Here is a 57,671-nt window from a genome sequence, read left to right on the forward strand (position 1 = left end):
GATATCCACGTAGTCCACGCCGTGCTTCATCAGCTTGCGGATATCTTCTTCCGTCAGCGGCGTTCCGTTTTGCATCACGTGAAGTCCTGATTCGCTGAATGCGTCCGCCGCCAGCCGGTCGCCTGGTTTTAAGTCTGTGACATGCACTTTCAAGCAATCGTCACTCCATTTCTTCAAAATTCGACATCTGTTACCTGCTATCATATCAAGAAAAAAATGGATTGACAATGCCAATATGTTAGACCTAAAGGCTTGCGGTTGGGTCCCACGGCCCTTGTTGATGCCCCTTCCATTCGGAACCATCGTCCCAAATTTCCTTTTTCCAAATCGGGACCGACTGCTTCAATTTTTCGATGGCATACCGGCTCGCTTCATAGCAATCGGCACGGTGGCTTGTCGAAACGGCGATAATCACGCTGGCTTCCTGAACGTCGACTTTGCCGACCCGGTGCGAAATCGCGCATAAGGTTCCGGGCCAGCGGGTATCAATATCTTTGCCGATCGCTTCCAGTTGGGAAAGCGCCATGGGAATGTATGCGTCATATTCCAGATGGACCGTGCGCTGGCTCCCGGTCATCTCCCGCGTCGTGCCGACAAAGGAAAGGGTGGCCCCATGATTGGGATGAAGCACTTTGTTTGTTACTTCCTCAACCGACAGAGGCCGGTCCGTAATGCAAAATCGTCCGTCCTTGGAAGCGGCGTCAACGTGAGCCTGGCCGTCGCCGCCGGAAACCGGCGGGATGAGGGCAATTTCGGCCCCTTCCGTAATAAGGAAGTCTCCTGGCGCATATTCCTGATTTACGGCAACAAAAGAAACGGAGATCTGCGAGGCAGCCTCCGGAAACGAATGGGACAGCTCTATCTTCAGCTCGTCGGCGGTTATTTCGGACCGTTCAACCGTATAGTCCAGCACCCGGGTGTGCAGGCGTTCCGCCAGACCGGCAAATAATTGAATGCGAAGCTGCATATTTTTCACCTCAACCAATGATGTTCATGTCTATCCAATATACCATATCCGTCATGAAAATGTTATGCTTATCCCTTAGAAGATCCGCTTTAGTCAGCGATATTGCACCTGCGCGAGAAAGGAAGGACTTAGCTTATGAAGCGCAACAAGCCCAAAACGATCACGATTTTGCACACGAACGATATACATAGCCATTTTGACAAGGTCAGTCCTATTGCTGCTTATGTAGCCGGGCAGCGGGAAGAGGCGAACGGAAACCCGCTCTTGCTGGTGGATGTCGGAGACCATGTGGACCGCTCGGCGGTGGAAACGGAAGGAACGATGGGCGGAGTCAACGTTGATCTGCTGAATTTGACCGGCTACGATGCGATTACAATCGGGAATAACGAAGGATTGACGTTGACGCCGGAAGATTTGGCTAAGGTGTACGCCGATCTGCAGGCACAGGTGGTTTGCTGCAATATGCTGGAGGAAGCGACCGGCGAACCCCCGTCCTGGATGAAAACGCACGCGATCATCGACAAAGGAGGCGCCAAAATCGGCATCACGGGCGCGACGGCGCCGTTTTCGGCCTTTTACGATCTGTTTGGCCTTAAAGCGCTGGATCCCGAAACGGCGATCCGAAGAGAGGTGGAGCTGCTTCGCCCTCAGTCGGATATCGTTATTTTGTTGTCCCATCTCGGACTGGCGACGGATCAGCGGCTTGCGGAACGGATTCCGGGGATCGATGCGATTCTGGGCGGACATACCCACCACCTGCTCGAAAAACCGCTCCTGATCGGCCATACGGCCGTTTGCGCGGCAGGAAAGTTCGGGGACTATATCGGCAAAATCCGAATGGACCTGCAGCCGGACGGCGGTTACCGGATGACGGAAGGAGGTTGTGTTCCGGTCGATACGGACATGGTGGACGAAACCGTCAGCAAGGCGCTAAGCCTGCATCGCAAACATGCCGAAGAAACGCTAAGCGAGACGGTTGCAACGACCGACCGGCCGCTGCCGCTCGATCATACGTCGGAATCCCCGTTCGGGAATCTGTTGGCACAGGCCGTCCGCAGGTTTACCGGAACAGGCATTTCGATCGTCAACACGGGGCAACTGCTTGGTCCGCTGCCTGAAGGGGAAATTTCGGCCGGGCTGCTCCATACGTTGTGTCCGTCCCCGGTGAACGCTTGCGTCGTCACGCTGAAAGGCAAGGATATTCGGAACGCGCTGGAAGAAAGCTTGCTGCCCGATTTCTGGGGCCGGGAGATCCGGGGCTTCGGATTTCGCGGGGAGATTTTGGGAAATGTGGCGGTTGATGGTCTGGAAGTCTTGTACGATAAGGGCCGAATCCCTTATGATAGGATTGTCGAAATTACATACATGGGAGAAAGGCTGCAGGACGAGCAGGAATACGAGGTTGGAACGCTCGATATGTTCACGTTTGGCATTGGCTACGAATCGCTTGCGATGGGGCGGAATCAGCGGTTTTTGCTGCCCGAATTTCTGCGTGATTTGCTGCGCCTTGAGCTTCAGCGTCCGGGAAGCCTTGCCGAAAGCGAACGAAACCGATGGGCGGAAGCCAAGTAAAGATTTTCCTTGGGGAGGAAGCAATGGATACAATAACAGCGATCGTATTAGGGATTGTGGAAGGCATTACGGAATTCATTCCGGTATCTTCAACCGGGCATATGATTCTCACGTCGAAGCTGCTTGGCTACAACGATCAGGATCCGACCATGAAAACGTTCGAAGTGGTCATCCAGCTCGGAGCGATTCTTGCCATCGCGCTCGTTTACTGGCGGCGGATTCTCGATTTGCTCGGGATCAAAAAAATCGATTCGGGGCAAAATCGCATCGCGCCGCACAAAAAGCTGAACCTGCTGCACGTCATTATCGGCATCGCGCCCGCGCTGATCGTCGCCTTTTTTGCGAGGGACTTCATCAAAAGCTTGTTTAGCGCCAGCACCGTCATTTGGGCTTTGGTCGCAGGCGGCATTTTCATGATTTTTGCGGAATGGTTCAATAAATCGAAGGCGAAAATCACGGCGGAAACGATCGATGACCTTAGCTACAAGCAGGCGTTTTTAATCGGCATTTATCAAATTTTATCCGTGCTTTGGCCGGGCTTTTCCCGTTCCGGTTCGACGATTTCGGGCGGGATGCTGTCGGGCGCCAGCTACAAGGCTTCTGCGGATTTCTCGTTTCTGATCGCGATTCCGATCATGGTGGCCGCTTCGGGTTATGAAATGCTCGATTCGTACCAAAATTTGACGAAAGACACGCTTGGTTTGTTTGCGATCGGATTCATTCTCGCGTTTGTCGTTGCGTATGTCGTCGTGCTTGCATTCATGAAGCTGATCCAAAAAATCCGCTTGACCCATTTCGCGATATACCGGTTTATTTTAGCGATCGTGTTTTGGCTTTTCATTATGCGCTGATTCGTAAGTTTGAGACATGCAAAGGATGGGCTTTCCTGTAAAACGGTATCAGTGGAAATCATGGTTTGGAGAATTTTACGGATAACGGCTTTACGCCCACAGCATCCGTGATTTAAGGCAGGAGAGGATATGCTTTGCGTTTAGTACCCGTTGGTAGGCTTCAGGAAGGTATGAGGATCGGCAAAAAAATATTCAACGACGAAGGCGTCGTGCTTTTGGCCGACGGCGTCGAGCTGACGCCGCCGCTGATTCGGCGGCTCGTGGAGCTGGATATCGGTTACGTACACATCGAAGACGAACTGACGGAAGGAATCCGCATCCCGGAAATGCTCCATGAGGAAACCCGCCGTCAAGCGCTGCAAAATATCCGTAAAAATTTCCAGCGTTTGTCCGAAACCTCGAAAATTGCGAAGGGCTATTTTCATCTCGGCAAAGATTTTACCAAGGTGCTCGAAGCGATTTTGAACGATGTCAGCAGGCAGGAGCAGCCCATGATTATGCTCATGGACATGAATACGGCCGACCATTATTTGTATAAGCATTCCTTGAACGTATGCGTGTACACGCTTGTGTTGGGCATTGCGTTCGGCTATACGGAGCAGCAGATGACGGCGCTTGGCCTCGGGGCGCTTCTCCATGACATCGGCAAAACGCAAATTCCGCAGCGGGTGTTGGCCAAACCCCAAAAGCTGACGGAGGAAGAGTACAAAGTGATGCAGGCCCATACGGAGATCGGATACAAAATTTTGAAAGACGAGCCCAACATCCCGCTGCTAGCCGCCCATTGCGCATTCCAGCATCATGAGCGGCTGAACGGCAGCGGGTATCCGCGGGGGGTTCAGGGGAAGGATATACACGAATACGCACAGTGGGTGGCGCTGGCCGATTCCTATGACGCCATGACTTCGCATCGTGTGTACAGACCCGCTATGCTGCCTCATCAGGCCGTAGAGGTTCTGTATACAGGATCGGGAACATTATACGATCAACAAAAGTTGGAGTTGTTCCGGGATAAGGTGGCGATTTATCCGCCCGGATTAACGGTGAAATTAAGCACGGGCGAAACGGGCGTCGTATCCGCCATCCATCCGAGCACGCCGCATCGGCCGATCGTTCGCGTTGTCGGCGACGCGGAGGGGCGGAGCTTGAAGGTCCCCTACGAATTAGACCTTTCGCGGTCGCTTTCCGTCATCATTACGGAAGTGGACAGCGCCGCCGAACCCGCGATTTCTTTTGAGCATTAAGGAGGAAGATCCATGAGGAAGCGACAGAGTATAGCGCCAAGCGGGCAGTGGGGGAGCATCATTTTCCGCTACCGTTGGGCGGTCGCCATCGCGTGGGTCTTTTTTATCGTTGTTCTCGGCATGTTTGCGTTCAGAACGCCGTCTCTTTTGCAGGACAGCGGTTTTACGCCGACCGGCAGCCAATCGGAGCGGGGGATTGCTTTTCTCGAAGAAAAGCTTGGCATGTCCGCCGCTTCGATCGACATCGTGCTGCAGAGCAGGGAGGGCAAAAACCTGACCGTTTCAGGAGAGCAGGCCCGCATATGGGAGGAGCTGGCCCCCCTGCGGCAGCAGCCGTACGTGCAGGATATGTACGCAAGCATGGTGACCCGGAACGCGGGTGAAGATAGCATCATTTCTTATACGGTGCTGCTGAATGAAACGGCAAGCGAAGCGCTGCGGCATTTTGACGAGATCAAAGCCGCGGTGCCGCGGATCAGCGGCACCGATACATACATTAGCGGCAATTTGGCCGTTTATCACGACATGAGCACCGCCGTAAGGCATGACATCGTCCGCGCCGAATCGTTTGGCATTCCTGCCGCGCTGCTTATTTTGCTGCTTCTGTTCGGCACGCTTCCCGCCGCGCTGCTGCCCGTCGTGATCGGCATCGGGAGCGTAGCGGTGACGATGGGGGGCTTATATTTCGCGGCGGCGCAGGGGGCTGCCCTGAGCAATTTTTTGCCCAATATGGTGACGATGCTCGGTTTAGCGGTGGGAATCGATTACGCGCTGTTTATGGTGAGCCGTTTTCGCGAGGAGCTGGCTGAAAGGCCTGTGGAGGAGGCGCTTGCGGCGGCGTGCCGGACGGCGGGGAGATCGGTGCTTTATTCGGGGGCGGCCGTGATGGCGGGCCTCCTCGCGCTTTGCCTGGTCGATCTACCCGTTTTTCGGTCGCTGGCGCTCGGCGGGATGTTGGTCGTGCTGGTATCCGTGATTGCGGCAAGCACGCTTCTTCCTGCGCTGCTGGCCATTTTAGGGCGCCGGATATTCGCTCTTCCCGTCCGCATCCGGCGGAAAGCCGACGACGGCAGCCGGACCGGCAGCCAGGCATGGGTTCGCATTTCCGAATGGATCATGGCCCGCCCCGGGCTGATCGCGATCGGCGTTACGGCCGCCCTGCTTGCGGCGATGCTGCCTGCAATACACATGAAGCTGGGCATCCCGTCCGCCGAAGTGCTGCCGCCGACTTACGGTTCCAGATACGGCGCCGAACTGATGAAAAAGGCCTACGACATGAAAGAAGCGAACAGCATCATGATTGCGGCGGAGCTAAACGAGCCTTACGAAGATTCACGGTCCGTCCGTCTGGTGAAATCATATATGTCCATGCTTGAAGATCTACCGGGCGTACGCCGCGTCGAAAGTTACGCAGGTTACATCAAGGATGAGGCGGATGGCGTCAGCCCCGAGCTGAGATCCGAAATCGCAAAACGTCATGCCGCTAAAGGGAACGCGGCCGTTATCGCGGTCGTGCCGGAAAACGGCGAAAATGCCCCTGCTACCGTCAAGCTGGTGCGCGAAATCCGGATGAACCCGCCGGAAGGCATGAACATTTACGTGACGGGTTCGCCGGCCTACAAGCTGGATATCATGGACAGAATTCAAAACGGGATTCCATACGTCCTTGCCATTGTTCTGCTGCTCACTTATATCATCTTGTTTGCGGCCTTCCGCTCGGTACTGCTCCCTCTGAAAGCGGTCGCGATGAATTTGCTCAGCCTCGGCGCCAGCTTCGGCCTGGTCACGCTCGTATTTCAGCTGGGATACGGCGCCGGGTTGCTGCATGTGACTTATACGGGCAGCGTGTTCGCCGTGCTGCCGATCCTTATCTTTTGCGTAGTGTTCGGCATTTCCATGGACTACGAAGTGATGATGTTGTCACGGATTGTCGAGGCCTACAAAAAGGAAAGGAATAATGAGCGGAGCACCGCCATAGGATTGCAGAGAACCGGGGGGATGATTACCGGGGCGGCGCTTATTTTGGCGGTCGTGGCCGGCGCGTTCATGTTTACCGATAACGAACTGATGAAAGCGCTCGGCTTGGGCCTGACCGCCTCCGTGCTCATTGACGTCACGGTGGTCCGCATCCTGCTTGTACCTTCTTTGATGAAGCTGTTGGGCAGAGCCAACTGGTGGCTGCCGGGGTGGTTGTCTTTTTTGGCCAGAAAGGACGGTCCGGATGTCCGTAGCGAAGGCTCGCAGCCGTAAGATTCAAGCCGGCGGGGAGAGATTTTTGCCGCTTCATGGTATGATATAAGGGACTAAGGTTTCAGGATTTTGCAAAATCCTCGGTTAATCAAGAAATAAGGTGAGGAAAAAAATGAATACAATACAACTGTCGCCAAGCTACGATCCGTGGGATCCGATCCGCTCTCTGCGGGCATACGGTCGTCACGTTCTGACAAGCGTGGAGATGACAGTCACGCATTTATGCAACATGCGCTGCGAACATTGCGCCGTAGGGGATATGCTCGTGATGAAGGAGGCGGAATTTTTGCCGCTCGACCTGATGCTGAAACGGCTGGACGAGGTCGAACATCTGGAGACGATCAGCCTGACCGGAGGAGAGCCGTCCTTCCGCGAAAAAACGGTGAACGAAGTCATCGTCCCGCTGCTTCGCTACGCCAAGGAACGCGGCGTCCGGACGCAAATCAACTCGAATTTGACGCTGGATATCGGCCGCTACGAAAAAATGCTCCCATATCTGGACGTCATGCATATTTCGTTTAATTATTTGAACGGCGACGATTTTCATGAGGTCGGTTTTGCGAACAGCAGCCATCCCGTTCCGAAGGAAACGGCCTACCGCATGTACGATAAAATGATCGAAAACGCCGTAAAATTAAGCGAAGCGGGGATGTTTATTTCCGCCGAATCGATGATTAATTATCGGACGCATACAAAGCTGGCTGGAATTCACAAACTAATCGAGGAAATGGGCTGCAAGCGCCATGAAGTCCATCCGATGTATGCATCCAACTTTGCCACCTCGCTGCCGGTGTTATCGCTGGCGGAAACGCGGGATGCGATTCATTCCCTGCTCGATGCGCGAAATCCGGACATCTGGATGCTGTTCGGAACGCTTCCGTTTTTTGCGTGCAGCGACAATTCCGAGGAGCTTGCGCTGATCCGCCGTCTGGCAGCCGAACCGAACGTGACGGTCCGCAATGACCCGGACGGACGGAACCGCGTGAACGTCAACCTGTTTTCCGGCGACGTCTACGTCACCGACTTTTCGGACGTTCCGCCATTCGGCAACATCAGGGACAGCAAGCTTGACGATGTTTTTGCCAAATGGCAAAACGATCACCCGCTGAACAAAACCGTAAACTGCCACTGCGATGCGGCAGGCTGCTGCGGACCGAACCTGCTGGTGAAGGATATGTATTACAAGGGCACCGATTTTAGCATAAGGCAAGCTAACATCATCTAAGAAATGAGGCGTTGGATTTGGACGGGGAGTTTGAAATAGGCAAGCTATTATTCAACCTTTTCCTAGTTTTGCTGCTTGTATTCTTTAACGGGGTGTTTGTCGCCGCGGAGTTTTCGCTGGTCAAAATGCGCCAGTCCCGGCTTACGCAGCTGGTAAGCGAAGGCAACCGCATGGCGAATTATGCTTTGAAAGTAAACAATAAGCTGGATGCCTATTTGTCGGCTACGCAGTTCGGCATTACGCTGGCATCGCTGGGACTCGGCTGGATCGGCGAACCCGCCGTCTCGCACCTCTTGGTGCAGCCGCTCATGTACAAGATCGGAATCACGGACAAAACGGTCATTTCTTCCGTGTCGGTGATCCTCGGATTCTGCGTCATAACCTTTTTACATATCGTACTCGGGGAGCTTGCTCCAAAATCCCTGGCGATTCAAAAAACGGAAGGGGCGGCGCTGCTGCTGTCCGGTCCGCTGATGTTGTTTTATAAAATCTTTTTTCCGTTTATCTGGCTGCTGAACGCTTCGGCAAACGTCATTTTGCGTTTGTTCGGGGTACAGCCGGCAACGGAATCGGAAGCCGCGCATTCCGAGGAGGAAATCCGCATATTAATGAATCAGAGCGCCAAAAGCGGAGTGATCGACAAAGACGAGATGAAGCTGATGGACAACATCTTCGAATTTTCCGATCTGCTGGCGCGCGAAATCATGCTGCCCCGGACGGACATGGATTGCTTGTACACGAACAACACGCTGGAAGAAAACCTCCGCATCATCAGCGAAACCAAGCATTCGCGTTATCCGGTCGCCGTGGAGGACAAGGACCAGATCATCGGCTTCGTCCATATCACCGATTTTTTGCTGGCCGACGAAGAACATCAAAAAGAGCTGGCGAAGCTGGTGCGGCCGATTCTGAACGTCCCCGAATCGATGGAAATCAGCCATGTGCTCCGGCTCATGCAGAAAAAGCATGCCCAGCTGACGCTGGTCGTGGACGAGTATGGCGGTACGGCCGGGATGCTCACGGCGGAAGAGATTTTGGAGGAAATCGTGGGCGAGCTGTACGACGAATTCGAGGACGAACGGCCCGACGTGGAAATCCAGGAGGATTTCATTTCGGTGGACGGGCGTATGCTGATTGAAGACGTCAACGATCTGACCGGCGTCATTATTGAGGATGACGAAGTCGATTCCATCGGGGGCTGGCTGTTCAAAGAGCTGGAAGGAAATCCGGTGAAGGGCAAGAAAGTTCAGGTAGCCAACTACGTGTTCGAGGTTGAGGAATCGACGAAACTCCGGATTACGCGGGTCAACATCCACCGCGTTACCGCAGCCGAACCAAGTGCAGAGGGAACGGAGGCGGAGAACGGGGATTAAGGGGGGAGCTTGTGTCAGGGAAACAGCTGCTTCTCATCGGAATCGGACTGGCCCTGCTGTATGTCATGTTTACGGCGGGGGCGCCTTTTCTGTTGGCTGCACTGGTCGCCATTTCGCTGGAGCCCGTTCATGTCATGATGATGGGCAAACTGAAATGGAACCGGGTGGCGGCCGCTTCCCTCACATGTACCTTGTTTTTGCTTCTTGTACTGCTCCTGGTGTACATGCTGGGGCTGCAGGTATTGGGCCAATTGGTGGCTTATTGGGAGAATGCGCCGTCTTATTTCGCGGCGGCAAACGATTTTGCGCAGCAAACGATGACGCAGGCGCGCGGGTGGCTTGACAGGATTCAGCCCGATTTGGCCGAAAGCTTAAGGACGCTGCTTTCCAGCGTCACGAAATATGCGGAATCCTTTGCCAACACGCTGTCGTCGTCCTTTCTCCATTTTGCCAAAGGAATTCCGGGCACGTTCGTATTTTTTGTCGTTTTTTTTGTCGCCGTGTATTTGTTCAGTTTTGGTTTGCCGGCGATCCGCTCCGGGATCCTTTCCTTGTTCGAGGATGAGATGCAGGGGCAGATTCAGCAGGTGCTTCACAGTCTGAAACGCTCGATTTTCGGTTTTTTGCAGGCCCAGATGATTCTGAGCGCCTTTACGTACGTTGTCACGCTGACGGGCCTCCTTATTCTCGAGATCCATTATCCGCTTGCGATCGCGCTGCTGGTGATGTTCGTGGATATTTTGCCGATTCTTGGCGTAGGCTCCGTCCTTATTCCCTGGGCCGTTTATTTGTTTATCGTCGGCGATAACTACACGGGTTTCGGGCTATCCCTGCTGTTTATCGTCATCACGGTGGCGAGGCGGGTTCTGGAACCGAAGGTCATCGGCGATTCCGTCGGCATCGGCGCATTGTCGGCGCTGATCAGCATGTATATCGGCTTCAAGCTTGTCGGCGTGATCGGCGTTTTTATCGGGCCGCTCGTGGTCATCATTTATTCGGCGGTGCGAAAAGCGGGTTTATTCCAGATTAAAATCAAATTTTAAGCGGACCCTAAAAAGGACTCCCTCGGACAAGTTTCGGCTTGTTTCGGGGGAGTTTTTTGGTTGTTTTCGTTAATTTTTGTTCAGTTTCCGCGAATGCCTCATATGTATGTTACGAAGAGCCGATGAGGGGTCCGACGATTCGTCGGCTTGAACATGAACAGAAGGAGGCTCCGATCGTGAATGTTCAAATGAACAACCAGATGCGAGTCTACAAGCCCTTTATCAGTCCGTTTGATCCGTGCCCGCCTTTGCCTTACAGGACCTACGTCGTCCCGCCGAACCAATATATCGTCTTCCAGCCGAGGGACTGGCCGCAATACAATTTGGAAGAAGCCTTGACGAGGGGAACGTTGTGGCCTAATCTTTTCAGTCCCTACACACCGAACCGAAACGTGCAGGAAGGAGGAGCCTGATGTCTGAACAAGGAAATCCGCGGAACGGGGGTCCGGCGAATCAGCCCGGACATGTCGGTGCCGCCCATATCCATTCCGAAAACGCCGCCCCCGTGCATATGCATGAAAACGTCGGCCCGGCAGGCATGAAGCCGGAAACGAAGGGAGCGATCGATCGGCAGTATTACGAGCTATTGGAACAGCTGCAGGTGATCGATTTCGCGCTTGTCGAACTAAATCTGTATTTGGACACCCATCCGGACGATTTGAAACGGATCGAGCAGTACAACCGATTGGCTCAGGAACGGATCCCCCTGGTCAGAAAATTTCAGGAGCTGTACGGCCCGCTGATGAATTTTGGCCACGCCTATTCCAAATTTCCGTTCGAATGGCCGGAGACGCCGTGGCCTTGGCAGGTGTAACAGGCGGTTTCGAATCAGAACGCAGGAAAGCGCCGGCGCAAAAGCCCTAATTGAGGGAATATTTAAAGGAGGCGGTCCAGACCCATGTGGGTATACGAGAAAAAGCTTCAGTATCCGGTTCGGGTGAGCAAATGCGATCCGAAAATGGCCAAATATTTGATGGAGCAGTACGGAGGCGCTGACGGCGAATTGGCGGCGGCCTTGCGTTATTTGAACCAGCGTTACACGATTCCCGATAAAGTCATCGGTTTGTTGAACGACATCGGCACGGAGGAATTCGCGCATTTGGAAATGATTGCCACCATGGTGTATAAACTGACGAAAGACGCTTCCGTCGAGGAGCTGAAGGCTGCGGGGCTTGGCGCGCATTACGCGGCGCATGACAAGGCGCTTTTCTACGAAAACGCGGCAGGCGTGCCCTGGACGGCGGCCTATATCCAGGCCAAAGGCGACCCGCTTGCGGATTTGTACGAGGACATTGCGGCAGAAGAGAAGGCGCGGGCTACATACCAGTGGCTGATCGATATGACGGATGACGTCGATTTGCAGGACAGCCTGAAATTTCTGCGCGAGCGGGAAATCGTGCACTCGCTGCGCTTCCGGGAAGCCGTCGAGATCATTAAAGATGACCGGGCTCAGAAGAAGGTGTTTTAAGGATCATATGAATAGCTGAGGCGTTCCTGTTCGGGGGCGCCTGTTTGCGTTCCAGTCGTAGCCTGAAGGGGGAGGATGATGCATATTGCGACCTCTTCCGGTTTACATCCCGGATGGGTTCACTTATCATAGGCTATAAGCAAGCAAAAGACATCGAAGAGACAGAAGGGAAGATGTTAAACCAATGATCGAAAGCAAACGGACCCGTCCCGAGGCGATGATCTTCGACATGGACGGTACGCTGTTTCAAACGGAATCGGTGCTGCTGCCGGCATATCATAAGCTGTTCGACACGCTGCGCAGCGAAGGGTTGTATACGGCGCCAACGCCGCCGCAGGAACGCCTGCTCGGAAGCCTGGGCATGCTGCTGGAAGATATTTGGAAAGTCGTCATGCCGGACGGCAGCGAGCAGGCCCATGCCCGCGCCAACGAGCTGCTGCTGCAGCTGGAGCTGGAAGGGCTGGCGGGCGGAGAAACGTCGTTGTACCCGGAAGTGAAGGAAACGCTCGAGGCGCTGCATGCGCGGGGCGTCAAGCTGTATGTCGCCAGCAACGGCCTGGAGCATTACATTAGCGGCATCGTGGAGACGCACGGGTTGGCCGGATTGTTCGACGGATTGTACAGTGCAGGCAAACACGGCACGCGCTCCAAAGTCGATTTGGTAAGGCTGCTGCTGGAGGAAAACGGCGTCAAATCCGCATGGATGGTCGGCGACCGGTCTTCCGACGTGGAAGCGGGGAAGAAAAACGGTTTATGTGTCATCGGCTGCGCCTATGCCGGCTTTGGCAAAGACGATGAGCTGAAAGGGTCGGATGAGCTCATCTCATCGTTCGCCGAGCTTATGCGGCTGTACGAGCAAGCGGATGCGGCGTTGCCGGGTACATAAACGAGAAAATAAAAAAACGGACAGGCCACAGGATGACTGCGGTCCGTCCGTTTTTTATTCGCTCGCAGGGCTATGCTTTCTTTCATACAGCCCGAGGGCGTATTCCAGAGGTTTCACGATCGCCTTGCGGTACAACTCGGCGTTCCCGATCTGCGAAAATACTTCCCTGGCGGGCTTCGGATTGACTTCAAGCAGGTAGATCTCGCCTTTTTTGTTAATGGCCAGGTCGAGCGCAAGCTCGCATAAGTCACCGTATTGATTCTCCAGGAATAAGGCGACCTCGACGCCGAGCCGCTCTGCCCTCCGCTGCACCTTGTTTCGCTTCTCCTCATCGTCGATCCACTGCTCCATCATCCTGTAGAAAGAGACGGCGTGCCCGCCGCCATGCAAATTCGACGTCACGCTGCGCCGCGCCCCGACTCTTCCGGCGATGCCGGTAAGCTCCCAAATGCCCTCCCTGTTTTTCTGGACCAGCATGCGGTAATCGTGAACGCGGCCATCAGGCAGATCTACCGCAATGCCCTCCTGCACCAGATACCGGTTTTTCATGCTCCAGCCGCTGAGCACCGACCCCAGGCGGGAGACATGAATCTTTTGCGGAGTGATGATTTTCCGCTGGTGGTTGCGGCCTTGAATATAGTAATAGGAGTCCCCTTTTAACCGTTCGACCCGCAAAATGCCGCGCCCCCCGGTCCCGTTGATCGGTTTCAAATAGACGACGGGCGTCTTTTTCAGCATGTGGTGAACGTCGGCAAAGCCATTAAACAATCGTGTCTCCGGGAGGTATTTATTGAATTCCGGCCGCCGCGAAAGGACCTCGTAAATCGTCCATTTGTTGCGGAGCGGGCGGTTCAGAAATTGCAGGTGGTTGTATCGTTGGCGGAATTTAAGCAGCTGCGTGAAACGGGCGCTTTTCTGGATTCTGCAGCGGTCGTAGATCATATCCGGAAACGGGCGCCATCTGCGCCCCCAAACCCCTTTTTTCACATCATATTCCATGGCGTAAATCTTTTTCTTCGAGTCGTTGACATCCATCGGTGTAAAAACAAATACGTCCAGGCCGATTTTTTGGCCTTCGACGATCATTTTTTGATAGACGGGCTTCTCTTCGAGGGCTTTGTGGTCATTTAAATATAGCGTTAAAATGCCTAAGACGGGAACCGGCAACATCTTTCACCTTCTTTGGATGGGACCGCCTTGAGGCGGACTGTATTTGGCACTTTTCCTTCGAAATGGAGAAGCGTTCTGCCTGCCGGCGCTTGGCTCAGGGAAAAAGCCGTTAACCCGGCTTTAAAGCAAAGTCCTATGAAGGGGATCCGGTTCAGCCCTGCCCGGCACTCCAATTGGCCAAGCCGCTCCAGCTGCGCCTTCAGAAGGGCCGAGCCGATCCCTTTGCGGCGGTATAACGGATGGACCGCAATAAGGAAGGCTTTCTTGCCGTATCCGGCCACAAAGCTCACCCCGGCCAAAACCGGCCCGCCTTCCCCGCGTACCGTTGCCAGCAGCAGGGAAGTGCCGGGTTCACGCAATTCCGGCTCGGTTACCCTCGCGAAAAGCAAGTAATCTTCGCGCATCAAACATTTCCCGCCGTGCTCGAACAAAAACCGCAGCACGCGTGCGTGCTGGCGGTTCCAATCGCCGCGCGGGGAGAAGGATGTAATTTGCATCTGCTCACTTCCTTTATCGTTACGGCTTCTGAACGTTTACAAGGTATTGGCTGTAATGGAATATCCGTTCCAGCGATTTTTGGCGGATATGCGGCTCATCGAATTTCATCGGCTTGGCGTTCGCCTCGAAAAACCAGATGCCGCCCGAAGTATCCACGCCAAGATCCATCGACATTTCGCCGTGCTGATGGCCGGAAGCCTTTTCGATTTGCCTTGCGATGACGACCGCGGTGGTTTTGACCCGGTTAATCATGCCCGGCGCGGTGCCTTCGCCGAACACGGCGGTCAGCAGTTTGCTTGGATCCTCAATGCTCCCGCCCCGCGGGACATGGGTCGTAATGCTTTTGGAGCCGGCCAGGCGCGCTCCGACGCCGGTGACGCTCCATTGACCTTTTCCCGTTTTTTGCAGCAGCACCCGCAGGTCAAACGGACGCTGCTCGAAGGAAGTCAGCTCGATGGCCTGTTGAACGATGTAGCGGCTGGTGCCCGTTTCCGACTTGATCCGTTTCCACAGCCGATGCATGTTTGCTCCTTTGTACGTCGTGCTGCTTTTATGATGCTGAACTTTCAGGCGGTATGGGAGTGGTTTGTCCTTTTGGTATTTCAGCATCATGATGCCCTTGCCGGCCTTGCCGCTTTCCGGCTTCAAATAAAGGGACGGATAACGTTCGAGCATCATTTGCAGTCCCGTTTCTCCCCGAAGCCTCCGCGTTTTGGGCACGAGATGCTTTGTTGCTTTCGAGCTTTTGAGCCACTCGAAAAGATGCCATTTATTGAAAAAGTATGGATTGAAAAATTTGATGGTCGGGTGGACCAGGCATTCCTTGATTTTTTTTCGGACATTGGGCTTCAATTCGTCCTCGCGCTGGGGAATCCGGTTGTAGATCACGTCGGGGAGGGGGAACAGCTGCCGCTCCCATTCTCCCCCCGAATTAAGGGTATAGCCTTTAATGCGTTCTCCCTGCAGCTTGAGATCCTTGATCGTCACGACATAGACGGGAAATCCCATGTCCTGTCCGGTCCTGACGATATCCTCAAAGTTGGCTTGATTTCCCCGGAAATAACTTGGTCCGCCCGACACGGTCAAGATTGCGATGACGGGTCTGCCGCTTTCTTCCTTGCTGGTCGTTGTCACTCGGAATCCCTCCTGCGGAATTTGCTAAGGTAAAGACAATGCTCGAGAATGTGCTCCACAGAAGCTTTCCCTTCCGACCTGAGGGAAGGATGGCTGAATATGGAGCGGCCCGGCTTTGCATTGGCTTCAAACATCCATACCCTTTCATCCTGGTCTATCCCGAGATCAAATCCGATTTCGCCAAGCAGATGCTGGTGGTGGAACTCGATGGCTTCGGCCAGCGTAATGGCAGCCTTTTTGGCGTTCTGCAGCACTTCATCCGCTCTGGCACCAAAGGCGCGGCTTAGCGCTTGTTCCGGCGTCAGCAGGGAACCGCCGTTTTTCAGATGCGTCGTTACGCTGCCGCGTCCCGCCTTTTTGGCGCCGATCCCGACGACGACCCAGTTATTTTTTCCGTTTTTATGCATATGAAAACGAAAATCGATCGGGCAGTTGTCGATTTCGACCAAGCGGATGCCCTGCTGGATGACATAGGAGTTCAGTGCCCGGCCGTGCCTGGACTGCAGCATCCGCATCAAGCTGTTAAAGGAATTAAACCGGAGCAGCACGTTGCCGCCGCCCTTGCGGTAGCGGGCGAAATATCCCCTTTTGGGCAGGTAGGTCAACCTGTAAATGCCTTTGCCCAGGCTGCCGGCCGAAGGTTTGTAATAGAGGAACTGGTGTCTCTCCAGCATTTCCTTGATTTTTTCGGGAGACGGGTTCATATGGGATTCAGGCACGTATTTATTGACGGTGTTGTCGTTTTCAAGCAAGCGGTAAATGTCGGATTTGTTGAAGAAACTCCAATTGAAATAAGGGATTTTCCGGCGGCTGAGCCGTTCTCTAAGCTGGATGATGGAGGATGAAGTTTCGGCCTTCCGGCTCGGCAGCCGGTTGTATACGACATCGGGCAAAGGAACCGTTCTTCGGTAGAAGCTTCCGTTGTCGTTTAAAAAATAACCGGTGACCTTTTCCTGATTCCAGTTGATGTCCCGGGGCGTAAACGCAAAAATGTAGCATTTTTTTCTGCCCTCCCGGAGCAGCTGCTTGATGAACCCTGTGCGGGACCCGAACGGCTGGGAGGTATTCGTGGGTCCATCGGAAAGCACGCCGATCAGCGGGCCGAGCTGGTATTCGTTATCCTGGTTTCGTATATAAATGCCGCCGGCCGAGGGAACGCGGATGCCGTTCCTGATGCCCGAGCCGAGGTAAAGATGTTTCCCCGTTTTTTTGATGGGCTTCACGGCAGCTTGGATCACGTCTTTCCCGAGACGAAGCTGGATATTCTTTTTGCCGGACAGCTTTAAGCTTTTGAGCAGATTGTTGGAAACGTAGACGACTTTCTCGGGCTTCTGCGAAAAATGAACATTACAATACGTCAAACTCATCAATTTACCCTCCTAAGTTGTCGAAGCAGTAGATAGCGGGCGTAACGGAGCGGATTTTCCGACGCGAGAACGGCGCTGTCCGGATCCCCTGCCTGCCGGATGGAGGTGCGTCCCGGCTTGGAGTTCACTTCAAGCAGCCAAACGTTCCCTTTCGTATCGATTCCGAAATCGATGCCCAATTCTCCGAGCCGGCCAAAATGACTTTCCAGAATCGGCGGGATTTTCTCCGACAGCCGCCTGATGACTTCCGTCAACCGCTCTGCCCGTTCAGCTCCGAATTGTCCGCTCAGATACGGCAGAACGGGAAGGGCTTTTCCGCCGCCGTGAAGGTTGGAGGTCATGCTCCCGGCGGCGCCCTCCCGGACTACAATGCCGGTTTGCATCCACAACCCTTTTTCATTTTTCTGCATTAACACCCTGGTATCAAAAGACCGGCCATTTCTGCCTTGCAAATGAAGATACGGCTGGATGATATACGTTCGGTTTTTCGTGAAGTCCCCAATCCACCGCATGGCTAAGGCATCGGACGGAAACCTTCTTTCGACGGGGCGGTTCAGGGAATCTCTGCCTTTGACCGCCCAGATGCCGGATTCCCGGTCCACCCGAACGTACAGCGTGTTTTTGCCTTGGGAGCCTCCCTTCGGTTTCAGAAACGCTTCGCCGCCATGGGATTCCAGTGTTTTTATAAGAGTTTCCTTCCCGCGATAAATCCCGGTTGGCGGAAGGTACGGCAGAACGTCCGGTTCCTTGCTCAACATCCGGAATACCTGCCATTTTCCCGGAAGGCTGCGCGACCATAACGTCCAATCCCTGGCGGTTCGGGAGTCCGACAGCAGGCTTGCCGCCAATCGGAACTCCTTTCTGCTGCGATACAGGCAGCGGTCGTACACGATGTCCGGAAAAGGAAGCCGGTTTTGGCGCCAGGCGCCTTCCTTGTAAATGAAACCGTGGATATGGGTGCGGTCCAATGACACGTCCGCCGGGCGGAATACGACGACCTGGATGCCGTATTTTTTTCCAAGAACGGAAAGCTTGCGGCAGTAGCCTTCATTGGAAAACGGGGGACTGTCTTCACGGCTGCAGCACATGATGCCGAGCGTCCCAAGCGGTAAGACCATTCATGGTGCGCCTCCTTTAAAAACCGGACAAATAGCAGCAGTATTCCAGCAGCCTTTTGACCGAGGGCCTGATTTTTTGCTCGTTAAGCGGGGTATTGTCGTTTTTGGAAGGCTTGGAGTTGACCTCCAGCATCCATATTTTTCCTGAATTATCCATCGCCAAGTCGATGCCGAGCTCTCCGAAATGCAAAGGGATCAGGTTGTCGATGCCTCTGGCAATGTCGAGCGATGCCCGATGCAGCTTGGCGTAGGCCGTATTTTTGACCTCCGGAGGCAGCATGCACCTGCTGACCGCGTCCTTGACGGTGCTCAGGGTGCCGCCTCGGGCCAGGTTGGAAACGAAATGGTTGCCTCCTGCGATCCGGGCTACGATGGAGGTCACGATCCAGTTGCCGGCCCCGTTTTTTTGCACAAGCGCCCGGAAGTCAATCGGCCTTTTGCCGTGATCGATCAGGGTCAGCCCTTGTTGGATTTGGTAGCGGGTCGTTTTCATTTTGCCGGATAAACCGGAAAACAGCTTGGTGAGGCTTGAGTAGGACTGCCTGCGGGCGCCGGCCGAAGACGTCGCCAGCGTTTGGTAGGTGCCGTCGGGCTGCTTTGAAATGCGGATTATGCCCTTGCCGAGACTGCCGCGAACAGGCTTCAGAAAGACGACGGAGTGGTGCTGGCACATTTTTTTGAGCACCGAAAAACCGGTGAGCAGGTGGGATTCGGGCAAATATCTGGCAAGGGAAGAGTCGGATTTAAGCGTGTCGAAGACTTCGTTTTTGTCCAGGAACCTCTCATTAAAGACATGTGCGCCGTAGCGTGATTTTACTTCTTTCATAAAATGCTGTACGCTAGGTTTATTCTCCATTTTGCGGGTTGTGAGACGGTTGTTGACAACATCCGCGATCGGCATGGACGCCTGACGCCACCCGTCATCGTATACCCAACCATGTATACTGCCCGATCCTTCCTGAATGTGGTCCGGCGTAAAGAAGTATACATAGGCTCCCTGTTTCCGGCAGGCATTCACCAGCTCACGGCAGAACATGGATATGGAGCCGAACGGTTTATCGGGTTGTTCCGGATTGTCCCGACTGATCAGTACGCTGATTAGGGGCCCCAGTCTGAGTGTGCGGCTCGATGAATGATAGGCAGCCCTCAACACCGGACGAGAAAAAAGCCCCATTCGGCGGGCCAGAGGCTCACTGATTCGCAGTCCGCTGGTTTTGGCTGCGGGAACGACGGTGATCTCTTGTCTGAAGGAACCAAATGCCAACTGCAGAGGACGGTCGGTAGGAATCTTCCACTGTTTGACCAGCTTCTCTCCGAGCACGATGGCGTTTTCCTTTAAAGAGCCCGGAGCGAACATTTGGACCGGTAGCGTTTTTTTGGACATCGTGGATCTCCTTCCAACAGCAACTTGATGTCTACAGGGCAGATAAGGTGCATCTGCTTTTTGCATGTAATGTATCATATGAGGACATATATCCCTTGGTGATTGACCCACTTTTTTAATCTTGAGTGCAGGGGCGGCCGATTCTCGGGGGATTTTGAAATCGGGAAAGAGCAGTTTCCATTTTATAAGGAGGCAGGACACACATGAATATTTATGACAAAACGAATGAACTGGCAAAAGCGCTGAAGGAAAGCCAGGAGGTAAAGGACATCAAATCGGCGATTAGCCTGATCGACCAGGATCCGGAAAGCAAGCGCATGCTTGAGGATTTCAGAAAACGCCAGATGGAAATCCAGCAGCGGATGATGTCGGGCGATATGCCGGCCCAGGAAGAGATGGAGCAGATGGAGAAGCTGTTCGACGTGCTCAGCCTCAATCTGAATATCCGCCGCCTGTTTGATGCGGAACGCCGACTCAGCACGATTATCGAGGACATCAACAAAACGATTTCCGACAGCCTTCAGGATCTTTACGGCGGGCAGGGCTTGTAATCAAGCCGTTTTTGCCGCCGATCAAAGATGTTTTTCAAAACTTGTCTCATATTTTACGGCAGCCCCTCATAGAGTAGAAATATAGATTCACGAATGAAGGAGCTGCCGCAAAATGAAAAAAGGAAAGAAAATCAAACACCTCCTGTATTTGATCGTCGTTTTGGCCATGTTGGTGTATGCCTTGCCGTTGATCTCCTTCAGCGGAGGCTGGTCCTGGACGTCGGCTTTCGGCGCGGCGTGGGCCCTGTTCGCTTTTTTGGTCATCGGGGCGCATCTGCATTATTTGCTCGGCGTGGACGAGGAAAAGCAGAAGACGCTTGACCGGATCAAGGCGGCGAAGATACGCCAGCTGCAATTGAAGTGGCCGGAAGAGTCGCAGCGGAGTCAGGAGAATATGTAAGGATTTTGCTGAAAATCCAAAGATCGGCTTCCGGTCGGCAATCCATGGAGCGAAGCGGTTTGGTTCGTTTGTAGATGGGACTTGGGAGCGGCAAGAATCGAATGTTGAAACATCCTGACGTAAAAGTCAAAAAAAGCCGGGCGCCTGCCGCCGCGGCTTTTTTTGCGTGACGCGGAATGGTATGATATAGATACAGAATGATACAGTTGTAACGATGGGGGTGTAACAGCTTGGAAGGCCGCGATGACGCAATTACAAAACATGAGCAGCTGCTGCTGCATATCGAAGGATTGAAGGTAGGAACGAAAATTTCGGTCCGCAAGCTGGCCAAAGAAATGTCCGTCAGCGAGGGAACGGCCTACCGCGCCTTGAAGGACGCGGAAAATCTCGGGATCGTTGTGACGAAGGAGCGGATCGGCACGGTGCGGGTCGAGAAAAAACCGCGCAACATGTCCGAGCAGCTGACCTTTGCCGATGTCGTCGAAATCGTCGAGGGACATATGCTCGGTGGGGCGGAAGGCCTGCATAAAAACCTGCATAAATATGTGATCGGCGCGATGAAGGTGGATGCCATGGCCCGATACATCGACGCCGGAAGCCTGCTTATCGTCGGCAACCGCGAAAATGCGCATACGCTGGCGCTGGAGCAGGGAGCGGGGGTTCTGATCACAGGCGGCTTCGGCACGAGCAAAGAGGTGAAGGCGCTGGCCGACAAGCTGAATTTGCCGATCTTTTCGTCGCGCCACGATACCTTTACCGTTGCGTCGCTGATCAACCGGGCGATCTTCGACCGCCTGATCAAGAAAAAAATCATGATCGTGGAGGATATCGTCGGTAGCAAGCCGAAAATCCATGCGCTGAAGCTGTCCAGCACGGCCGGCGAAAGCATGGCGTTATCCGAGCAAAAAGGCGACACGAGGCTGCCGGTGGTGGACGAATGGAACCGGGTGCTCGGCATCGTCAACCGCAGCGATTTGAGGAAGCTGCCGCCGGAGCAAAGCATCGAAAAAGTGCTGGTCCGCAATCCGGTTACCGCCACGCTGCAAACGTCCCTGGCGTCGGCTGCGCAGCTGATGATGTGGGAGGGCATCGATTTCCTGCCGATCGTGGACAAAAACCGCAAGCTTGTGGCGACCGTCTCGCGCAAGGAAGTGCTGCAGGCGATGCGCGACGCGCGCAAGCAGCCCCAGCTTGGGGAAACGTTCGATCATTTGATCTGGAACGGCTTTGCCGACGAGCGGGACGAGGAGGGAAAGCTTTTTTTCCACGGGTTTATCACTCCGCAGATGGCGACGGATCTCGGGACCATTTCCGAAGGCATCCTTACGACCGTCATGACGCAGGCCGCGCTGCGAGCCGCGAAGGACATGACGGGCAACGATTTCGTATTGGACAACATGTCCACCTATTTCGTCCGTCCGGTCCAGATCGAGGATCCCGTGGCGGTCGTGCCGCGGCTGCTGGAAGCAAGCCGCAGGACGTGCAAGCTGGAAATCGAAATGACGCATATGGACAGCTTGGTCGCCAAAGCGGTTCTGACGCTGCAGTCCATCGAACACGGATAAGCCGGAGGACGCAAGAAATGCAGCAACGAAAAAGCCGGGCGCTCCTTAGACGGAGTGCCCGGCTTTTGCCGCTGGCTCGTTCATTTAGTTCGCGTCCTTCGATTTCATCCGGTGGAAGTAGCCGCGGTTGCGGATGCCGGCAAAAATGTTGAACGCGCCGAGCACCAGAAAAACCGCTTCGACGATAACGGCGACCGTCGACCCCCTGAACATGAACATGGCGATCAGCGCCAGCATGACCAGCATCAACCCCATGAAAATGTTCGTAACAGCCCCGTATAACCCGCGCTCGCGGGCGTCTTTGGCGCGCCGGGAACGGCTGCTGTACAGGGCGGCGCAAATGCAGGAAACGACCAGCAGCGCGAAAAGCAAGTAACGGATGAATATAACCATCGGTTGCGTATCCCCTTTTAAATCCTGATGAGGATCATTGTACCATGATTCTACGGATTTCGCACTTTGACCGGATGGACGTCCACCCAGATTTGCAGCATGCCTTCCATCAACAACATCGTCTTGATTTCGACGGAATATTCCTTCTCCCGGACTTTGTAAATTTTTTTGTCGAGCAGCTTACGGACAAACTTGCTGTACGTATCGATTTCGAATACGTTCCGGCCGCGCAGCACGTCCAAATCATCCCCGAGCTGCACGATGATGGCTTTGACGATGACCGGGTCGAGCGGGGGATCCTGCTGCTCGCTGCGGATTTTGATTTCCCGGATCACCGTCTGCTGGTTTCTGTATTTTTTCAACGTTTTGATATCGTCTTCATATTGCTTGATCTGGATCTCCAAATCCTGATTCGACAGCCAGAGCAAATTATAGCTGTTCTGAAAAACGGCGTTGTACACGACGGCGCCTACGACGGCGCCCAAAACGAAAACGGCGGCGATTTGCGAAATATGGCGGTAACGGCTAAACGGAGGAATCCTCATGGCTACTCCCTACCGCCGCAGACCCACTTCACGAGTTCGCTCCCCATATGCGCCCCCAAAAAAGCCGACACGAGAAACAAAATCTGCTTGATCGCCGGGGACAGATTGCCTCCTAAAAAATTGCTTTCGATGACCCGCATCGGGTCGATCGTGCCCCCGACCGCCGCGGCGAGGGCCCAGATTTTGATCCGGTCCGCAACGTCCAGCATGGTCTGTGTAGGGGGCTGCAGCGAAACGACCGCCCCGACGCCTCCGACCATCGCCCCCCCGATGACGATGCCGAAGGCGATGAAAAAATCGAGAATCGCCTTGGATAAAAAGGTGCTCATGATATCCCTTCCTTTCAGAGGGGTACTGGCATACCGCCTGTCCGATGGCCTCTATTCCATTCTATGGGCGATGCCTTGGCGTTTATGATAAAATAATATAAAGGGATGAATGTTTTCACATCCGAAGCGGACTAAAAGGAGAAGAGAAATGAGTTCATTTGTGCATCTTCATGTGCATAGCGAATACAGCCTCCTGGACGGAGCGGCACGGATCTCGGACCTTGTCCGCGGGGCCGCCGAATCCGGGATGAAGGCGCTGGCGCTGACCGACCATGGGGTCATGTACGGCGCCGTGCCTTTTTATAAAGCCTGCGTTGCCGCCGGCATCAAGCCGATTCTGGGCTGCGAGGCTTATCTGACGGCCGGCTCGCGCAAGGAGCGGGGCAGCCGCAAGGACCAGCCGATTTACCATCTGATCCTTCTAGCCAAAAACGAGACCGGCTACCGCAATTTAATGAAGTTGATCTCGATCGGCCATTTGGAAGGTTACCATTATAAACCCCGGATCGACATGGAGGCGCTGAAGGCCCATCATGAGGGGATCATCTGCCTCAGCGCCTGCCTCGGCGGCGAAGTGCCGCAGCATCTGCTGCACGGGAGAACGGAAGAAGCGCGCAAGGCGGCGATCCGCTATCGTGATATTTTCGGAGAGGATTTTTATCTGGAGCTTCAGGACCACGGGCTGCCGGAACAAAAACGCGTCAATCCGCAGCTGGTCGAGCTGGCGGAGGAGCTTGGCATCGAGCTCGTCGCAACCAACGACGTCCATTATTTGAAGCGCGAGGATGCCGCCATGCAGGACGTGCTGATTTGCATCGGAACGGGCAAAACGGTCGAGGACGAAGGCCGGCTGCAGATTCAGACGGACCAGCTGTACCTCAAAAACGGGGAGGAAATGGCCCGCTTGTTCCCGCATGTGCCGCAGGCGATCGCCAATACGGCCGCGATTGCGGAAAAGTGCGGCCTGGAGCTGGAATTCGGCCGATCCATCCTGCCGGAATACCGGCCGCTTCCCGAAGGGATGAATTCCGCCCAATATTTGCGCGAGCTTTGCCGCGAAGGCCTTGCCAAGCGCTATGAAAAAACGGAGCTTTGGACCGCGCCTGGCGGCCGGGAGGAGCTGGACAAGCGCCTCGATTACGAGCTCGGCGTCATCGAAAGCATGGGCTTCAGCGACTATTTCCTGATCGTATGGGATTTTATCGCTTACGCGCACAGCCAAGGCATCGCGACAGGCCCCGGAAGGGGATCGTCGGCGGGCAGCCTTGTCGCGTACGTGCTTGAGATCACCAATGTCGACCCGATCAAATATCACCTTCTCTTTGAGCGATTCCTGAATCCGGAGCGCGTGACGATGCCGGATATCGATATCGATTTCAGCGACGAGCGGCGGGACGAAGTCATCCGCTACGTCGTCCGAAAATACGGCCGCGAGCATGTGGCGCAAATCATCACGTTCGGAACGATGGCGGCGCGGGCGGCCGTCCGCGACGTCGGAAGGGCGCTGAACGTGCCGTATGGCGAAGTGGACAAGGCGGCCAAGCTCATCCCGTCCGCCCACGGCATCAGCATCAAGCGGGCGCTGGAGCAGAGCGGGGAATTGCAGGCTTACGCGCAGCAAAACGCGAAAATCCGCGAATTGCTGAACATGGCCATGAAGGTGGAGGGCATGCCCCGCCATGCTTCGACACATGCCGCGGGCGTTGTCATATCCCGCGATCCGCTCACCGACGCGGTGCCGCTGCAGGAAGGCAGCGAGGAAACCGCGCTCACGCAGTATTCGATGGAAAACCTGGAAAGCATCGGTCTGCTCAAGATGGATTTTCTCGGCCTGCGGACGTTGTCCATCATCGAACGCTGCATGAACTGGATCGGCGAAATGACCGGGGAAAGCCCTGATTTTCAGCGTATTCCGGACGACGACCAAAAGACGTACGATATGCTCGGAAGCGGGGAAACGACCGGGATCTTCCAGCTTGAATCCGCCGGCATCCGGCGCGTGCTCAAGGACTTGAAGCCTTCGACGTTCGAAGACATCATTTCGGTCGTTGCGTTGTACCGTCCGGGGCCGATGGAGTTCATACCGAAATTTATTCAATCGAAACACGGCCAAATCGGCGTTGACTATCCGCATGAAGACCTGAAGCCCATTTTGAGCGATACCTATGGCATCATCGTGTATCAGGAGCAGATTATGAAAATCGCCTCGCTGATGGCCGGTTTTTCGCTCGGGGAGGCCGATTTGCTCCGCCGCGCCGTTTCGAAGAAAAAACGCGAGGTGCTGGATCAGGAGCGGAGCCATTTTGTCGCAGGCAGCCTGAAGCAGGGATACGCGGAAGAAGACGCGAACCGGGTCTACGACATGATCGTCCGCTTCGCCGACTACGGCTTTCCGCGCGCGCATGCCGCAGCTTATGCAGTGCTTGCGTTCCAGACGGCATATCTGAAGGCCCATTATCCGGTGCAGTTCATGGCTTCCATGCTGACGGCCGTCATGGGCAGCCACCGCAAAGTCGCGGAATACGTGCTCGAATGCCGGCGGATGGACATCGAGGTGCTGCCGCCGGACGTGAACGAAAGCGGCGTCCTTTTTACGCCGGTCGCCGCAGGCAGAGACGATGCCCGGCACGGCGCGGGTCCGGGCCACATCCGGTTCGGGCTCGGTGCCATCAAAAACGTCGGCACGCAGGCCGTCGAAAACATGATGCTCGTCAGGGAGGAGAAGCCATTCGAAAGCCTGCTCGATTTTTGCCGGCGGATCGACCTGCGGGTCTGCAACAAGCGGGTAATCGAATCGCTCATTCAGGCAGGTGCCTTCGATTCGCTGCCCGGCCACCGGGCGCAGCTTCTTGCCATGCTCGACGAAACGGTCGAAGCGGCGGTGAAATGGCGCAAGGAGCGCGAGGATTTGCAGATCCAGCTGTTCGATTTCGTCGAGACGCCGAACTGGGACATCGAATATCCGGACATTCCGCCGTTTTCCGCCGGGCAGCAGCTGGAGCTTGAACGGGAGCTGCTGGGGCTTTACCTGTCCGGGCATCCGCTTGACGATTACGACGCGGCGCTGGACGTTCCCGGCGTCGACCGTCTGATGGACCTGACCGAGGCGGCCGACGAATCGCATACCGTCGTTGCCGCCATGGTCATTTCGGTTAAGTCAATTACGACCAAGCAGGGAAAAGCGATGGCTTTCATGGAAGTGGAGGACCAGATCGAACGCTGCGAAGTGGTCCTCTTTCCGGAAGTGTGGAAGCGGAGCTCGCAGCATGTCGGCAAAGGTGCGCTGATTGCGCTCCGCGCCAAGGTGCAGCAGCAGGACGAGGGTTTCAAGCTGCTCGCCGAGGATGTCTTGCCGCTGGATGAAACGGCGCTCGCGCAGCTGGCGAAACGTTCCCGCATGAAACCTGCACCCGCAAGGGCGTATCCCAAAGCGGAGCGGAAGCCTGCGCCCCCATCGGGCGCCGAGGGGCCGCAAACGTCTTCCGGCAGCGCCGGGCCCGCAAGCATGCGTCCCGCGCCGGAGCAGGGCAAGTCCGCGGGTCAGCGCGTATTCGTCAAAATTACGCCGCAAGCCGAGCATAACCCCGATCTGCTTGCCCGGTTGAAAGTGCTGCTCCAGGAGCATCCGGGGCCGGTGCAGACGGTGCTGTTCTATGAGGAAAGCCAGAAGCTGCTTGCTTTAAGCGACGGCTACCGGATCAAGCCTTCGCCCGAGCTGTTTGCCGAAATGGAACGGATGCTCGGCAAAGAGACGGTCCGGATCAAATAAAAACGCCGGCCGCTCCAAACCGCCGTGAACTCGGCAGCGCACGGGGCCCTCAAACTAAACGATTGGCGATTTACCGCAATTTTACGAACGTTTCCGGTTGTTTTCGCATACACATAGAAACACCCTTCCAAGGGACAACATTATGAAAGCGCCGGGGGCTTTGAAAATCAGCTTCCGGCAGCGTATGCGGGGGGAATAACGGATGTCGTATGAAGCAGCGGTAGCCATGCTGAACCGGCGTGGAGTCAAAGTCGAGGATATCGCGAAGATCGTGCACCAGCTCCAGCTGGCTTACCACCCTCTTTTGACATTGCAGGATTGCATGGAAAGCGTCAAAGCGGTACTTGGCAAGCGGGAAGTGCAATATACCCTTTTTACGGGAATGGCGCTCGACGAGCTGGCGGAGCAAAAGCTGCTGCCCCAGCCGCTTCAATCCATCATGGAGGCGGATGAGCCTTTGTATGGCGTGGACGAGACATTGGCTCTTGGCATTACGAATGTGTATGGTATGATCGGATTGACGAGTTTTGGTTATTTGGATAAGGAAAAAAACGGCATCATCGCGGAATTGAACGACAAAAGAAACGAAATCCACGTTTTTTTGGACGATCTGGTGGCGGGGCTTGCCGCAGCGGCTTCGGCCCGCATCGCCCATAGGCATAAAGGCGCGAAAACGTACCCCGATCCGAACGTTCCTCCGGGCTCTTGACCGGAATGCCCGGCCTTTTGCCGCCCCTTGATCCGCAAAAGTGTTCAGAGGCTCTTTCTTGCGGGAAAAAACAGAGTTATGTTATCATTGTTTCATTATACGGGCTAAAGAAACATGAGATTAGGGGGCTGACGAAAGGCATGTGGACGGTCATCTATATCGCGCCAACCGCGAAGGTTGCGGAAATGATCCAGGCCAAGCTAACCGAAGAAGGATTTTTGGTGAAAAGCCGTCCGGTCAACTTATCCAAACAGCAATTTGAAATTCTGGTTCCTTCCGGGGAGCTGGAGGAAGTCCAGGAAGTGCTGAATTCCATTTTGCATCCTTAATCTCTCGGGATACACAAAAGCGGCGTTTAAGATTGATTGAGCATTTGGTGCGGCTGAGCAAATAAACGGCTGGAGAGGTGTAGTTGTGTTTAAAGACTTGTTTCAGAAAAAAAGGAAGTACGCGACCATTCCTTCAGATCGTGTAGGAAGAGGCGCCGAGCCTGGCGAAAGCGAGAGACCCCGGCGGGAAGTTCCCGAAGGGCTCATGAATAAATGTCCCAAGTGCGGCACGATTCAATACAGCAAAGAGCTGGAGAAAAATTTGAAGGTTTGCCCGAACTGCGGGTACCACATGCGCCTGAACGCCATGGAACGGATTCATATGATCCTCGATGAAGAGGGCTTCGAGGAATTCGACAGCGGCATGGTATCGGTGGATCCGCTGCAATTTCCGGGGTACGGAACGAAGCTGGAACAGCAGAAAATGAAGTCGGGTCTGCGCGAGGCCGTCATTACCGGACAAGGCACCATCGAAGGACTGCCTGTCGTCGTAGCCGTCATGAGCTTCGATTTCTTTACCGGAAGCATGGGTTCGGTCGTAGGCGAAAAGATTACGCGCGCCATTGAGGTGGCGACCGAAAAGGATTTGCCGCTGGTCATTTTCTCGACTTCGGGCGGAGCGCGCATGCAGGAGAGCATCCTCAGTTTGATGCAGATGGCCAAAACAAGCGCGGCCTTGTCCCGTTTCAACGAAAAAGGCGGCTTATACATCTCCGTGATTACGGATCCTACGACTGGCGGTGTTTCTGCCAGTTTTGCCACGCTTGGTGACATTAACATTGCCGAGCCGGGCGCCGTGTTCGGATTTGCCGGCCGGATCGTCATCGAGCAGACCATCCGCCAGAAGCTGCCGGATGATTTCCAGACGGCGGAATTCAACCTGGCCCACGGCCAGCTCGACCTGGTCGTCCATCGCAAAGAGCTTCGTCCAATGTTGTACAAGCTCCTTGAGATGCACAGCGTGAAAGGGGGATACTAAGTGGCGGGAGAATTGCCTTTTGAAAAACCCCTTGTTGAAATGCGCCAAAAAATTAACGAGCTGAAGCAGTTCGGACAGGACAAGGGTATCGATTTTACCGAGGAAATTTCGAGGCTGGAAGAACGTTATGCGGAACTGGAGCACGAGATTTATTCGAACATTTCCCCGCACCAGAAAATGCATGTGGCGAGGCATCAGCAGCGTCCGACCTCGCTTGACCTGATCCAGCTCATCTTTACCGACTTTATCGAACTCCACGGCGACCGCGTGTTCGGCGACGATCTCGCCGTCGTTGGCGGGCTCGCCAAGCTGGACGGAAGACCGGTGACGGTGATCGGCCAGCAGCGGGGGAAAGATACGAAGGACAACATCGCCCGTTTCTTCGGCAGCGCGCATCCGGAAGGATTCCGCAAGGCGCTGCGCCTGATGCAGCAGGCGGACAAGTTTAAACGCCCGATCATTACCTTTGTCGACACCAAAGGCGCGTATCCGGGCAATACAGCAGAAGAAAGAGGACAGTCCGAAGCGATCGCCCGGAATTTACGGGAGATGTCCGCGCTCGGCGTTCCTGTCATTTGTGTGATCATCGGCGAAGGTGGAAGCGGCGGTGCTCTTGCGATGGCCGTAGGCAACCGTGTCCTGATGCTCGAGCATGCCATCTATTCGGCGATTTCGCCGAACGGGGCCGCGTCGATTTTGTGGAAGGATGCGTCGAAGGCCGACCAGGCGGCCGAGGCGATGAAAATTACCGCCAAAGACCTGCTTGGGTTCGAGGTGATCGAGGAGATCATTCCGGAGCCGGTCGGCGGCGCCCACAAAAATTACGAATGGACCGCGTCGGCGATCAAGGAAGCGCTGGTCCGGCATTTGGAGGAGCTGTCCGAAATGGACGGCGCAGCCTTGAAAGAAGACAGATACCAGAAGTTCCGCAAGATCGGAAAATTCGCATTTGAGCAATCTTCGACTGCCACAGCAATAGAATAGGCACAACTTGTCAAAGATAGATATGACAAAGTTCCTATACAAAGTCTTAAATTTGTAGTAAATTTAGTTGTTGGATAAAGATGTAGGATAGAGAGATTTTTATGAAAAACGGAGGAGACCCAAATGCGCAAAACTAAAATCGTATGTACTATCGGACCTTCGAGCGAATCGTTGGAAAACACCAAAAAGTTGATTCTCGCAGGCATGAACGTCGCCCGCCTGAACTTCTCGCACGGCGATTTCGAGGAGCATGGCAACCGGATCAAAAACATCCGCCAGGCAGCGAAGGAACTTAACAAAACCGTTGCGATCCTGCTTGACACGAAAGGACCTGAGATCCGCACGGGCAAAATGGCGGTAGAGCCGATCGAGCTGGTTCAAGACGAATACATCACGTTGACGACCGAAGAAATTTTGGGAGACAAAGACCGCATCTCCATTACTTACAAAGATCTTCCTAACGATGTGGAAGTCGGCTCCACCATTCTGATCGACGACGGTCTGATCGGGCTTACGGTTGTCGGCGTCGAAGGCACCGAAATCAAATGCCGCATCGTCAACGGAGGCACCATCAAGAGCAAGAAAGGCGTAAACGTGCCGGGTGTAGCGATTTCTCTGCCGGGAATCACTGAAAAAGACGCCAACGATATCGTGTTTGGGATCGAGCAGGACATCGATTTTATCGCAGCCTCCTTCGTCCGCAAAGCAAGCGACGTTCAAGAAATCCGCGATCTGCTGGAAAAGCATAACGCTGGCCATATCAAAATCATTTCCAAAATCGAGAATCAGCAAGGGGTGGACAACCTCGACGAAATTCTCGAAGCTTCCGACGGCTTGATGGTTGCCCGCGGCGACCTCGGCGTGGAAATTCCTGCGGAAGAAGTGCCGTTGGTCCAAAAACGCATGATCGAGAAATGTAACCTTGCGGGCAAGCCGGTTATTACCGCGACGCAAATGCTCGACTCCATGCAGCGCAACCCGCGTCCGACCCGCGCCGAAGCGAGCGACGTGGCCAACGCGATTTTTGACGGTACCGACGCCATCATGCTTTCCGGCGAAACGGCTGCGGGCAAATATCCGGTGGAATCCGTGCTGACGATGTCCCGCATCGCGGAAAAAGCCGAATCCGCTTTGAACTACCGCGAAATTTTCCTGAAGCAAAGAATCGCTCAGGAAACGACCGTTACGGAAGCGATCAGCCAATCGGTAGCGATCTCCGCGCTCGATTTGAACGCGAAAGCGATCATTTCTTCCACGGAATCCGGCCTGACGGCACGCGTCGTGTCCAAATACCGTCCGCAGGCTCCGATCATCGCCGTGACGACCAAAGAGCGTACGCTCCGCCAGCTGGCGCTGACTTGGGGCGTAACGCCGATCCAAGGCAAAACGGCGGCTTCCACGGACGAAATGTTCGAATACTCCATGAAGGGCGGCCTGGAATCCGGCCTCGTGAAACCTGGAGATCTGGTTGTCATTACGGCCGGCGTGCCGCTTGGACAATCCGGTTCGACGAACCTGGTCAAAGTGAGCCAAATTCCGAACGAATAGCCGGCAAGGCGATACGTTCACGTTTTAACCGCATATTTCGCATGAACTCAAGAAAGGCTGCGCAGGCGACTCCTGCGCAGCCTTTTTTTCTAAAAGATAAGAGGGGGTTGCCATAGAAATCCATGCCGGGACCATCCCGTTAGGTTGAATAGATTGAGTGGAAAGTGGAACAAAATACCTATATAAACATTTTTTATAGATGTCTTATGCCGCAAATTCGAGAGTTGAGAGGGCCCTATGTTATACTGAAAACATTGGAAGAAATTTCGAAGAAAGGACTTTGGCAGACATGGGAAAAGACATGGGGGACAAGCCCGGCCGCTGGCATTGCACGACCATCCGGGTCCGTTACCAGGAAAGCGACCAGATGGGCGTGGTGTACCACGCCAATTATTTGAACTGGTTCGAGATCGGGCGGACCGAAATGATCCGCGAGCTTGGCATTACATACCGAAGCATGGAAGAACGGGGCGTTTTGCTGCCCGTAACCGATTTGGACATGAAATTCAATCAGCCCGCGCGCTACGACGACGAGATTACGATTTTTACGCGGATGACCGATTTTTCCAAATTGCGAATCAAATATGCGTACGAGGTGAGAAGACTTTCGGACGAAGAACGCCAGGGACTGGCACCTGCATCGTACGACGAGGGGCTTAAGCTGCCCGGGGAGCTGCTTGTATCCGGTTCGACAAGCCATGTGTGGGTCAACCGGGAATGGCATCCCGTAAGGCTGGATAAAAGCGCTCCGGAGCTGTATGAGGCTTTGAGCAAGGCGCTTGCCGGGGGAGGAGTGTCGTAATGTGGAAATGGCCGCTGGCGGTTCTATTGATCGTAGTTGCGGAGATTTACGGTTTTGACCTGGTGGCGAGCCGGGTCGGGTCCGGGAACACATTCCTTTTAACGGTCGTAACCTCCGTGATCGGAATGGTGATGATGCGTTTTGAGGGGCGCAAAGTATTGGAAGATTCGCGCGCCCGGATGAACGCCGGGCAGGTGCCGGGAAGAAGCCTGGTGGACGGATTATGCGTGTTTATCGGCGGCATTTTGCTTGTCGTGCCTGGATTTATTACCGACATCGTCGGCTTTACGATGGTCTTCCCGCTGACCCGGCCGCTGTACCGTTTTTTGATATTGAAATGGATCGAGCGGAAAATGAAGGACGGAAAAATCACGATTTATCGCCGTTAGGCGAATGGTTTTACTTGATGATAAAAATTATTTTATGTGTCTGATAAAACAATTTGATGCTCTTATCGGGGGCGCTTATGTTCACATATCCGACAAAATACTTTATGATAATAATGATTCCATTACTTTGACGCAGCTCATGTCAGGTAGAATGGCGGACGGCCGTCTTTTTTCTTTCTCGTAAAATGTAAATGTTTTCACGGCTCGTTTACCTGTTTTAAAATCCGTTTTACAAAGGAGAGATGTACGATGACAGCTACGAAAGGCCTTGAGGGAATTGTCGCCGCAGCTTCTTCCATCAGCTCGATCGTGGACGGTGTGCTCACATACCGCGGTTACAATATCGATGATCTTGCGCAAAATGCAAGTTTTGAAGAAGTAGCCTATCTGCTGTGGTTCGGAAAACTGCCTAATGATGCAGAACTGAAACAGCTCCAACAGGATTTAAGCAACGAAGCTACCATTCCGGATGAAGTCATCCAGCAAATGAAATCATATCCTAAAGATACAAACACGATGGCTGCTCTCCGTTCGGCTGTATCCGCCCTCGCCCTGTACGATGGGGAAGCCGATGACATGAGCCGTGAAGCTAACGAACGGAAAGCGGTCCGCCTTCAGGCAAAGCTGCCTACTGTAATCGCTGCGCTGGCCCGCATCCGCGAAGGGAAAGAGCCTGTAGCGCCGCTGGCGGGGGTATCCATTGCCGAAAACTTCCTGTACATGCTCAGAGGCGAAAAGCCGGACGAGGTTTCGGTGAAAGCGTTGGATCAGGCGCTTGTGCTGCATGCGGACCATGAGCTGAACGCTTCCACGTTCGCCGCTCGCGTAACCGTGGCTACGCTTTCAGACATCTATTCCGGGGTGACTTCGGCGATCGGCGCCTTGAAGGGGCCGCTGCACGGCGGAGCCAACGAAGCCGTCATGAAAATGCTGAACGAAATCGGATCGATCGAAAACGTCGAGCCGTACATCATGAACAAGCTGGAAAACCGCGACAAAATCATGGGCTTCGGCCACCGCGTCTACAAAAACGGCGATCCGCGCGCGAAGCATTTGCAAAAAATGTCCCGCGAGCTTGGCGAAATGAAAGGCGATACGCAGCTGTACGACATGTCCGTCAAGATCGACGATCTGGTCACAAGCCAAAAAGGTTTGCGGCCAAATGTGGATTTCTACTCCGCTTCTGTGTATACTCAGCTAGGGATCAATCACGAGTTGTTTACTCCGATTTTTGCCATCAGCCGCGTGTCCGGATGGACCGCCCATATTCTCGAACAATACGAGAACAACCGGATTATCCGTCCGCGTGCCGAATATGTGGGGCAGACCGATCAGAAATACGTGCCGGTCGAACAGCGCGCATAATGGGCAACGTTTCATGCTAGGGGACCGAAACGACGCATGCTGCGCGTTTTCGGAGCCCCTATCCGGCTGTCAGTGAGCCAGAAATCATGTTATTAAACAAAGGAGGATGTTCATAATGAAATTGGAAAAATTCGCGCTTCCTACCGAGGGTGAAAAAATCGAAATCGTAAACGGCAAGCTTCAGGTGCCCAACAACCCGATCATTCCTTTTATCGAGGGCGACGGCACCGGCCGCGACATTTGGAAAGCTTCCAAACGCGTTCTGGACGCTGCGGTGGACAAGGCTTACGGCGGTTCCAAAAAAATCGCGTGGTACGAAGTATTCGCCGGCGAAAAAGCATTCAATACATACGGAGAATGGCTGCCGAACGACACGCTTGAAGCCATCCGTGAATATATCGTTGCCATCAAAGGACCTTTGACTACGCCGATCGGCGGCGGCATCCGTTCCCTGAACGTGGCGCTTCGCCAAGAGCTTGATTTGTACGTCTGCTTGCGTCCTGTGCGTTATTTCAATGGCGTGCCTTCGCCGGTGAAACATCCTGAACAAGTCGACATGGTTATTTTCCGTGAAAATACCGAAGATATTTATGCAGGGATCGAATACAAAGAAGGCTCCGAAGAAGTGAAAAAGGTCATCAAATTCCTTCAGGAAGAAATGGGAGTCAACAAAATCCGCTTCCCTGAAACTTCCGGCATCGGCATCAAGCCGGTTTCCTCCGAAGGTTCCAAACGTCTCGTTCGCGCCGCTGTCGAATATGCGATCAAACACGGCCGCAAGAGCGTGACGCTCGTTCACAAAGGCAACATCATGAAATTTACGGAAGGCGCCTTCAAAAACTGGGGCTACGAAGTGGCTGAACAAGAATTCGGCGATAAAGTGTTCACTTGGGCGCAATACGACGCCATTAAGGAAAAAGACGGCGTAGACGCCGCGAATGCCGCTCAAAGCGCTGCGGAAGCCGAAGGCAAAATCATCGTGAAGGACGCGATTGCGGACATCGCCCTGCAGCAAGTGTTGACTCGTCCGACCGACTTCGACGTCATCGCGACGCTGAACCTGAACGGCGACTACCTGTCCGACGCATTGGCTGCCCAAATCGGCGGTATCGGCATCGCTCCGGGCGCGAACATCAACTACGTTACCGGACACGCGATCTTCGAAGCTACGCACGGCACGGCTCCGAAATATGCGGACAAAGACGTCGTGAACCCTGGTTCCGTCATCCTGTCCGGCGTCATGCTGCTTGAGCATCTCGGATGGCAGGAAGCGGCCGACCTGATCTACAAAGGCATGGAAACTTCCATCAACAACAAAACCGTCACTTACGACTTTGCCCGCCTGATGGACGGCGCAACCCAAGTCAAATGCTCCGAGTTTGCAGATGAAGTCATCAAAAACATGTAGGAGTGAGGTTCATGGCATTAACACGTAAAAAAATTACGGTTGTAGGCGCCGGTTTCACCGGCGCGACTACGGCTTTAATGCTGGCTCAAAAAGAACTGGGAAACGTGGTATTGCTTGATATCCCTCAATTGGAAAACCCGACGAAAGGCAAGGCGCTCGACATGCTGGAAGCAAGTCCGGTGCAAGGCTTCGACAGCCAAATCATCGGCACTTCCAGCTATGACGACGCGGCCGGCTCCGACATCGTCATCATTACGGCCGGCGTAGCGCGCAAACCGGGCATGAGCCGCGACGATCTCGTGAACACAAACGCGGGCATCATGAAATCCGTTTGCGAAAACGTGAAAAGGGTCGCTCCGGAATCGTTCGTCATCATCCTGAGCAATCCGGTAGACGCCATGACGTATGCTGCGTACAAAACGCTCGGTTTCCCGAAAAACCGCGTCATCGGCCAATCCGGCGTGCTCGATACCGCCCGTTACTGCACGTTTATCGCGCAGGAGCTGAACGTATCCGTGGAAGACGTTCGCGGCTTCGTGCTTGGCGGACACGGCGACGATATGGTTCCGCTCGTTCGTTATTCGAACGTCGGCGGCATCCCGATCGACAAGCTGATCCCGGCGGACCGCATCGAGGCCATCGTACAGCGGACCCGCGTGGGCGGCGGCGAAATCGTCAACCTGCTCGGCAACGGCAGCGCGTATTACGCGCCTGCGGCTTCCCTTGTGCAAATGGCGGAAGCGATCATTAAAGACAAAAAGCGGATCATACCGGTCATCGCTTATCTCGAAGGCGAATACGGCTACAACGATTTGTTCCTCGGCGTTCCCGCCATCCTCGGCGGCGACGGCATCGAAAAAGTGTTCGAGCTGGAGCTGACGGCCGAAGAAAAAGCGGCGCTCGACAAATCGGCGGACTCCGTGCGCAGCGTCATCCAAGTCGTGAACGCGTAACGGACCGCTTGTTCCGCAAGCAAGCAACTATGCAAGGAAAACCTCTAATTTTGTTCACGATTTAGAGGTTTTCTTTTCTTTTCGTTGGTGTAAAATGATAGTGGATGTAATTTAAATCATAGACACAAGTGGAGGGATACGGTTCATGGCAATGGTAATGTTATTCATACATATTATTGGCGCCGCTGCTTTGGGATTTTACCTGATTTTGCCGTTTGCGATCGGGAAAGTGGCCAAGCTGTCTTTGGCAGCCCAGGAAGGAAGCGCGACAGCGATCCGAAGCCTGAATACTTTTGCGCAAATTGCGTTGATTATCCAGCTGCTTACCGGCGGATATTTGATGAGCCAAGGAAAATATTCCGTGCCTTGGATGATCGTGGTCGTTATTTTGTTCCTTGCGATTGGAGCCATCAGCGGCATGATGGGCAAACCGCTTCGCCTCGCCGTGGACGGCATTAAAAATAACCGGGACATTTCGGTTGAAACCGGAAAAATTCGCACGCTCAGCGCATTGCTGGCGATCTGCGTGCTTGTGATGCTGTTTTTTATGGTATACAACCACATTATTTAATCGGCTGCATAAGAACGATAAGGGCATCCTTTCCATCGATTGGGGAGGATGCTTTTTTTGTTTGACGATCCGAAGAAGCGGGTAAGTAAACAACGTCAGACGCATAAAGGGTTTGTTTTACTTGCATCCTAATATGGGAATGGTATCCTGTGTGCCAGAAATGGACAAAAAGCCAAGATCAGCACGGAAAGGAGCATGAATCATGTCAGGAAATCAACAAACCAAACAAACGATGCCTCCCCAGCATCAGAACAGGCAACCGGGGATCGAATCGGAAATGAACCCGCTGCCGAAATACGAACCTAAAGATTACGTCGCCGCCGGAAAGCTGAAAAACAAAAAGGCAATCATTACCGGAGGGGACAGCGGGATCGGACGAGCCGTGGCCGTCGCGTTCGCCAAGGAAGGCGCGGATCTCGCGATCGTGTACTTGAACGAGCATGGGGACGCGGAGGAAACGAAGCGGCAGGTAGAACAGGAAGGACGCAAATGCCTGCTGATTCCGGGCGATATCGGCGACGAGGCGTTTTGCAAAAACGCCGTAAATAAGACGGTGCAGGAGCTGGGGGGACTGGATGTTTTGATCAACAACGCCGCCGAGCAGCATCCACAGCAGAAAATCGAGGATATTACGAAAGAGCAGCTTGAGCGGACGTTTCGCACGAATATATTCGGCATGTTCTTTATGACGAAAATGGCGATGCCGCATTTGAAGAACGGCTGCGCCATCGTCAACACGGCTTCGGTGACCGCGTACAAGGGGAATCCGACGCTGATCGATTATTCCGCCACGAAGGGCGCCATCGTCAGCTTCACGCGGGCGTTATCGATGAACGTGGCGCCAAAAGGCATCCGCGTCAATGCGGTGGCGCCCGGTCCGATTTGGACGCCGCTCATTCCGTCCACGTTCGACGAGAAGCAGGTAAGCCAATTCGGAGGAGACACGCCGATGAAACGTCCGGGGCAGCCGGAAGAGCTGGCGCCGGCGTACGTCTATCTCGCGTCGGACGATTCTTCTTACGTAAGCGGCCAAGTCATCCACGTCAATGGCGGGGAGATCGTCAACGGCTAATCGCGAGCGCCAAAAAAAGGTTGGGCAGACGTTTCCATCTGCTCAACCTTTTTTGTGCCCGGATTCTTTGAAAGCTTCCCGGAACGTCACTCCGAATCCGGCGCGAGCTGCGACAGCTCATCGAGCGACATGTCGAAGCTCGGAGCCATATGCTCAAGGAAATAGTCGGCTTCGGGCAGCTGCAGCTGCTTGATTTTGGCCAACGTCTGTTCCTTGGCTACGGCGAATTCGCGGTTTCCGGACGCGACCTCCAAGGCGCATTTGAGATAGGCGTCCAGGCTGTCGGCGGCTTTTACGTAACGCAGCAGCTCGCGCTGCTCCGCATCCGCGGCATCCTGGCGGAACAGGCTCGCATACTCGCCTTGAAGTTCGGGAGGAGCCATAGCTGCCAGCCGTTTGGCCGCGATGTTCTCCATTTCGCGAAAGCTGGCGAGCAGCTGCGGATTGTTATGTTTGACGGGCGTCGCGATATCGCCGGTAAACACCTCGACCACGTCATGGTACAATGCTAGAGTGGCGGCGCGGTCCGCATTTAATGTCCGGCCAAAATACGTGTTCCCGATCAGGCAAAGCATATGGGTTAAAAGCGACACGTGGAAGGAGTGCTCCGCCACGTTTTCGGTTCTCGTGTTTCGCATCAGGCTCCAGCGCCGGATGTATTGCAATCGGTACATATAAGCTGCAATCGGAAAATCCAAAGCAATACGCTCCTTATGTTAAAATTTAATCCTGCCATGACATTCGGTTATTATTATACTCTTATGCCAAGCGAGCAGGCTACCGTAAACGGCATGCTTTTCATCGCAAACGTTTCGGGATAGGATAGGAGAAGGAACACGGCAGCATTATCCACTTGAATCCATAAAAAGGAAGACATGACATGAGACCCTTTCGCATCAGACTCACCATCATTTTAATGGTTATGATCGGGATATCCATGGCGGGTGCCGGTTTGACGATGGCCCGGGTGTTTGAAAAATCGCATATTTCCGCGCTGGAAGAAAACATGATCCGGGAAATCCAGCTGCTCAGCCGGACCTTTGACTTTCATCAGGCGCAAAGCGGGGACGCCATCGATTATTATACCCGCGAAGCGAGGGAACTGGCGGCTCTGACCGACTCCAGGGTGACTTTTATCTCGAAAAACGGCACCGTCATCGGGGACTCGGAAAGCGATCCGAGGCATATGGATAACCACAGCGGCCGCGAAGAAATCAAGGATGCGGCCCGAAAAGGCTCCGGCAGCGCGATTCGCCACAGCTCCACGCTAAAGGAGGACATGCTGTACGTGGCGGTCCCCGTCGTATCGGCAGGGAACTTTGACGGTTTCATCCGGCTTTCGGTCAGCCTTGCTTCCGTCGATCAAGGGGTGCGCAAAGGCTGGACGCTGATGGCCGGCGGCCTGGCCATTTTGTTCGTCATCGCTGCGGTCGTCAGTTACCGGGTCGCGGCGGGGTTGACTTCTCCCTTGGAGAAAATTACGCGGGTCGCCGGGAGAATTTCGAAACTGGACTACGACGCCAGGGTAAACATCAACCGGAAGGACGAGATCGGCGAGCTGGCGAAAGCGATCAACGGCATGGCCGACAGCCTTCAAAATCAGCTGCAAACGATCCGGGACAACGAAAACCTGCTGCAAAGCGTGCTGGATAACATGACGACAGGGATTTTGCTCGTCAATCCGGAGGGCAAAATCGCTCTGATCAACCCGGCAACCGAAAACATGCTTCATATTAAGGGAGGGCAATTTAACGGCCGGCCGGTGGCCGAGCTGAAGCAGTACTACGAACTGACGCGCCTCATTCAGGAAGGGATCGAGCGGCGGGAGAACATTCACGAGGAACGGAGCGTGTACCAGCCGGCAGAAACGATTCTGCAATTGGACGGCGTGCCGATGTTCGGGGAGGACGGCAGCTTTAAAGGCATGTTGTTCCTGCTCCAGAACATTACCGCGATCCGCCGCCTGGAAAACATGAGAAGCGAGTTCGTCGCAAACGTATCGCATGAGCTGAAGACGCCGGTGGCCGCGGTAAAAGGTTTTGCCGAGACGCTGCTTGGAGGCGGCGTGAAGGACGAAGAGACGGCCCGCTCTTTCCTGCAGATCATCTACGATGAAAGCGAACGGCTGAACCGTTTGATCAGCGACATTCTCGATTTGTCCAAAATCGAGTCGAGGCGTTCCCCGATGGATTACGCGCCGGTTCACATGGCAACATTCTGCGCGTCGATCCTGGACACGATGGCGACTGTGGCCGAGAAAAAAAGGATCGCGCTGCATGGCGACATTCCCGAGGAGCTGTTTATTGAAGCGGACGAGGACAAGCTGCGCCAAATTTTGATCAACCTGCTGTCCAACGCCATCAGCTACACGCAGGACGGCGGCAAGGTGGAGCTGAACGTCCACGAGATTCAGGACGCCGAAGGCACGGAAAAGATCCTTATCCATGTGACCGACACGGGCATCGGCATTCCGAAAAAAGACCAGCCGCGCATTTTCGAACGGTTTTACCGGGTGGATAAGGCACGATCCAGAAGCTCGGGCGGCACCGGGTTAGGGCTTTCCATCGTCAAGCATTTGGTGGAGCTGCATCACGGCGAAATTTCCGTGGAAAGCGAGCTCGGCATCGGTACGACGTTTACGGTCGAACTGCCGATGCTGCAGGATTAAAACGAATGTAAAGCACCGCAAGCCATGTCCTTACATTTTGCATTTCTTTACACAGCGTTTACAATGGAGTGGTACAATGGACTTGTCGGAAGCCTTAACCATTGTTTTTTGAGAAGCGGGGGTATATTTGCAATGTCACAGCGATTGCTGGTTATCGAAGACGAACCGACTCTCGCCAGATTGCTGTCCTACAATCTGACGCAGGAAGGTTACGAAGTCACCATCTCGGATCACGGAACAACCGGCTTCGAGCGGGCGGTTCAAGAACCGTTTGATTTGATCGTGCTTGATTTGATGCTGCCGGGAATGAACGGGTTCGACATTCTGGGCAAGCTGCGCGGAAAAGGCATTGCGACGCCGGTCATCATTTTGACGGCCAAAAACGCCGAGGAGGAAGTCGTTCAAGGCCTGAAGCTTGGCGCCGACGATTACATCACCAAACCGTTTGGCGTATCCGAGCTGCTGGCCAGGGTTGCGACGGTGCTGCGCCGCGTATCGGGGGTAAAGGAGGAAGCCGCTCCGCAAACCTCGGATTCGGCCATCCGCCTCGGCAAGCTGGAAATTTTCCCCGAGAAATACGAAGTGTTGCTTGGCGGCACCAGCATCAGCCTAAGGCCGAAGGAATTCGAGGTTCTGCTGTATCTCGCGCGCAAGCCGGGCGTCGTGCTGACGAGGGACGATTTGATGAATGCCGTTTGGGGCTTCGATTATATCGGCGGGCAGCGTACGGTGGACGTCCATGTCAGCTCGCTCCGCAAAAAATTGGAGCTGGATCCCGAATCCGTGCACATCGATTCCATCCGCGGCGTCGGATACAAACTTGTGATCAACAAAGGAAGCGCTCATCATCAACCATCATGATGAGGGCTTTTTTTGTTGCCATCGGAGTTCATGATTTTACAATCCCCGAATCGTTCCCGCATTCCCCGTTAATCTTTTGGGGTTATGATGCAGCTAAAAGAGCCGTATTTAGGGGGAGTCTGCCTTGAGCACGCTGCAAATGGAGAAAAAGAAAGAAAGCGATCTTCATTCGCCGGGGGACGGGAACAAACGGAACGACGGCGGTTTATCCGACAATCTTGCCGCAGCGCCGCCCGCATCCGCACAGTCGGAGAGAAGGCGCTCCGCCGCGGGATACCTGCGGAACGTACCCCTGCTGAAACCGGACGTCACCTGCAGGGAAGCCTTCGGCATGCTGAGGGAGCAGCCGCATCTTCCGTGCATCGTCATTTGCGGGGAGGAAATGCGGCCGGAGGGCCTGCTGATGAAGGAGGCGTTTTACCGGAGACTGACCGGCCGTTTTGCCGCCGATTTATATTTTGGCCGTCCGGTACAAGGGTTTTGCGAGAAGGAAATCCTCGTGGTGGACATCGACGACGACCCGGCCCAAATGATCCGCAGCGCGCTGGACCGGCCGGAATCGCGTTTTTACGACTGCGTGATCGTAACCGAAAACGGCCGGGTGAAAGGCGTATTGACGGTGCTCGATCTAATGAAAATCTCCGGTGAGCTGCAGGAGGATGCGGAGGCGCTCCGCAAGCATACCGTCATCGAAAACTACGGGCATGTAAGCGGCATGGAGCAATCGCTGGCCGAAGTGGAGGATGCGGCGAACCTTACGTTAACCGAATGCCTAAGGATGAAGGCATGGACGGCGGAAGGAAGGCTGAAGCTGAACGAGGCGGGCGAATCGTATGCCGAGGCCGTTGAACTCATGAATCGGAACCAGGAGCAAGCGGAGCGCCTGATCGAGCATGCAGGCAAAATTTCCGCATTGACAAAAGGCATCGCCGATCTGGCGGACCAAAGCGGGCTGCTGGCGATCAACGCCTCGATCGAAGCCGCCCATGCAGGCAGCCAGGGCCGGGGATTCCAAATCGTTGCGGCCGAGGTAAGGTCGCTGGCTTCGCAAACCCGAAAGCTGGCCGCGGACATATCGAAGCTGCTCGACGGCATCAGCCATTTGGCCGGAGAGACCGGTACGCTCACCGCTTCGGGCGTCCGGCGGATCGAGGCCGGGGCCGCGCAGTTGACGGAGGGAAGCCGCATGTTCGGTGAGCTGGAGCAGGCCGTGGGGGAAGTGGAGAAGACGGGGCAATCGGTTTACCGGCTGGCCCGGGACACCGCCAAGCAGGCATTAAGCGTGAAACAAGATTTGAAGCGAAGCTTGAACTGAGACCGGAGACCGCAGACTGGAACCCGGAAACCGGAAACCTTCGATTTTACATTTTACACTGCGTTTACAATTGAGGCGTACAGCTTTTACATATCGGTTATACAATGAAATGGAGTTGCAGGTCCAAGACAGGTCCAAACGACTGATAAAACGTACAGGATATCCCAATGAACGAAGGAGACCTGAGTCGCACATGGAAAACATTATCGAAATCGAAGATTTGAATTTATATTACGAACAGTTTCATGCGTTAAAAAATATAAACCTGGACATTCCCCAAAATACCGTCACCGCATTGATCGGCCCGTCCGGCTGCGGCAAATCGACGCTGCTGCGGACGCTGAACCGGATGAACGACATGATTACCGGGACGCGGATCGAGGGCTCCATCAAAATCGGCGGCATCGGCATTTACGGCAAAGATGTATATGTGGAGGAACTGCGCAAGCGGGTCGGCATGGTGTTTCAGCAGCCGAACCCGTTCCCGAAGTCGATTTACGACAACGTTGCTTACGGTCCGCGCCTCCACGGCATCCGCAGCAAAAGCGCGCTGGACGGCATCGTGGAGGAAAGCTTGCGCCAGGCCGCGCTGTGGGAAGAAGTCAAAGATTATTTGAAGCGTTCCGCGCTCAGCTTGTCCGGCGGCCAGCAGCAGCGCCTTTGCATCGCCCGCGCCCTGGCGGTCAGCCCCGATATTCTGCTGATGGACGAAGCCACGTCCGCGCTCGACCCGATTTCGACCTTGAAGATCGAAGAGCTGGTGCAGGAACTGAAAGAAAAATACACCATCGTCATGGTCACGCATAATATGCACCAGGCTGCCCGCGTATCCGGGCGAACCGTCTTTTTCCTGAACGGGGAAGTCGTCGAAGCGGACGATACGAAAACGCTGTTCAGCAATCCGCGGGATGCGAGAACGGAAGATTATATCTCCGGGCGTTTCGGCTGATATAAAGGGGAAACAAAACATATTATATAGGGGGAAACATCGGCCATGATTCGGAGAAAAGAATTGGATCAGGATCTGGACCAGCTGCGTTCGCTGCTTGTCCGGATGGGGGAGCATGTCGTTGACGCGCTTGATGGAGCGGTCACAAGCTTGAAGACGCAGGATTGCGAAAAAGCGCAGGAAATCGTGCAGGCGGATGCGCTGCTGAACCAAATGGAAGAGGAGATTATGGATATCGGGTCGCGCCTTATCGTCACCCAACAGCCCGTTGCCAAAGATCTCCGCAGAATACTGGTTGCCTTTAAAATCTCCAGCGATCTCGAGCGGATGGGCGATCTGGCGTTGGACGTGGCGAAGGTAACGCTGCGCCTGCAGGGCGAGAAGCTCATCAAACCGCTGATCGACATTCCGCAAATGGCGGAAATCGTAAAGGTTATGATCGAAGAAGCCATTACGTCTTATTTGAACGAAAATACCGATTTGGCCTACAAAATGGCGCAGGACGACGACCAGGTCGATCTGCTGTACAGCCGCATTTTAACGGAATTATACGATCATATGCGGGTAAACCCGGATTCGCTGTCGCAAGCTTTATCGTTGACGCTGGTCGGCCGTTATATCGAACGGATCGCGGACCATGCGACGAATATCGGGGAAAGCGCCGTCTATCTGGTAACGGGAACACGTCCTGACCTGAACCGGTAGAACCAGCGAAACAACGGTATTTATGACATATTTGGCCAAACTTGGCCAGCGGGTTTGGAATGGATGAAAACATCGGAAATTTTTCCGGTGTTTTTCTATTTATAACCCCGATTTTTTTCTCGAATACAAGGTCATGTGTTAAGATATGAGAAGGCATAGTTTAAAAGAAACCGCACTCTCATATCGCAAGAAAACAACGCATGGGATATTTCCGCTTCAATGCGGTACGTCTTCATTGAGATACATCGGATGAATGTTTTTCTTTTGACGGATAAAGGAAGTTGAAAAAGGGAAGGTGCTGTATGAGCAAACTGATTCTGATTGACGGGAACAGTATCATTTACCGGGCATTTTTTGCGATGCCCCCGCTGACGAACACCAAGGGACTGCACACCAATGCAGTATACGGCTTTACGAATATGCTGCTGCGCCTGATCGAAGACCATAAGCCGACGCATATGATGGTGGCCTTCGACGCCGGCAAAGTGACGTTTCGCCATGAAGGATACCAGGAATACAAGGGCGGCCGGGAAAAGACGCCTCCGGAGCTGTCCGAACAGTTTCCGCTGCTGAAGGAGCTGCTGCACGGATTCGGCATTTCCCAATTCGAGCTTGAAGGTTACGAAGCGGACGATATTATCGGTACCGTGTCGCGGATTGCGGAGGAAGCGGGACATCAAATTCTCGTCGTGACCGGAGATAAAGATATGCTGCAGCTTGCATCGGATCACGTTCAAGTCGGACTGACGCGGAAGGGCGTAACGGAAATCGAGACGTATTCGCCAGAACAGATCCAGGAAAGATACGGCTTGACGCCGCTGCAAATCATTGACCTGAAAGGCCTGATGGGCGACGCTTCCGACAACATTCCCGGCATTCCGGGCGTAGGGGAAAAAACGGCGCTCAAGCTGCTGCATCAGTTCGGCTCGGTGGAGGAAGTGCTGTCCAATACCGGCGAGCTGAAAGGCAAGATGAAAGAAAAAATCGAGACGCACGCGGACGATGCCGTCCTGAGCAAAAAGCTGGCGACGATTTACCGCGAAGTGCCGCTGGACAAGTCTTTCGACGACATGATCTTCGACGGATTAAAGGAAGAAAGCGCCGGTCCCGCGCTGGCGAAACTCGAGTTTAAATCGCTGCTCGAACGTTTGTCCTTTAAAGGGGACGGCAGCGTCACCGATACTTCCGGCGAACCTCAAGCTCCGGCCAAGGAATTGAAGGTCGAGGTGTTGACCGAGGACCGGATCGCTGAATTAAACGAGGCCCTTGGTTCCATCGAAGCGCTGCATGTGGAAACAAGCGGGGAAAATCCCCATCACGCCGAGGTGATCGGCGCGGTCTTCTCCGGCTCGGAGCGGCATTTCTACGTATCGTTTGAAGTGTTGAAATCCGAATCGGCGGAGCCGCTGCGGGCATGGCTGGCGGATGCCGGCATTCCTAAACGCGGGTACGATCTGCACCGGACGGATCTGGCCTTGCACTGGAAAGGCATCGCCTTTGCCGGGGCATCGTTTGACGTGCAGCTGGCGGCTTATCTTCTCGACCCGACCGAATCCAATCAGAGCCTTCATGCCCTTGCCGCCAAATACGGGCTGCAGCAGCTGGCGTCCGACGAGGACGTGTTCGGAAAAGGAGCGAAATACAAGGTGCCTGAGACGGAGGTGCTGAGCAAGCATCTTGCCGCCAAGGGAGCGGCGATTTTGGACTTGATTCCGCTGCAGGAAAAAGAGCTGGAAGGAAACGAAATGGCGTCGCTGTTCCATGATCTCGAGATGCCGCTGTCGCGTATTTTGGCGGATATGGAAAAACAGGGCATTTCCGTGAACAAGGACGATTTGATCGAGCTCGGCAAGGAATTCGAGGCTCAGATCGACGAACTCGTCAAAAACATTTATGAAATCGCAGGCACCGAATTCAACCTGAATTCGCCGAAGCAGCTGGGCGAGATTTTGTTCGTGAAGCTCGGGCTGCCGGTCATCAAAAAAACGAAAACCGGGTATTCCACCGATGCCGAGGTGCTTGAAAAGCTTGCGCCTTACCATGATATCGTGCGCTTCATCCTGCAATACCGGACCATCGCGAAGCTGCAATCCACCTACGTCGAAGGCCTCCTGAAGGAGGTTTCGCCGGAAACGGGCAAGGTCCACACCTATTACCGCCAAAACATCGCGGCGACGGGCCGCCTCAGCAGCCAATTCCCGAACCTGCAAAACATCCCGATCCGGCTTGAGGAAGGGCGGAAAATCCGGAAGGTGTTCGTGCCGTCCGAGCCGGGCTGGTATATCCTTGCGGCGGACTACTCGCAAATCGAGCTGCGCGTCCTTGCGCACATTTCGGACGACGAGGGCCTGAAGGAAGCGTTCCTGCATGACATGGACATTCATACGAAAACGGCGATGGACGTGTTTGGCGTCCAAGCGGATGAAGTCGATGCCAATATGCGCCGATCGGCCAAAGCCGTCAATTTCGGCATCGTGTACGGCATCAGCGATTACGGCTTGTCCCAAAACTTGAACATCACCCGGAAGGAAGCCGCGCGCTTCATCGACCAATATTTCGATGCGTTCAGCGGCGTCCGCCGATATATGGATGAAATCGTGCGGGATGCGAAGCGTGACGGGTACGTAAAAACGCTGCTTGAGAGAAGACGGTATCTGCCGGAAATCAATGCGAGCAATTTCAATCTGCGTTCCTTCGCGGAGCGGACCGCGATGAATACCCCGATCCAGGGAACCGCGGCGGATATCATCAAGCTGGCCATGGTGCACATGGACGCCGCTTTGGCGGAGAAAAAGCTGAAAAGCCGCATGCTGCTGCAGGTCCATGACGAACTTGTATTCGAAGTGCCTGAAGACGAACTGGAACTTATGAAAAAGCTCGTGCCTGAGACGATGGAAAAAGCGCTGAAGCTGTCCGTGCCGCTGAAAGCGGAAGTCAGCTATGGTATGAACTGGTACGAGGCGAAATAATGCCCCATAACGGACGCATATCCGTTATAATGGGGTTGAGGTGAAGACATCATGCCGGAATTGCCGGAGGTTGAAACAGTCAAAAGAACGTTGAATCAATTGGTCAAAGGCAAGGTCATTGACCGCGTTACCGTAAATTTGGCGCGCATTATCCAGCGCCCTGACGATATAGATCAGTTTGCTTTCATGCTGGCGGGACATACGATTCAAGGCGTAGAGCGCCGCGGCAAATTTTTGCGGATATTGCTGGACGGGCTGGTCCTGGTTTCCCATCTTCGGATGGAGGGACGGTACGGGGTGTATGCAAGCTCGGATCCCGTTGAGAAGCACACGCATGTCATCTTCCATTTTAACGACGGAACCGAGCTTCGCTACAAGGACGTGCGCCAGTTCGGAACGATGCATTTGTTCAAGCCCGGGGAAGAGTTTCATTCTCCCCCGCTGAACAAGCTGGGCCTCGAGCCGCTCGATCCCGAGTTCACCGTCGATAAATTCAAGGAAGCTTTACGAGGCAAAACCTCGAAAATCAAGGCGGTGCTGCTGAACCAGGCATACGTCGTCGGCATCGGGAATATTTATGTGGATGAGTCCCTGTTCAGGGTCGGCATCCACCCCGAGCAGCCGGCCAACACGCTGACGGACGAGCAGTTTCGCGACTTGCATCAGGCCGTCGTGGCGACGCTGTCGGAAGCGGTCGAGGTTGGCGGCTCCTCTATCAAGTCCTATGTGAACGGACAAGGAGAGATGGGGATGTTCCAGCATCAGCTGAAAATATACGGGCGCCAAAACGAGCCGTGCGTCGCTTGCGGAACGCCGATCGAAAAAACGGTCGTCGGCGGCCGCGGCACGCATTACTGCCCGAATTGCCAAACCCTGGATTAAAAAAACTTAGGCGTGCACCCGTTGCATGTCTCTCCCATATACTGAGACCGTAGTGGACTTCAGGCAAAACGGAAAACTCGAGAACCCGATTCCTTGCTGCAATGCCTTCGGGTTCCGAATGTCCGTTTCGACAAGGGGAGGGAAATCAGGGGTGCTCAGCCATGTCTTTTCGCTGCTCCTGCTTGCATTTGCATTAAGTTTGGACAGTTTCGGGGTCGGGATTACATATGGGCTGAGGCAGATGAAAATCTCGCCGCTGTCCGTCGTAATCATTTCCGTTTGTTCCGGCGTCATTATTTATATATCGATGCAGGTTGGCGTGCTTTTGGCCCGGGTGGTGTCGCCGGATGCCGCATCGGCCGTCGGGGCCGTCATCTTGATTGTGATGGGTTCATGGTCGCTGATTCAGCTTTTGATTCAAAAGGAAAAAGGCCGGGACGACAAACATACGGCCAGCATTAAGGCTGCGGATCCAGGGAAGTCCGGCGAGGCGGTTTTGCTTGCGCCTGCCGGGGAAATGCCGGAGCAAACGGTGTTTTCGCTGGAAATCCGGAAGCTGGGCCTGGTCATCCGCATTTTGCGGACGCCGTCTTCGGCGGATATCGATAAATCGGGAAGCATCTCGGGATTTGAAGCGATGTGGCTTGGCATCGCGCTGTCGCTCGATGCATTCGGCGCCGGGCTCGGAGCCGCGCTGCTCGGATTTTCTCCCGTCTGGACCGCCCTCGTCATCGCATTGTTTAGCGGAACGTTTTTGGTGGTCGGCATGAAAACCGGGTTCAAGTTCGCGGCAAGATCATGGATGCGGCATTTTACCGCGCTTCCGGCGTTGTTATTGATCGCCATGGGAATAATAAAGCTGTTATGAGGTGGTTTGCACATGAATATCGGGTTAACCGGAGGTATTGCCACAGGAAAAAGCACCGTCTCTAGGCTCCTTGTCAACAAAGGGGCTCTGCTTGTCGATGCCGACGCGATCGCCCGGGAAGTCATGCTCCCGGGTCATCCCGTTTTGGCGGCGGTTGCCGAACATTTCGGACAAGCCGTGATGCTTGCGGACGGGACGCTTGACCGGAAAAAGCTCGGGGATATCGTCTTCCGCGACCCTTCCCAGCGCAAAGCTCTGAATGACATTACGCATCCGGCGATCCGGAAGGAGCTTCGCGAGCGGATGGACGTTTTGCAGCGGGAACATCCGGACAAGCTGGTGGTGGTGGATATTCCCCTTTTGTACGAATCGGAACTTGAACATTTGTTTGAACGGGTAATGGTCGTATACGCTCCCGAGCGGATTCAATTGGAGCGTTTGATGGAGCGGAACCGGTTCACGGCGGAGGAAGCGTCAGCGCGGATCCGGTCGCAAATGGACATCGAGGAAAAGAAGCGGAAGGCTGACATCGTCATCGACAACAGCGGGGACGTTGAAGAGACGGAGCGGCAAGTGGATCGGTTCTGGCTTCAAGCGGGATTGGCATGAAGGCGTTACGTTTTTTGCGCAAAAAAAGAGTTCTGCTTGTGCTGTTCATCGGGTTCGTCGCGGTTCTGTTCCTCAGCACGAACTGGATGTCCTGGTTTTACCCGATCTATTACAAGGATAACATCCGCGAGCAGGCCGAACGTTATGACGTAGATCCGTTTTTGATCGCATCGATTATCCGCGTGGAATCCAATTACAAGCTTGGCAAGGAATCGAAAAAAGGAGCCCTCGGCTTGATGCAGCTGATGCCGGACACGGCCCAATGGGTGATGGAGCAGGCCAAACTGCCGGAAGTGACGATGGATCATCTCAAACATAAACCGGAAGCCAGCATCGCCATCGGGACATGGTATTTGAAAAATTTGAACAATCAGTTCAAAGGCAACCGCATCGCCGTCATCGCGGCTTATAACGCCGGACCGGGAAAAGTGGACGGATGGCTGAAAAAAGGGGTTTGGGACGGAACGCTTGAGTCGGTCAAGGACATTCCGATCGGGGAGACTAGGCACTATGTCCAGCGGGTGATTTATTATTATAATCAATATACGAGGATATACAGCCGATTTTAGGCGGACAAGCCAAAAAAACTACACAAAATGAAGTCTTTGCGCTAATATCCCTCCGAGTATTATAATAGAAAGCCTATAATGACAAGAAAGTATTGAAGCAGCCTTTACGGCTGCCCCAATACTTCCTAGGAAAGGCATGTATTATTGGAATTGACCAGCCAGTTGTTGTTCAGCCAGGGTTACCAGACGTTTAGTGATGAGTCCCCCGAGAGAACCGTTCTCGTAGGAAGTCATGTTGCCTTGGTATCCGTCTTGTGGGATGGAGATACCCAGTTCCTGAGCGACTTCGTATTTCAATTGGTTCAGAGCTGCAGTAGCTTTAGGCACTACCAGGTTGTTGGAGTTGTTGTTTTGAGCCATTGATGTTCACCTCCTTGCTGTTTGTAAAAGTAGTATGTCTCAAAGATTCGATCTTCATCACTTTTTTATTGAATTTTCAATTGGAAATTTGAGTTATTTTTCGTTCGAAAAAACAAATCCTGACGCAAAGGAAGTGAATAGGCATGAAATGTCCCTACTGCGATTACGCGGGCACCAAGGTGCTTGACTCCCGTCCGGCCAACGACAACAAGTCGATCCGCCGCAGACGCGAATGCGAAAAATGCAGCAGGCGTTTTACGACGTTTGAGATGGTGGAGGAAACTCCGCTCATCGTCATTAAAAAGGATGGAAGCCGCGAGGAATTCAGCCGGGATAAAGTGCTGCGCGGGCTGATCCGCGCTTGCGAGAAGCGCCCGGTGTCGGTGGAACAGCTCGAAGCCATCGTCTCCGAGGTTGAAAGAGCGCTGCGCAATACCGCGGTAGCCGAAGTCGAAAGCCGCCAAGTCGGCGAGCTTGTCATGGAACAGCTGTACCCGGTGGACGAGGTCGCTTATGTGCGGTTTGCCTCCGTATACCGGCAGTTCAAAGACATCAATATGTTCATGAAAGAGCTGAAAGGGCTGCTTTCGAAGAATACGATGCCCGACTCCGTCGATTGATGGGGAGCCATAAAGCAAAAAAGACGCAAAGAGCTTGATGACCTGATCAGGCCGCTGCGTCTTTTTTTATGCCAAAAGCAAAAAAAAGCCTTGCAGCGAAAGTGTCTTTATCTATGTGTCGTTGTAAAGTTCTGAAATATATTTTAATTTTGTAAAGGTTGTTCGAAATTTAATTGTGAATATTTGTTGACAATGGCAAAAAAACGAATGTAAGATAATAACATATATGGGCTTGTTGTGACGAATATCATCGGGAGACATGGGAGGGGTCATCGATTTGTCTAATTATGAAAGCGTTTTAAATGTAAAAAAGCCTAAAAGAAGGATGTCCAAACGGAATATTTGGAAAGAGCATGTCCTGGCTTACGCTTTTTTAGCGCCTTCGATCATTTTGTTCGTCATGTTTTTGTTTTACCCGATGCTGAAATCCGTTTATTTGAGCATGACGATCACGGATCCCCGGGGGCAGGTAGCCGAATTCGTCTGGTTCGAAAATTTCGTCACCCTGTTCAAATCGCATCAGCTGTATTCGAACTTGAGCGTTACGCTGATGTTCATTTTGTATACGGTGCCGACTTCGCTGATCTGGTCTTTGTTTTTGGCGGCGATCACCCACAACAAGCTGCGGGGGATGAAAATTTTCCAGTTCATATTCTCGCTGCCGATCGTCATTTCGGTTGGTACGGGCTCCATCATATGGTTTCTGCTGTTCCATCCGACGGCGGGGATGTTGAACTATTTTCTCGGCCTCGTTCACGTAGGTCCGATTCCGTGGTTGACCGATCCGGCATGGGCGCTTGTTTCCATTTCCCTCATGACGATTTGGATGAATATGGGGTTTCTGTACATCGTGTTGTCCAGCGGGCTGCAGGGCATTCCGGAGGAGCTTTATGAAAGCGCTAAAATCGACGGTTCCGGACCTGTGCGCACGTTTGTACGCATCGTCATTCCGCTTTTGTCGCCGACGATTTTTTTCGCCTTGATCGTGTCGGTGATTGGAGCTTTCCAGGCTTTTGGCCAAATCCATATATTAACCAAAGGCGGTCCCATCAACTCCACCAACGTCATGGTCTATTCGATCTACCAGGATGCTTTTGTGAATTTCCGCTTCGGCATCGGCAGCGCACAGGCGCTTATCCTGTTTATGATCATTTTGGCGCTGACCGTGCTGCAGTTCAAAGTTCTGGAAAAGAGGGTGCACTATCAATGATTGCGAAACGAACGACCGCGCTACTGCTGTACGTGCTGCTCGCCGCGTTGGCGCTGATGGTGCTGTATCCGCTTATTTTCACGGTGTTTTCTTCCTTTATGACCGAAAAAGAAGTGTCCAATTTTCCTCCTCCGCTGTTTCCGACCCGTTTATATCTCGGCAACTTCAAGGAGGCTATCGCCGGATTTCCGATCGTCCGGTTTATTTTGAACAGCTTTATCGTGTCGGCCGCGGTTATGATCAGTCAAGTGGTCACGTCAAGCCTGGCGGCTTACGCTTTTTCGTTCCTGAATTTCAAAGGGAAAAACGCGCTGTTTGCGGTATTTCTGTCGACCATGATGATTCCGTGGGAAGTGACGATCATTCCGAACTATTTGCTGATCAAAAGCTGGGGCTGGATGGACAGCTACCAGGGGCTGATCGTTCCTTTTATGGCCGGCGCTTTCGGGGTGTTCCTGCTCCGCCAGTTTTTTCTGCAGCTGCCGCGCGAATTGTTCGATGCAGGCAAAATCGACGGATGCGGGCATTTGCGCACCTATTTTTCCATCGTGATCCCGCTCGCCAGGCCCGCGCTGGCCACGCTTTCGGTTTACGTGTTTCTGACGCATTGGAACCATTATCTATGGCCTCTGCTCATTACGAACCGGGCGTCCATGCGGACCGTCCAAATCGGGGTGGCGATGCTGCAGCATGCCGAGGTGATGTCCTGGAATTTGATTTTGGCCGGGGTGACGCTGGTGCTGCTGCCGTCCTTCATCTTGCTCGCATTTGGCGTCAAGCAGCTGGTTCGGGGGATCGCGGCTGGAGCGGTAAAAGGATAAACGCGGTGATCGGCCTTGGGTTTACGGCAAGGCTTGTCATAGAAGGCAACAGGCATCATTTTCTTAATAAAAGGGGAGGAATGAAGCAGACTATGGGGAAGAAAAGGCTTGTAAGTTTGCTGCTGGCGGCGGTGATGCTGCTGATGGCCGCCTGCAGCGTTAACATGGGCGAGGATGAGCCGAAAACAACAACCGATCCCGGCACCAAAGGGACTGAAACGAAAAGCGGAGCGCAAAAGGTCGTGTTCTGGCATGCCATGGGCGGGGCGACGACGAAGGTTGTGGATCAGCTAGTCGACAATTTCAATAAGTCGCAGGATAAAATCCAGGTGGAAGCGGTGTACCAGGGAACGTATGATGATTTGCTGAGCAAATTGAAGGCGTCCATGGGCACCAGCGAAGGGCCGACGGTCGTGCAGATGTACGAAATCGGCAGCCGGTTCATGATCGATTCCAAGCTCATTACGCCGATGCAGAACTTCATCGATCAGGACAAATGGGACGTCGGCCAGCTCGAACCGAACATCAGCGGCTATTATACGTTCGACGACAAGCTGTATTCGATGCCGTTTAACACGTCGAACCCGATTTTGTATTACAACAAGGATTTGTTTAAGGAAGCCGGACTCGATCCGGAAAACCCGCCGAAGACGTTTGAAGAACTGAAGACGGCCGCGGACAAAATCTCGAAAACGGGCAAAGCCGTCGGCGCCAACTTCGCCATTTACGGCTGGTTTATGGAGCAGTTTTTTGCGAACCAGGGGGCCGAATACGTCAACAACGGCAACGGCCGGGACGATCTGGCGACCGAATCGCTGGTGAATTCCGAAGCGGGCGTAAAAGTCATGACGTGGTGGAAGGACCTCATCGATTCGAAAGCGGCCAACAACCTCGGACGGAAAACCGATGACTCGAAAAAGGCGTTTTCCGCCGGCCAGGTGGCGATGATCCTCGATTCCACGGCTGCGCTGAAGGGGCTTGTGGATGGCACGGCAGGCAAGTTTGAGGTCGGAACGGGTTTCCTGCCGAAACCGGCGGATGCGAAGGAAGGCGGGGTTATCGTCGGCGGCGCAAGTCTGTGGATGATGAACAACCGTCCCGACGAGGAGCAAAAGGCGGCTTGGGAATTCATCAAATTCCTGACCTCGCCGGAGCAGCAGGCGTTTTGGCATATCAACACCGGATATTTCCCGATTACGACCAAAGCCTATGAACAAGACAGCGTAAAAGAAAACCTGAAGAAGTTCCCGCAGTTCCAAACGGCGATCGACCAGCTCCATAACACCAAGCTGAACCGGGCTACGCAGGGCGCCGTCATGGGCGTTTTCCCGGAAGCGAGACAAATCGTCGAAGGCGCCATCGAAGAAGTGCTCAACAACAAAAAGACGCCAAAAGCGGCGCTGGACGACGCGGCCAAAGAGATCACCTCGAAAATTCAGGAGTATAACCGGACGGTGAAATAAACTGCGGTGGAAGGGGATGCCCTGTTGGCTCTAGGGCCGGGGCGTCCTCTTTTTTTGAAAAAAAGTATTGCAGAACTGCATCCGCCATGATATATTATAGGAGTGCTCTTTAAAAGAGCATTACATAATAACATGGGGCCTTAGCTCAGCTGGGAGAGCGCATCGCTGGCAGCGATGAGGTCAGGGGTTCGATCCCCCTAGGCTCCATACTTAAAAAAGCCTTTGAACACAAGGATTTCCGAGTGTTTGAAGGCTTTTTGTATGAAGAAATACTGACTTCTGTCCGTGGTCACAGTAGGTATATTTTTGATGTATTTCGTAGCTGCATTGGCGAGCCCTGCAAAACCTATTCCCTTTATGTTGGTTAACTGCTGTTCAGACACGTTTACTAACTCTGTTGTTGTCGGGAACTGCTCAAATAGCTGTTTGAATAAGACAGCTGTCTGGACGCTCCCTTAAAAGATTCCGAAATCAGTATTTCAGTTCCTCATTGCGATAATCGTTCATAAAATACGCTTTCTAATTTTATGGTTAGAAAAACAAGAGCCGGACACGGTTTGATCGTGTCCGGCATTTGCATGATTAGCGTCTATCGAGGACTAACCATCATGCATAGGTATCTCAGGGATATAATATAGATTTCATTCTATCGATATTTCGGATTTCAATAGGGTTATTGACTCATCTTTATAGTATTAAAAAAAAGGGGAACGACAGAAATGGTCGAATTATACATAATAATGAATGATGAGTCGTATACATGATGGGTGAAAAATCTATTATTATTTCCAGAAAAACTGATATTTGGATTAGGAAGAGGTGATGAAGTGAATAAAAAAATAAAATATTTATTAATGATAATTATTGTACTTTTAATTTCAATAATAATCCCACTGATTGTAAATGGAATTATCATTAATAACAATTTTTACTCTAATGCCAGTAATGATGGTTGGGTTTCATTCTTCGGTAGTTATTTTGGGGGGATATTAGGTGGATTTGGAACACTAATAGGGGTACTGATAACTTTAAGAGAAACTCGTAAAGAAAATATTAAGCCGTTCTTAGTATTAGATTTTGATGAAAATCCTAAAGAAATTTATAGCCCAGAAAAATATTCTAAAGTAAATAAACGCGGTAATATAATGAATTTTTATCAAGTTCCATTAATATCAGAAATATTTGATATTAATATTAGAAATACAGGAAAGGGCTATGCAAAAAATATTCAGATTACATTACTAGTAAAAATTGAAGATTCCTTAATCGCAGATAAAAACTTATTTTGGTTAAGTCAGAATCCATTGCAAATGGAAAGAGTTTCAGTATCAGGTGATAACTATTTTCAGAAACATGAAATCACTTACATTGGTAGCGAAGGGGATAAAAAATTACTGCCTATTAATAGCTCTTTAAATGGTATTATATTGTGTAGTTTATGGAATATTGATGATTTTCTTAATTTGAAGGCCGAAGATTTTCAACAAACCATACAATATTATCATGCAAAAAAGAAGAAAACACCATTAACAATTCCTGATGTCAGTGTTTATTTACAATATTATGATTTAGATAACAATAAATATGAAGCAATGTATAAAATAGGACTGGATTTTATATTAAATGTTTTGGGAAGTCATAATTTAGTAAAAGCGAGATTGTATTTTGAAGATGAATTATCATTTATAAAAAAAGATGTACAAAAATTAGCTAGAAAAAATAAGGAAAGAAAACCGAAAAAGATATCTAGAAAAATGAAACAAACAGCTTCCTTAAAAAAAGAATGGTCTAATACGATATATAAATTTGGTTTATCAATAGGACTCTCAGACAATACAAGTAAAGCTATGAGTAAAGATAGTGCTTTTGAGCGATATTTTTTTCTATGTTATGAGAATGAAAGGGCTTCTCTTGAACAATTAATTATCAATATAGCTGTTTGTTGCTATGATGAAATTAACATGCATAAATTTATAAATAAAAAAATGATAAGTTTATATGAAGAATTACGTCAAGAGTTACTAAATATTATATCATTAAAAAACAAAAGGAAATATTCGAGAATTATTAATAGAGATCAAACCAACTATAATAAGATAAACGATTTATCGAGATTAAAAAGAATTTTAAATTCTAAAACGGAAATTTTCGGAAATTATTTTAAAAGCTACGAAGTTAATAATGGAAAAGACAAAGAACTGATACATATTTATGGTGATAGTAGAGACGGAATTAACATCATGATTAACATTGGCAATGATCAATTGAAAACTGAGCTAGGTTTTTATAGAACAGGTTTTACTTATCGAAGGATAGACAATAGTGAAAATAATCTAATAGTAAGTGTGATTAAAAATATTTATATAAATAGGGAAATTGGATTTTTAGATGAGAGAGGTCCATATTTTGAAAAAGATCAGCAGTGGAAATGTATATACTTAAGGTGACATAAAATAATCCATCGCTTATTGCCGCAATCTCCAGCATGTAAGCATGGACTTTCACAGAAAAGTTTTGGCATCTGTGTTCTTTTATTTTTATCGAAGTGAAAGATTGTGGTCACACTTGTACTTTCTGAGCGTTACAAAGTA

General features: G+C 53.0%; 55 protein-coding genes and 1 tRNA gene (1 of these 56 cut by a window edge). 43 read left to right on the plus strand and 13 right to left on the minus strand.

Going from position 1 to position 57,671, the window contains the following annotated elements; all coding sequences use genetic code 11:
- Together GQY55_RS17875 and GQY55_RS17880 are read right to left on the minus strand one after the other, a co-directional pair.
- On the minus strand, positions 1-153 hold the start of the coding sequence (locus GQY55_RS17875; RefSeq protein ID WP_160043230.1) for an HD-GYP domain-containing protein. 897 nt of this gene lie to the left of the window's left edge; 153 of the gene's 1,050 nt are visible here — the first part of the coding sequence; the start codon lies at positions 151-153; its stop codon lies beyond the left edge, outside the window.
- 91 nt (positions 154-244) lie between these two features.
- Complete coding sequence (locus GQY55_RS17880; protein WP_160043231.1) at positions 245-967, minus strand: molybdenum cofactor biosynthesis protein; 723 nt, start codon at positions 965-967, stop codon at positions 245-247.
- A gap of 135 nt (positions 968-1,102) precedes the next feature.
- Here GQY55_RS17880 and GQY55_RS17885 point away from each other — a divergent pair, with 135 nt between their 5' ends.
- The 11 genes from GQY55_RS17885 to GQY55_RS17935 all read left to right on the plus strand — a co-directional run bounded on the left by GQY55_RS17885 (position 1,103) and on the right by GQY55_RS17935 (position 12,879).
- Positions 1,103-2,539: a bifunctional metallophosphatase/5'-nucleotidase gene (locus GQY55_RS17885; RefSeq protein ID WP_160043232.1), complete on the plus strand. Its 1,437-nt coding sequence runs from the start codon at positions 1,103-1,105 to the stop codon at positions 2,537-2,539.
- Positions 2,540-2,562: 23 nt separating this feature from the next.
- Positions 2,563-3,390, plus strand: coding sequence for an undecaprenyl-diphosphate phosphatase (locus tag GQY55_RS17890; RefSeq protein WP_160043233.1), 828 nt, complete (start codon positions 2,563-2,565; stop codon positions 3,388-3,390).
- A 134-nt stretch (positions 3,391-3,524) separates the two neighbouring features.
- Positions 3,525-4,634: an HD-GYP domain-containing protein gene (locus tag GQY55_RS17895; protein WP_160043234.1), complete on the plus strand. Its 1,110-nt coding sequence runs from the start codon at positions 3,525-3,527 to the stop codon at positions 4,632-4,634.
- Positions 4,635-4,646: 12 nt separating this feature from the next.
- Entirely contained in the window at positions 4,647-6,884 is a 2,238-nt protein-coding gene (locus tag GQY55_RS17900) for an MMPL family transporter (protein WP_160043235.1), read from the plus strand.
- Positions 6,885-6,996: 112 nt separating this feature from the next.
- Positions 6,997-8,109: a radical SAM/CxCxxxxC motif protein YfkAB gene (gene yfkAB / locus GQY55_RS17905; protein ID WP_160043236.1), complete on the plus strand. Its 1,113-nt coding sequence runs from the start codon at positions 6,997-6,999 to the stop codon at positions 8,107-8,109.
- Positions 8,110-8,126: 17 nt separating this feature from the next.
- Positions 8,127-9,482 (plus strand): hemolysin family protein, encoded by a 1,356-nt coding sequence (locus GQY55_RS17910; RefSeq protein ID WP_160043237.1) that lies wholly within the window; start codon positions 8,127-8,129, stop codon positions 9,480-9,482.
- Positions 9,483-9,493: 11 nt separating this feature from the next.
- A complete protein-coding gene (ytvI, locus tag GQY55_RS17915) occupies positions 9,494-10,525 on the plus strand; it encodes a sporulation integral membrane protein YtvI (protein WP_160043238.1) in 1,032 nt (343 codons plus the stop codon).
- Between the two features lie 188 nt (positions 10,526-10,713).
- Positions 10,714-10,938 carry a spore coat associated protein CotJA gene (locus GQY55_RS17920; protein ID WP_160043322.1) on the plus strand — a complete coding sequence of 75 codons (225 nt, stop codon included), beginning with the start codon at positions 10,714-10,716 and terminating at the stop codon, positions 10,936-10,938.
- Between the two features lie 125 nt (positions 10,939-11,063).
- Positions 11,064-11,339 (plus strand): spore coat protein CotJB, encoded by a 276-nt coding sequence (locus GQY55_RS17925; protein ID WP_160043323.1) that lies wholly within the window; start codon positions 11,064-11,066, stop codon positions 11,337-11,339.
- 84 nt (positions 11,340-11,423) lie between these two features.
- Positions 11,424-11,993: a manganese catalase family protein gene (locus GQY55_RS17930; RefSeq protein WP_160043239.1), complete on the plus strand. Its 570-nt coding sequence runs from the start codon at positions 11,424-11,426 to the stop codon at positions 11,991-11,993.
- Positions 11,994-12,177: 184 nt separating this feature from the next.
- A complete protein-coding gene (locus GQY55_RS17935; RefSeq protein WP_160043240.1) occupies positions 12,178-12,879 on the plus strand; it encodes an HAD family hydrolase in 702 nt (233 codons plus the stop codon).
- A gap of 54 nt (positions 12,880-12,933) precedes the next feature.
- Here GQY55_RS17935 and GQY55_RS17940 read toward each other — a convergent pair whose 3' ends face one another.
- The 6 genes from GQY55_RS17940 to GQY55_RS17965 are packed head-to-tail and all read right to left on the minus strand — an operon-like array spanning position 12,934 to position 19,550.
- Positions 12,934-14,046, minus strand: coding sequence for a YheC/YheD family endospore coat-associated protein (locus GQY55_RS17940; protein ID WP_160043324.1), 1,113 nt, complete (start codon positions 14,044-14,046; stop codon positions 12,934-12,936).
- A complete protein-coding gene (locus tag GQY55_RS17945) occupies positions 14,028-14,546 on the minus strand; it encodes a GNAT family N-acetyltransferase (RefSeq protein WP_160043241.1) in 519 nt (172 codons plus the stop codon). Before GQY55_RS17945 ends, GQY55_RS17940 begins: the two co-directional genes overlap by 19 nt.
- Positions 14,547-14,565: 19 nt before the next feature.
- Complete coding sequence (locus GQY55_RS17950) at positions 14,566-15,681, minus strand: YheC/YheD family endospore coat-associated protein (RefSeq protein WP_160043242.1); 1,116 nt, start codon at positions 15,679-15,681, stop codon at positions 14,566-14,568.
- A complete protein-coding gene (locus tag GQY55_RS17955; RefSeq protein WP_160043243.1) occupies positions 15,678-17,048 on the minus strand; it encodes a YheC/YheD family endospore coat-associated protein in 1,371 nt (456 codons plus the stop codon). Before GQY55_RS17955 ends, GQY55_RS17950 begins: the two co-directional genes overlap by 4 nt.
- Positions 17,048-18,166, minus strand: a complete 1,119-nt coding sequence (locus tag GQY55_RS17960) for a YheC/YheD family endospore coat-associated protein (protein ID WP_160043244.1) — start codon at positions 18,164-18,166, stop codon at positions 17,048-17,050. Before GQY55_RS17960 ends, GQY55_RS17955 begins: the two co-directional genes overlap by 1 nt.
- A 16-nt stretch (positions 18,167-18,182) precedes the next feature.
- Complete coding sequence (locus tag GQY55_RS17965) at positions 18,183-19,550, minus strand: YheC/YheD family endospore coat-associated protein (protein WP_160043245.1); 1,368 nt, start codon at positions 19,548-19,550, stop codon at positions 18,183-18,185.
- 203 nt (positions 19,551-19,753) lie between these two features.
- Here GQY55_RS17965 and GQY55_RS17970 point away from each other — a divergent pair, with 203 nt between their 5' ends.
- The 3 genes from GQY55_RS17970 (at position 19,754) to GQY55_RS17980 (ending at position 22,066) form a co-directional block, all read left to right on the plus strand.
- The gene (locus tag GQY55_RS17970) at positions 19,754-20,101 is read left to right on the plus strand and encodes a YlbF family regulator (RefSeq protein WP_160043246.1); all 348 of its coding nucleotides are present in this window, start codon (positions 19,754-19,756) and stop codon (positions 20,099-20,101) included.
- Positions 20,102-20,213: 112 nt separating this feature from the next.
- On the plus strand, positions 20,214-20,501 hold the full coding sequence (locus GQY55_RS17975; protein ID WP_160043247.1) for a hypothetical protein: 288 nt from the start codon (positions 20,214-20,216) through the stop codon (positions 20,499-20,501).
- A gap of 230 nt (positions 20,502-20,731) precedes the next feature.
- Positions 20,732-22,066, plus strand: coding sequence for a DRTGG domain-containing protein (locus tag GQY55_RS17980; RefSeq protein ID WP_160043248.1), 1,335 nt, complete (start codon positions 20,732-20,734; stop codon positions 22,064-22,066).
- 84 nt (positions 22,067-22,150) lie between these two features.
- Here GQY55_RS17980 and GQY55_RS17985 read toward each other — a convergent pair whose 3' ends face one another.
- Genes GQY55_RS17985 through GQY55_RS17995 form a run of 3 tightly spaced genes read right to left on the minus strand, consistent with a single transcriptional unit; the run spans position 22,151 to position 23,333 of the window.
- Positions 22,151-22,459, minus strand: a complete 309-nt coding sequence (locus GQY55_RS17985; RefSeq protein WP_160043249.1) for a YtpI family protein — start codon at positions 22,457-22,459, stop codon at positions 22,151-22,153.
- 50 nt (positions 22,460-22,509) lie between these two features.
- Positions 22,510-23,004: a hypothetical protein gene (locus GQY55_RS17990; RefSeq protein ID WP_160043250.1), complete on the minus strand. Its 495-nt coding sequence runs from the start codon at positions 23,002-23,004 to the stop codon at positions 22,510-22,512.
- Positions 23,005-23,006: 2 nt separating this feature from the next.
- Entirely contained in the window at positions 23,007-23,333 is a 327-nt protein-coding gene (locus GQY55_RS17995; RefSeq protein WP_160043251.1) for a YtrH family sporulation protein, read from the minus strand.
- Between the two features lie 148 nt (positions 23,334-23,481).
- Between GQY55_RS17995 and GQY55_RS18000 the strand changes: the two genes are divergently transcribed.
- From GQY55_RS18000 to GQY55_RS18060, 13 genes are all read left to right on the plus strand, one after another.
- Positions 23,482-27,102, plus strand: a complete 3,621-nt coding sequence (locus GQY55_RS18000; protein ID WP_160043252.1) for a DNA polymerase III subunit alpha — start codon at positions 23,482-23,484, stop codon at positions 27,100-27,102.
- A 202-nt stretch (positions 27,103-27,304) separates the two neighbouring features.
- On the plus strand, positions 27,305-27,811 hold the full coding sequence (locus GQY55_RS18005) for a phosphatidylglycerophosphatase A family protein (RefSeq protein WP_160043253.1): 507 nt from the start codon (positions 27,305-27,307) through the stop codon (positions 27,809-27,811).
- 140 nt (positions 27,812-27,951) lie between these two features.
- Positions 27,952-28,140: a hypothetical protein gene (locus GQY55_RS18010; RefSeq protein ID WP_036707848.1), complete on the plus strand. Its 189-nt coding sequence runs from the start codon at positions 27,952-27,954 to the stop codon at positions 28,138-28,140.
- Positions 28,141-28,225: 85 nt separating this feature from the next.
- The gene (accD, locus tag GQY55_RS18015; RefSeq protein ID WP_160043254.1) at positions 28,226-29,119 is read left to right on the plus strand and encodes an acetyl-CoA carboxylase, carboxyltransferase subunit beta; all 894 of its coding nucleotides are present in this window, start codon (positions 28,226-28,228) and stop codon (positions 29,117-29,119) included.
- The gene (locus GQY55_RS18020) at positions 29,120-30,103 is read left to right on the plus strand and encodes an acetyl-CoA carboxylase carboxyltransferase subunit alpha (protein ID WP_160043255.1); all 984 of its coding nucleotides are present in this window, start codon (positions 29,120-29,122) and stop codon (positions 30,101-30,103) included.
- Positions 30,104-30,226: 123 nt separating this feature from the next.
- Complete coding sequence (gene pyk, locus GQY55_RS18025; protein ID WP_160043256.1) at positions 30,227-31,651, plus strand: pyruvate kinase; 1,425 nt, start codon at positions 30,227-30,229, stop codon at positions 31,649-31,651.
- A 289-nt stretch (positions 31,652-31,940) separates the two neighbouring features.
- On the plus strand, positions 31,941-32,453 hold the full coding sequence (locus GQY55_RS18030) for an acyl-CoA thioesterase (RefSeq protein ID WP_160043257.1): 513 nt from the start codon (positions 31,941-31,943) through the stop codon (positions 32,451-32,453).
- Positions 32,453-32,842 (plus strand): FxsA family protein, encoded by a 390-nt coding sequence (locus tag GQY55_RS18035; RefSeq protein WP_160043258.1) that lies wholly within the window; start codon positions 32,453-32,455, stop codon positions 32,840-32,842. Before GQY55_RS18030 ends, GQY55_RS18035 begins: the two co-directional genes overlap by 1 nt.
- Before the next feature lie 249 nt (positions 32,843-33,091).
- A complete protein-coding gene (gene citZ, locus GQY55_RS18040) occupies positions 33,092-34,207 on the plus strand; it encodes a citrate synthase (protein ID WP_160043259.1) in 1,116 nt (371 codons plus the stop codon).
- Positions 34,208-34,322: 115 nt separating this feature from the next.
- Positions 34,323-35,615, plus strand: coding sequence for an NADP-dependent isocitrate dehydrogenase (gene icd / locus GQY55_RS18045; RefSeq protein WP_036707858.1), 1,293 nt, complete (start codon positions 34,323-34,325; stop codon positions 35,613-35,615).
- A gap of 11 nt (positions 35,616-35,626) precedes the next feature.
- Positions 35,627-36,568, plus strand: coding sequence for a malate dehydrogenase (gene mdh, locus GQY55_RS18050; protein WP_160043260.1), 942 nt, complete (start codon positions 35,627-35,629; stop codon positions 36,566-36,568).
- Positions 36,569-36,713: 145 nt separating this feature from the next.
- Positions 36,714-37,139, plus strand: a complete 426-nt coding sequence (locus GQY55_RS18055) for a hypothetical protein (RefSeq protein WP_160043261.1) — start codon at positions 36,714-36,716, stop codon at positions 37,137-37,139.
- A 202-nt stretch (positions 37,140-37,341) separates the two neighbouring features.
- Entirely contained in the window at positions 37,342-38,211 is an 870-nt protein-coding gene (locus tag GQY55_RS18060) for an SDR family oxidoreductase (protein WP_160043262.1), read from the plus strand.
- 86 nt (positions 38,212-38,297) lie between these two features.
- Here the strand turns inward: GQY55_RS18060 and yfbR are convergent, their stop codons facing one another.
- Positions 38,298-38,885 (minus strand): 5'-deoxynucleotidase, encoded by a 588-nt coding sequence (gene yfbR, locus GQY55_RS18065; RefSeq protein WP_160043325.1) that lies wholly within the window; start codon positions 38,883-38,885, stop codon positions 38,298-38,300.
- Positions 38,886-39,091: 206 nt separating this feature from the next.
- On the opposite strand from yfbR, the gene pnpS reads away from it, so the two are divergent.
- The 10 genes from pnpS (at position 39,092) to GQY55_RS18115 (ending at position 50,606) form a co-directional block, all read left to right on the plus strand.
- On the plus strand, positions 39,092-40,879 hold the full coding sequence (gene pnpS, locus GQY55_RS18070) for a two-component system histidine kinase PnpS (protein WP_160043263.1): 1,788 nt from the start codon (positions 39,092-39,094) through the stop codon (positions 40,877-40,879).
- A 132-nt stretch (positions 40,880-41,011) separates the two neighbouring features.
- Positions 41,012-41,740, plus strand: coding sequence for a response regulator transcription factor (locus GQY55_RS18075; protein WP_160043264.1), 729 nt, complete (start codon positions 41,012-41,014; stop codon positions 41,738-41,740).
- 124 nt (positions 41,741-41,864) lie between these two features.
- Entirely contained in the window at positions 41,865-43,055 is a 1,191-nt protein-coding gene (locus tag GQY55_RS18080; RefSeq protein ID WP_160043265.1) for a methyl-accepting chemotaxis protein, read from the plus strand.
- 193 nt (positions 43,056-43,248) lie between these two features.
- On the plus strand, positions 43,249-44,004 hold the full coding sequence (gene pstB, locus GQY55_RS18085; RefSeq protein ID WP_160043266.1) for a phosphate ABC transporter ATP-binding protein PstB: 756 nt from the start codon (positions 43,249-43,251) through the stop codon (positions 44,002-44,004).
- Between the two features lie 45 nt (positions 44,005-44,049).
- Positions 44,050-44,709, plus strand: a complete 660-nt coding sequence (gene phoU, locus GQY55_RS18090) for a phosphate signaling complex protein PhoU (RefSeq protein WP_160043267.1) — start codon at positions 44,050-44,052, stop codon at positions 44,707-44,709.
- Between the two features lie 302 nt (positions 44,710-45,011).
- Positions 45,012-47,678 carry a DNA polymerase I gene (gene polA, locus GQY55_RS18095; RefSeq protein WP_160043268.1) on the plus strand — a complete coding sequence of 889 codons (2,667 nt, stop codon included), beginning with the start codon at positions 45,012-45,014 and terminating at the stop codon, positions 47,676-47,678.
- A 51-nt stretch (positions 47,679-47,729) separates the two neighbouring features.
- Positions 47,730-48,560 (plus strand): DNA-formamidopyrimidine glycosylase, encoded by an 831-nt coding sequence (mutM, locus tag GQY55_RS18100; RefSeq protein ID WP_160043269.1) that lies wholly within the window; start codon positions 47,730-47,732, stop codon positions 48,558-48,560.
- Positions 48,561-48,711: 151 nt separating this feature from the next.
- On the plus strand, positions 48,712-49,428 hold the full coding sequence (locus GQY55_RS18105; RefSeq protein WP_160043270.1) for a manganese efflux pump: 717 nt from the start codon (positions 48,712-48,714) through the stop codon (positions 49,426-49,428).
- 12 nt (positions 49,429-49,440) lie between these two features.
- Complete coding sequence (coaE, locus tag GQY55_RS18110; protein ID WP_160043271.1) at positions 49,441-50,037, plus strand: dephospho-CoA kinase; 597 nt, start codon at positions 49,441-49,443, stop codon at positions 50,035-50,037.
- The gene (locus GQY55_RS18115) at positions 50,034-50,606 is read left to right on the plus strand and encodes a lytic transglycosylase domain-containing protein (RefSeq protein WP_160043272.1); all 573 of its coding nucleotides are present in this window, start codon (positions 50,034-50,036) and stop codon (positions 50,604-50,606) included. Before coaE ends, GQY55_RS18115 begins: the two co-directional genes overlap by 4 nt.
- 141 nt (positions 50,607-50,747) lie before the next feature.
- On the opposite strand, the gene GQY55_RS18120 is transcribed toward GQY55_RS18115, so the two are convergent.
- The gene (locus GQY55_RS18120; RefSeq protein WP_160043273.1) at positions 50,748-50,966 is read right to left on the minus strand and encodes an alpha/beta-type small acid-soluble spore protein; all 219 of its coding nucleotides are present in this window, start codon (positions 50,964-50,966) and stop codon (positions 50,748-50,750) included.
- 143 nt (positions 50,967-51,109) lie between these two features.
- Between GQY55_RS18120 and nrdR the strand changes: the two genes are divergently transcribed.
- From nrdR to GQY55_RS18150, 6 genes are all read left to right on the plus strand, one after another.
- Complete coding sequence (gene nrdR / locus GQY55_RS18125; protein WP_160043274.1) at positions 51,110-51,586, plus strand: transcriptional regulator NrdR; 477 nt, start codon at positions 51,110-51,112, stop codon at positions 51,584-51,586.
- A 325-nt stretch (positions 51,587-51,911) separates the two neighbouring features.
- A complete protein-coding gene (locus GQY55_RS18130; protein ID WP_236575691.1) occupies positions 51,912-52,796 on the plus strand; it encodes a carbohydrate ABC transporter permease in 885 nt (294 codons plus the stop codon).
- Positions 52,793-53,617, plus strand: a complete 825-nt coding sequence (locus tag GQY55_RS18135) for a carbohydrate ABC transporter permease (protein ID WP_160043276.1) — start codon at positions 52,793-52,795, stop codon at positions 53,615-53,617. The genes GQY55_RS18130 and GQY55_RS18135 overlap by 4 nt, the downstream gene beginning before the upstream one ends.
- 92 nt (positions 53,618-53,709) lie before the next feature.
- Entirely contained in the window at positions 53,710-55,080 is a 1,371-nt protein-coding gene (locus GQY55_RS18140; protein WP_160043277.1) for an ABC transporter substrate-binding protein, read from the plus strand.
- Positions 55,081-55,214: 134 nt separating this feature from the next.
- Positions 55,215-55,287: transfer RNA gene (locus GQY55_RS18145), tRNA-Ala, on the plus strand.
- A 560-nt stretch (positions 55,288-55,847) separates the two neighbouring features.
- On the plus strand, positions 55,848-57,527 hold the full coding sequence (locus tag GQY55_RS18150; protein WP_236575692.1) for a hypothetical protein: 1,680 nt from the start codon (positions 55,848-55,850) through the stop codon (positions 57,525-57,527).
- The last annotated feature ends 144 nt before the right edge of the window (positions 57,528-57,671 follow it).

It is taken from the genome of Paenibacillus sp. USDA918EY (genome assembly GCF_009870825.1).
In the GTDB taxonomy this organism is placed as follows: Bacteria; Bacillota; Bacilli; order Paenibacillales; family Paenibacillaceae; genus Paenibacillus_AQ; species Paenibacillus_AQ albilobatus.

Bases quoted from the DNA above. Each gene is read 5' to 3' on its own strand.
- GQY55_RS17890 (WP_160043233.1), top strand. From the start codon at position 2,563: ATGGATACAATAACAGCGATCGTATTAGGGATTGTGGAAGGCATTACG.
- citZ (WP_160043259.1), top strand. From the start codon at position 33,092: ATGACAGCTACGAAAGGCCTTGAGGGAATTGTCGCCGCAGCTTCTTCC.
- GQY55_RS17995 (WP_160043251.1), bottom strand. From the start codon at position 23,333: ATGAGCACCTTTTTATCCAAGGCGATTCTCGATTTTTTCATCGCCTTC.
- GQY55_RS18120 (WP_160043273.1), bottom strand. From the start codon at position 50,966: ATGGCTCAAAACAACAACTCCAACAACCTGGTAGTGCCTAAAGCTACT.
- GQY55_RS18140 (WP_160043277.1), top strand. From the start codon at position 53,710: ATGGGGAAGAAAAGGCTTGTAAGTTTGCTGCTGGCGGCGGTGATGCTG.
- GQY55_RS17880 (WP_160043231.1), bottom strand. From the start codon at position 967: ATGCAGCTTCGCATTCAATTATTTGCCGGTCTGGCGGAACGCCTGCAC.
- GQY55_RS17930 (WP_160043239.1), top strand. From the start codon at position 11,424: ATGTGGGTATACGAGAAAAAGCTTCAGTATCCGGTTCGGGTGAGCAAA.
- GQY55_RS17945 (WP_160043241.1), bottom strand. From the start codon at position 14,546: ATGCAAATTACATCCTTCTCCCCGCGCGGCGATTGGAACCGCCAGCAC.
- mutM (WP_160043269.1), top strand. From the start codon at position 47,730: ATGCCGGAATTGCCGGAGGTTGAAACAGTCAAAAGAACGTTGAATCAA.
- GQY55_RS18115 (WP_160043272.1), top strand. From the start codon at position 50,034: ATGAAGGCGTTACGTTTTTTGCGCAAAAAAAGAGTTCTGCTTGTGCTG.
- GQY55_RS18030 (WP_160043257.1), top strand. From the start codon at position 31,941: ATGGGAAAAGACATGGGGGACAAGCCCGGCCGCTGGCATTGCACGACC.
- icd (WP_036707858.1), top strand. From the start codon at position 34,323: ATGAAATTGGAAAAATTCGCGCTTCCTACCGAGGGTGAAAAAATCGAA.
- GQY55_RS17960 (WP_160043244.1), bottom strand. From the start codon at position 18,166: ATGGTCTTACCGCTTGGGACGCTCGGCATCATGTGCTGCAGCCGTGAA.
- GQY55_RS18060 (WP_160043262.1), top strand. From the start codon at position 37,342: ATGTCAGGAAATCAACAAACCAAACAAACGATGCCTCCCCAGCATCAG.
- nrdR (WP_160043274.1), top strand. From the start codon at position 51,110: ATGAAATGTCCCTACTGCGATTACGCGGGCACCAAGGTGCTTGACTCC.
- yfkAB (WP_160043236.1), top strand. From the start codon at position 6,997: ATGAATACAATACAACTGTCGCCAAGCTACGATCCGTGGGATCCGATC.
- GQY55_RS17975 (WP_160043247.1), top strand. From the start codon at position 20,214: ATGAAAAAAGGAAAGAAAATCAAACACCTCCTGTATTTGATCGTCGTT.
- GQY55_RS17900 (WP_160043235.1), top strand. From the start codon at position 4,647: ATGAGGAAGCGACAGAGTATAGCGCCAAGCGGGCAGTGGGGGAGCATC.
- GQY55_RS18000 (WP_160043252.1), top strand. From the start codon at position 23,482: ATGAGTTCATTTGTGCATCTTCATGTGCATAGCGAATACAGCCTCCTG.
- GQY55_RS17970 (WP_160043246.1), top strand. From the start codon at position 19,754: ATGAATATTTATGACAAAACGAATGAACTGGCAAAAGCGCTGAAGGAA.
- yfbR (WP_160043325.1), bottom strand. From the start codon at position 38,885: ATGTACCGATTGCAATACATCCGGCGCTGGAGCCTGATGCGAAACACG.
- GQY55_RS18005 (WP_160043253.1), top strand. From the start codon at position 27,305: ATGTCGTATGAAGCAGCGGTAGCCATGCTGAACCGGCGTGGAGTCAAA.
- polA (WP_160043268.1), top strand. From the start codon at position 45,012: ATGAGCAAACTGATTCTGATTGACGGGAACAGTATCATTTACCGGGCA.
- GQY55_RS17955 (WP_160043243.1), bottom strand. From the start codon at position 17,048: ATGAGTTTGACGTATTGTAATGTTCATTTTTCGCAGAAGCCCGAGAAA.
- GQY55_RS17985 (WP_160043249.1), bottom strand. From the start codon at position 22,459: ATGGTTATATTCATCCGTTACTTGCTTTTCGCGCTGCTGGTCGTTTCC.
- GQY55_RS18055 (WP_160043261.1), top strand. From the start codon at position 36,714: ATGGCAATGGTAATGTTATTCATACATATTATTGGCGCCGCTGCTTTG.
- GQY55_RS18035 (WP_160043258.1), top strand. From the start codon at position 32,453: ATGTGGAAATGGCCGCTGGCGGTTCTATTGATCGTAGTTGCGGAGATT.
- GQY55_RS17920 (WP_160043322.1), top strand. From the start codon at position 10,714: ATGAACAACCAGATGCGAGTCTACAAGCCCTTTATCAGTCCGTTTGAT.
- GQY55_RS17990 (WP_160043250.1), bottom strand. From the start codon at position 23,004: ATGAGGATTCCTCCGTTTAGCCGTTACCGCCATATTTCGCAAATCGCC.
- GQY55_RS17935 (WP_160043240.1), top strand. From the start codon at position 12,178: ATGATCGAAAGCAAACGGACCCGTCCCGAGGCGATGATCTTCGACATG.
- coaE (WP_160043271.1), top strand. From the start codon at position 49,441: ATGAATATCGGGTTAACCGGAGGTATTGCCACAGGAAAAAGCACCGTC.
- pstB (WP_160043266.1), top strand. From the start codon at position 43,249: ATGGAAAACATTATCGAAATCGAAGATTTGAATTTATATTACGAACAG.
- pyk (WP_160043256.1), top strand. From the start codon at position 30,227: ATGCGCAAAACTAAAATCGTATGTACTATCGGACCTTCGAGCGAATCG.
- GQY55_RS17885 (WP_160043232.1), top strand. From the start codon at position 1,103: ATGAAGCGCAACAAGCCCAAAACGATCACGATTTTGCACACGAACGAT.
- pnpS (WP_160043263.1), top strand. From the start codon at position 39,092: ATGAGACCCTTTCGCATCAGACTCACCATCATTTTAATGGTTATGATC.
- GQY55_RS18075 (WP_160043264.1), top strand. From the start codon at position 41,012: ATGTCACAGCGATTGCTGGTTATCGAAGACGAACCGACTCTCGCCAGA.
- GQY55_RS17925 (WP_160043323.1), top strand. From the start codon at position 11,064: ATGAAGCCGGAAACGAAGGGAGCGATCGATCGGCAGTATTACGAGCTA.
- GQY55_RS17965 (WP_160043245.1), bottom strand. From the start codon at position 19,550: ATGTCCAAAAAAACGCTACCGGTCCAAATGTTCGCTCCGGGCTCTTTA.
- GQY55_RS18130 (WP_236575691.1), top strand. From the start codon at position 51,912: ATGTCCAAACGGAATATTTGGAAAGAGCATGTCCTGGCTTACGCTTTT.
- phoU (WP_160043267.1), top strand. From the start codon at position 44,050: ATGATTCGGAGAAAAGAATTGGATCAGGATCTGGACCAGCTGCGTTCG.
- GQY55_RS18010 (WP_036707848.1), top strand. From the start codon at position 27,952: ATGTGGACGGTCATCTATATCGCGCCAACCGCGAAGGTTGCGGAAATG.
- mdh (WP_160043260.1), top strand. From the start codon at position 35,627: ATGGCATTAACACGTAAAAAAATTACGGTTGTAGGCGCCGGTTTCACC.
- GQY55_RS18135 (WP_160043276.1), top strand. From the start codon at position 52,793: ATGATTGCGAAACGAACGACCGCGCTACTGCTGTACGTGCTGCTCGCC.